The organism is Metasolibacillus meyeri (assembly GCF_003049505.1).
Taxonomy (GTDB): domain Bacteria; phylum Bacillota; class Bacilli; order Bacillales_A; family Planococcaceae; genus Metasolibacillus; species Metasolibacillus meyeri.
Map to the genome: position 1 here is coordinate 1 of NZ_PYWN01000070.1, position 57,671 is coordinate 57,671.

Annotated in this window: 57 protein-coding genes (1 of these 57 running past the window's edge); 56 read left to right on the forward strand and 1 reads right to left on the reverse strand. The window is 38.3% G+C overall.

What is annotated here, in order from left to right; translation table 11 throughout:
- The first annotated feature begins 100 nt into the window (after positions 1-100).
- The 55 genes from C9J34_RS10935 (at position 101) to C9J34_RS11205 (ending at position 56,608) form a co-directional block, all read left to right on the forward strand.
- Complete coding sequence (locus C9J34_RS10935) at positions 101-478, forward strand: response regulator (protein WP_107839908.1); 378 nt, start codon at positions 101-103, stop codon at positions 476-478.
- A gap of 172 nt (positions 479-650) precedes the next feature.
- Positions 651-1,505 carry a class II fructose-bisphosphate aldolase gene (locus tag C9J34_RS10940; protein ID WP_107839909.1) on the forward strand — a complete coding sequence of 285 codons (855 nt, stop codon included), beginning with the start codon at positions 651-653 and terminating at the stop codon, positions 1,503-1,505.
- A 202-nt stretch (positions 1,506-1,707) separates the two neighbouring features.
- Positions 1,708-2,358 carry a fructose-6-phosphate aldolase gene (fsa, locus tag C9J34_RS10945; protein ID WP_107839910.1) on the forward strand — a complete coding sequence of 217 codons (651 nt, stop codon included), beginning with the start codon at positions 1,708-1,710 and terminating at the stop codon, positions 2,356-2,358.
- Between the two features lie 30 nt (positions 2,359-2,388).
- Complete coding sequence (locus C9J34_RS10950; protein ID WP_107839911.1) at positions 2,389-3,660, forward strand: UDP-N-acetylglucosamine 1-carboxyvinyltransferase; 1,272 nt, start codon at positions 2,389-2,391, stop codon at positions 3,658-3,660.
- A 183-nt stretch (positions 3,661-3,843) separates the two neighbouring features.
- Positions 3,844-4,800, forward strand: coding sequence for a class II fructose-bisphosphatase (gene glpX, locus C9J34_RS10955; protein ID WP_107839912.1), 957 nt, complete (start codon positions 3,844-3,846; stop codon positions 4,798-4,800).
- A gap of 266 nt (positions 4,801-5,066) precedes the next feature.
- Positions 5,067-6,350 carry a transcription termination factor Rho gene (gene rho, locus C9J34_RS10960; protein ID WP_107839913.1) on the forward strand — a complete coding sequence of 428 codons (1,284 nt, stop codon included), beginning with the start codon at positions 5,067-5,069 and terminating at the stop codon, positions 6,348-6,350.
- A gap of 373 nt (positions 6,351-6,723) precedes the next feature.
- A complete protein-coding gene (locus tag C9J34_RS10965; protein WP_193768968.1) occupies positions 6,724-8,223 on the forward strand; it encodes a helix-turn-helix domain-containing protein in 1,500 nt (499 codons plus the stop codon).
- Between the two features lie 98 nt (positions 8,224-8,321).
- Positions 8,322-9,269 carry an ABC transporter substrate-binding protein gene (locus C9J34_RS10970; protein ID WP_107839915.1) on the forward strand — a complete coding sequence of 316 codons (948 nt, stop codon included), beginning with the start codon at positions 8,322-8,324 and terminating at the stop codon, positions 9,267-9,269.
- Positions 9,270-9,336: 67 nt separating this feature from the next.
- Positions 9,337-10,404 carry a serine hydrolase domain-containing protein gene (locus C9J34_RS10975; RefSeq protein ID WP_193768969.1) on the forward strand — a complete coding sequence of 356 codons (1,068 nt, stop codon included), beginning with the start codon at positions 9,337-9,339 and terminating at the stop codon, positions 10,402-10,404.
- A 114-nt stretch (positions 10,405-10,518) separates the two neighbouring features.
- Positions 10,519-11,487: an ABC transporter substrate-binding protein gene (locus C9J34_RS10980; protein ID WP_193768970.1), complete on the forward strand. Its 969-nt coding sequence runs from the start codon at positions 10,519-10,521 to the stop codon at positions 11,485-11,487.
- 207 nt (positions 11,488-11,694) lie between these two features.
- Entirely contained in the window at positions 11,695-13,596 is a 1,902-nt protein-coding gene (locus tag C9J34_RS10985; protein WP_107839918.1) for an AraC family transcriptional regulator, read from the forward strand.
- 101 nt (positions 13,597-13,697) lie between these two features.
- Positions 13,698-15,557 carry an AraC family transcriptional regulator gene (locus tag C9J34_RS10990; protein WP_107839919.1) on the forward strand — a complete coding sequence of 620 codons (1,860 nt, stop codon included), beginning with the start codon at positions 13,698-13,700 and terminating at the stop codon, positions 15,555-15,557.
- 32 nt (positions 15,558-15,589) lie between these two features.
- Positions 15,590-17,467 (forward strand): AraC family transcriptional regulator, encoded by a 1,878-nt coding sequence (locus C9J34_RS10995; protein WP_107839920.1) that lies wholly within the window; start codon positions 15,590-15,592, stop codon positions 17,465-17,467.
- 56 nt (positions 17,468-17,523) lie between these two features.
- On the forward strand, positions 17,524-19,380 hold the full coding sequence (locus tag C9J34_RS11000; protein ID WP_107839921.1) for an AraC family transcriptional regulator: 1,857 nt from the start codon (positions 17,524-17,526) through the stop codon (positions 19,378-19,380).
- A 211-nt stretch (positions 19,381-19,591) separates the two neighbouring features.
- Complete coding sequence (locus C9J34_RS11005; protein ID WP_202973681.1) at positions 19,592-21,352, forward strand: ABC transporter ATP-binding protein; 1,761 nt, start codon at positions 19,592-19,594, stop codon at positions 21,350-21,352.
- Between the two features lie 128 nt (positions 21,353-21,480).
- Positions 21,481-22,272, forward strand: a complete 792-nt coding sequence (locus tag C9J34_RS11010) for an ABC transporter ATP-binding protein (protein ID WP_107839923.1) — start codon at positions 21,481-21,483, stop codon at positions 22,270-22,272.
- Positions 22,273-22,350: 78 nt separating this feature from the next.
- A complete protein-coding gene (locus C9J34_RS11015) occupies positions 22,351-23,406 on the forward strand; it encodes a FecCD family ABC transporter permease (RefSeq protein ID WP_107839924.1) in 1,056 nt (351 codons plus the stop codon).
- Complete coding sequence (locus tag C9J34_RS11020; protein ID WP_107839925.1) at positions 23,403-24,437, forward strand: FecCD family ABC transporter permease; 1,035 nt, start codon at positions 23,403-23,405, stop codon at positions 24,435-24,437. Before C9J34_RS11015 ends, C9J34_RS11020 begins: the two co-directional genes overlap by 4 nt.
- Before the next feature lie 46 nt (positions 24,438-24,483).
- Entirely contained in the window at positions 24,484-25,437 is a 954-nt protein-coding gene (locus C9J34_RS11025; RefSeq protein WP_238600627.1) for an ABC transporter substrate-binding protein, read from the forward strand.
- A gap of 35 nt (positions 25,438-25,472) precedes the next feature.
- On the forward strand, positions 25,473-26,519 hold the full coding sequence (locus C9J34_RS11030) for an NAD(P)/FAD-dependent oxidoreductase (RefSeq protein WP_107839927.1): 1,047 nt from the start codon (positions 25,473-25,475) through the stop codon (positions 26,517-26,519).
- A 145-nt stretch (positions 26,520-26,664) separates the two neighbouring features.
- Positions 26,665-26,868 (forward strand): 50S ribosomal protein L31, encoded by a 204-nt coding sequence (rpmE, locus tag C9J34_RS11035; RefSeq protein WP_042470850.1) that lies wholly within the window; start codon positions 26,665-26,667, stop codon positions 26,866-26,868.
- Positions 26,869-27,180: 312 nt separating this feature from the next.
- Complete coding sequence (locus tag C9J34_RS11040) at positions 27,181-27,753, forward strand: thymidine kinase (protein ID WP_107839928.1); 573 nt, start codon at positions 27,181-27,183, stop codon at positions 27,751-27,753.
- Between the two features lie 88 nt (positions 27,754-27,841).
- Positions 27,842-28,918 (forward strand): peptide chain release factor 1, encoded by a 1,077-nt coding sequence (gene prfA, locus C9J34_RS11045; protein ID WP_107839929.1) that lies wholly within the window; start codon positions 27,842-27,844, stop codon positions 28,916-28,918.
- Positions 28,905-29,768 carry a peptide chain release factor N(5)-glutamine methyltransferase gene (gene prmC / locus C9J34_RS11050; RefSeq protein ID WP_107839930.1) on the forward strand — a complete coding sequence of 288 codons (864 nt, stop codon included), beginning with the start codon at positions 28,905-28,907 and terminating at the stop codon, positions 29,766-29,768. Before prfA ends, prmC begins: the two co-directional genes overlap by 14 nt.
- Before the next feature lie 44 nt (positions 29,769-29,812).
- Positions 29,813-30,361, forward strand: a complete 549-nt coding sequence (locus tag C9J34_RS11055) for a stage II sporulation protein R (protein ID WP_107839931.1) — start codon at positions 29,813-29,815, stop codon at positions 30,359-30,361.
- Positions 30,362-30,462: 101 nt separating this feature from the next.
- Positions 30,463-31,494: an L-threonylcarbamoyladenylate synthase gene (locus tag C9J34_RS11060; RefSeq protein ID WP_107839932.1), complete on the forward strand. Its 1,032-nt coding sequence runs from the start codon at positions 30,463-30,465 to the stop codon at positions 31,492-31,494.
- A gap of 113 nt (positions 31,495-31,607) precedes the next feature.
- Positions 31,608-32,111: a manganese efflux pump MntP gene (locus C9J34_RS11065; protein WP_107839933.1), complete on the forward strand. Its 504-nt coding sequence runs from the start codon at positions 31,608-31,610 to the stop codon at positions 32,109-32,111.
- 134 nt (positions 32,112-32,245) lie between these two features.
- On the forward strand, positions 32,246-32,698 hold the full coding sequence (locus C9J34_RS11070) for a low molecular weight protein arginine phosphatase (RefSeq protein WP_107839934.1): 453 nt from the start codon (positions 32,246-32,248) through the stop codon (positions 32,696-32,698).
- Complete coding sequence (locus C9J34_RS11075; protein ID WP_238600628.1) at positions 32,691-33,980, forward strand: methyl-accepting chemotaxis protein; 1,290 nt, start codon at positions 32,691-32,693, stop codon at positions 33,978-33,980. Before C9J34_RS11070 ends, C9J34_RS11075 begins: the two co-directional genes overlap by 8 nt.
- 520 nt (positions 33,981-34,500) lie before the next feature.
- Positions 34,501-34,938, forward strand: a complete 438-nt coding sequence (gene rpiB, locus C9J34_RS11080; RefSeq protein WP_107839935.1) for a ribose 5-phosphate isomerase B — start codon at positions 34,501-34,503, stop codon at positions 34,936-34,938.
- A 3-nt stretch (positions 34,939-34,941) separates the two neighbouring features.
- Positions 34,942-35,487, forward strand: a complete 546-nt coding sequence (locus tag C9J34_RS11085; RefSeq protein ID WP_107839936.1) for a TIGR01440 family protein — start codon at positions 34,942-34,944, stop codon at positions 35,485-35,487.
- Positions 35,488-35,510: 23 nt separating this feature from the next.
- Complete coding sequence (glyA, locus tag C9J34_RS11090; RefSeq protein WP_107839937.1) at positions 35,511-36,752, forward strand: serine hydroxymethyltransferase; 1,242 nt, start codon at positions 35,511-35,513, stop codon at positions 36,750-36,752.
- A gap of 393 nt (positions 36,753-37,145) precedes the next feature.
- A complete protein-coding gene (gene upp, locus C9J34_RS11095; RefSeq protein WP_107839938.1) occupies positions 37,146-37,775 on the forward strand; it encodes a uracil phosphoribosyltransferase in 630 nt (209 codons plus the stop codon).
- A gap of 107 nt (positions 37,776-37,882) precedes the next feature.
- Positions 37,883-38,995, forward strand: coding sequence for a non-hydrolyzing UDP-N-acetylglucosamine 2-epimerase (gene wecB, locus C9J34_RS11100; RefSeq protein ID WP_107839939.1), 1,113 nt, complete (start codon positions 37,883-37,885; stop codon positions 38,993-38,995).
- Positions 38,996-39,465: 470 nt separating this feature from the next.
- The gene (locus tag C9J34_RS11105; protein WP_107839940.1) at positions 39,466-39,837 is read left to right on the forward strand and encodes an ATP synthase subunit I; all 372 of its coding nucleotides are present in this window, start codon (positions 39,466-39,468) and stop codon (positions 39,835-39,837) included.
- Between the two features lie 33 nt (positions 39,838-39,870).
- Entirely contained in the window at positions 39,871-40,599 is a 729-nt protein-coding gene (gene atpB / locus C9J34_RS11110) for a F0F1 ATP synthase subunit A (RefSeq protein ID WP_107839941.1), read from the forward strand.
- 74 nt (positions 40,600-40,673) lie between these two features.
- A complete protein-coding gene (gene atpE, locus C9J34_RS11115) occupies positions 40,674-40,898 on the forward strand; it encodes a F0F1 ATP synthase subunit C (protein WP_042470896.1) in 225 nt (74 codons plus the stop codon).
- Between the two features lie 368 nt (positions 40,899-41,266).
- Positions 41,267-41,785, forward strand: a complete 519-nt coding sequence (gene atpF / locus C9J34_RS11120; RefSeq protein WP_107839942.1) for a F0F1 ATP synthase subunit B — start codon at positions 41,267-41,269, stop codon at positions 41,783-41,785.
- Positions 41,782-42,312 carry a F0F1 ATP synthase subunit delta gene (locus C9J34_RS11125; RefSeq protein ID WP_107839943.1) on the forward strand — a complete coding sequence of 177 codons (531 nt, stop codon included), beginning with the start codon at positions 41,782-41,784 and terminating at the stop codon, positions 42,310-42,312. The genes atpF and C9J34_RS11125 overlap by 4 nt, the downstream gene beginning before the upstream one ends.
- A gap of 28 nt (positions 42,313-42,340) precedes the next feature.
- The gene (gene atpA / locus C9J34_RS11130) at positions 42,341-43,849 is read left to right on the forward strand and encodes a F0F1 ATP synthase subunit alpha (RefSeq protein WP_107839944.1); all 1,509 of its coding nucleotides are present in this window, start codon (positions 42,341-42,343) and stop codon (positions 43,847-43,849) included.
- A gap of 99 nt (positions 43,850-43,948) precedes the next feature.
- On the forward strand, positions 43,949-44,806 hold the full coding sequence (gene atpG, locus C9J34_RS11135; protein ID WP_107839945.1) for an ATP synthase F1 subunit gamma: 858 nt from the start codon (positions 43,949-43,951) through the stop codon (positions 44,804-44,806).
- Between the two features lie 50 nt (positions 44,807-44,856).
- Entirely contained in the window at positions 44,857-46,272 is a 1,416-nt protein-coding gene (gene atpD / locus C9J34_RS11140; protein ID WP_107839946.1) for a F0F1 ATP synthase subunit beta, read from the forward strand.
- Positions 46,273-46,297: 25 nt separating this feature from the next.
- The gene (locus tag C9J34_RS11145) at positions 46,298-46,705 is read left to right on the forward strand and encodes a F0F1 ATP synthase subunit epsilon (protein WP_107839947.1); all 408 of its coding nucleotides are present in this window, start codon (positions 46,298-46,300) and stop codon (positions 46,703-46,705) included.
- Between the two features lie 265 nt (positions 46,706-46,970).
- Complete coding sequence (locus C9J34_RS11150; RefSeq protein WP_107839948.1) at positions 46,971-47,213, forward strand: DUF1146 family protein; 243 nt, start codon at positions 46,971-46,973, stop codon at positions 47,211-47,213.
- Positions 47,214-47,792: 579 nt separating this feature from the next.
- Entirely contained in the window at positions 47,793-49,103 is a 1,311-nt protein-coding gene (gene murA, locus C9J34_RS11155; RefSeq protein WP_107839949.1) for a UDP-N-acetylglucosamine 1-carboxyvinyltransferase, read from the forward strand.
- A gap of 265 nt (positions 49,104-49,368) precedes the next feature.
- Positions 49,369-50,148 (forward strand): stage II sporulation protein D, encoded by a 780-nt coding sequence (spoIID, locus tag C9J34_RS11160; RefSeq protein WP_238600629.1) that lies wholly within the window; start codon positions 49,369-49,371, stop codon positions 50,146-50,148.
- Positions 50,149-50,204: 56 nt separating this feature from the next.
- On the forward strand, positions 50,205-50,870 hold the full coding sequence (locus C9J34_RS11165; protein WP_107839951.1) for a M23 family metallopeptidase: 666 nt from the start codon (positions 50,205-50,207) through the stop codon (positions 50,868-50,870).
- A 91-nt stretch (positions 50,871-50,961) separates the two neighbouring features.
- Positions 50,962-51,228, forward strand: a complete 267-nt coding sequence (locus C9J34_RS11170) for a sporulation transcriptional regulator SpoIIID (protein WP_107839952.1) — start codon at positions 50,962-50,964, stop codon at positions 51,226-51,228.
- A gap of 398 nt (positions 51,229-51,626) precedes the next feature.
- Positions 51,627-52,628: a rod shape-determining protein gene (mreB, locus tag C9J34_RS11175; protein WP_107839953.1), complete on the forward strand. Its 1,002-nt coding sequence runs from the start codon at positions 51,627-51,629 to the stop codon at positions 52,626-52,628.
- 24 nt (positions 52,629-52,652) lie between these two features.
- Positions 52,653-53,492, forward strand: a complete 840-nt coding sequence (locus tag C9J34_RS11180) for a flagellar hook-basal body protein (RefSeq protein ID WP_107839954.1) — start codon at positions 52,653-52,655, stop codon at positions 53,490-53,492.
- A gap of 15 nt (positions 53,493-53,507) precedes the next feature.
- Positions 53,508-54,344, forward strand: coding sequence for a flagellar hook-basal body protein (locus C9J34_RS11185; protein ID WP_107839955.1), 837 nt, complete (start codon positions 53,508-53,510; stop codon positions 54,342-54,344).
- A 19-nt stretch (positions 54,345-54,363) separates the two neighbouring features.
- Positions 54,364-54,642: a DNA-directed RNA polymerase subunit beta gene (locus tag C9J34_RS11190; RefSeq protein WP_107839956.1), complete on the forward strand. Its 279-nt coding sequence runs from the start codon at positions 54,364-54,366 to the stop codon at positions 54,640-54,642.
- A gap of 155 nt (positions 54,643-54,797) precedes the next feature.
- Positions 54,798-55,235: a 3-hydroxyacyl-ACP dehydratase FabZ gene (gene fabZ, locus C9J34_RS11195; RefSeq protein WP_107839957.1), complete on the forward strand. Its 438-nt coding sequence runs from the start codon at positions 54,798-54,800 to the stop codon at positions 55,233-55,235.
- A gap of 254 nt (positions 55,236-55,489) precedes the next feature.
- Positions 55,490-55,873, forward strand: a complete 384-nt coding sequence (locus C9J34_RS11200) for a hypothetical protein (protein WP_107839958.1) — start codon at positions 55,490-55,492, stop codon at positions 55,871-55,873.
- A 378-nt stretch (positions 55,874-56,251) separates the two neighbouring features.
- The gene (locus C9J34_RS11205; RefSeq protein WP_107839959.1) at positions 56,252-56,608 is read left to right on the forward strand and encodes a hypothetical protein; all 357 of its coding nucleotides are present in this window, start codon (positions 56,252-56,254) and stop codon (positions 56,606-56,608) included.
- A gap of 198 nt (positions 56,609-56,806) precedes the next feature.
- Here the strand turns inward: C9J34_RS11205 and C9J34_RS11210 are convergent, their stop codons facing one another.
- Positions 56,807-57,235: a YwpF family protein gene (locus tag C9J34_RS11210; protein ID WP_107839960.1), complete on the reverse strand. Its 429-nt coding sequence runs from the start codon at positions 57,233-57,235 to the stop codon at positions 56,807-56,809.
- A 317-nt stretch (positions 57,236-57,552) separates the two neighbouring features.
- On the opposite strand from C9J34_RS11210, the gene C9J34_RS11215 reads away from it, so the two are divergent.
- Positions 57,553-57,671: the beginning of a single-stranded DNA-binding protein gene (locus C9J34_RS11215; protein ID WP_107839961.1), read on the forward strand. 301 nt of this gene lie beyond the right edge of the window; the window shows 119 of its 420 coding nt (coding positions 1-119); its start codon is at positions 57,553-57,555; the stop codon falls past the right edge of the window.

The following is a 57,671-nucleotide window of genomic DNA, read 5'->3' on the forward strand; positions in this document are numbered from 1 at the left end:
CCACTCACTATTTTGATGTGGGGGTCTTACAGCCTGTTAATACGGGATAAAAAATGAAGAACTATTCATTTGTATTTTAAATATATGGGAGATGTCCAAAATGAGAAATATTTTAATTGTAGACGATCAGCAAGGGATTCGATTACTGTTGAATGAAGTTTTTAAAAAAGAAGGCTATAGAACATATTTGGCATCAAATGGTATAGAAGCGTTAAATATATTTAAAAATGAAGAAATCGATTGTATCTTACTCGATATGAAAATTCCAGGAATGAATGGTATGGAAATATTGCGTGAGTTACGTCTATACAGCGATAAAATAAATGTCGTTATGATGACAGCGTACGGTGAACAGAAGTTGATTGATGAGGCATTTCAACTAGGGGCAACAAAATATTTTACCAAGCCATTTAATATTTTTGAAGTGCGAGATGCAGTGAATGAAATACTAAATAGTTGTCAAAGCGAAGGTGTTTGAAATAACTTTTCAGACACCTTCATTTTTGTTATGATAGGGATGTACAATTATTTGGATGAAGCGAAAGCTTGTTCAAGATAAAGGCTTTTAACTGTTAGATGTTCAAGTTGAGCATAGTGGCAGAGCCATAAATAAACAATAACCGATCAACTATCCGAGGAGGATTTAAATCATGGCATTAGTTTCGATGAAAGAAATGTTAATTAAAGCAAAAGCAGAAGGTTATGCGGTAGGACAATTCAATATTAACAACTTAGAATTTACACAAGCAATTTTACAAGCTGCGCAAGCGGAAAATTCACCAGTCATTTTAGGTGTATCTGAAGGTGCAGGTAAATATATGGGTGGCTTTATTGCAGTTGTTCACATGGTAAAAGGTTTAATCGAATCATATAAAATTACAGTACCTGTAGCGATTCACCTAGACCATGGCTCAAGCTTTGAAAAATGTAAAGAAGCAATTGATGCAGGCTTTACTTCTGTTATGATTGATGCTTCTCACCACCCGTTCGATGAGAATGTGAGCACAACGAAGCAAGTTGTAGAATATGCGCACGCAAATGGTGTTTCTGTCGAAGCGGAGCTTGGTACAGTTGGTGGAGAAGAAGATGGTGTAATCGGTGGTATTATGTATGCAGATCCAGCTGAATGTAAGCGTCTAGTAGAAGCAACAGGTATCGATTGCCTAGCACCAGCACTTGGTTCAGTACATGGTCCATACCAAGGGGAGCCAAACTTAGGTTTCACTGAAATGGAGGAAATCTCTAAATTAGCGGATTTACCATTAGTACTGCATGGTGGAACGGGTATTCCAACAAAGGATATTCAACGCTCTATTTCTTTGGGTACGGCGAAAATTAATGTCAATACAGAAAATCAAATTGCTGCAACGAAAGCAATTCGTGAAGTGTTAGCAAATGATACAAAAGTATATGATCCACGTAAATATTTAACACCTGCTCGTGAAGCGATTAAAGAAACAGTTATTGGGAAGATTCGCGAATTCGGCAGTTCTCAAAAAGCATAAAGTCAAACTTTAATCAGCGGGTAGGTTCTCGCCTTCCGCTGATTGTTAGTTTTCAATGATACAGGAAAAAAACCTGTTCAACGGGATAGATTAACTATTCGAATGAAATGAATGATTTGCAGGAGAAGTGTCAGATTGCGAAGATCGGCCTTCTCTTCATTTTTGAATTGATATGAAATTGTAATTTAGGAGGATTTTTAGCATGAAATTTTTTATTGATACAGCAAATTTTGAAGAAATCAAAGAAGCCTACTCTTGGGGGATTTTGTCGGGTGTAACAACAAACCCATCACTTGTAGCAAAAGAACCAGGCGTAAACTTCCACGATCGCTTAAAAGAGATTGCAGAACTTGTTGAAGGTTCAGTTTCAGGTGAGGTTATTTCTTTAGATGCTGAAGGAATGATTAAAGAAGGTGAAGAGCTAGCGGCAATTCACCCAAATATTACAGTAAAGCTACCTATGACACCAGAAGGCTTAAAAGCATGTAAACACTTCTCTGAAAAAGGGATTAAAACAAATGTTACGCTAATCTTCAGTGCCAACCAAGCTTTAATGGCAGCTCGTGCAGGCGCTACTTACGTTTCTCCATTCCTTGGACGTTTAGATGATATCGGACATAATGGCATAGAGCTAATTTCTACAATCGCTGACATTTTCACGATTCATGACATTAAAACAGAAATCATTGCTGCATCAATCCGTCATCCACAACATATTACAGACGCAGCTCTAGCTGGTGCTCATATTTCAACAACACCATTTAAAGTATTACAGCAATTGTTTAACCATCCATTAACTGAAAAAGGAATTGAAGGGTTTTTAGCAGATTGGTCAAAGCGCCAAGGGCAATAAAAAACACTTTCATTTTGAGGGAGAACCGTTATGGATGTTTATAAAATTACAGGACAACGACGTTTGAAGGGTACAGTGAAAGTTAGTGGAGCCAAAAATAGTGCGGTTGCTTTAATTCCAGCATCAATCCTAGCGAATTCTTCCGTCACAATTGAAGGAATCCCTGAAATTTCTGACGCATGGACATTAAAAGCATTGCTAGAAGAAATCGGTGGAGAAGTGTCATTCCAAGACGGACAAATGACAATTGACCCGAGCAAAATGACAGCAATGCCAATGCCAAACGGCAATGTGAAAAAGCTACGTGCCTCATACTATATGATGGGAGCGATGTTAGGTCGTTTTAAAAAAGCAGTAATCGGCTTACCAGGTGGCTGTTTTTTAGGACCTCGTCCAATTGATCAGCATATTAAAGGATTTGAGGCATTAGGGGCAACTGTAACAAATGAACACGGTGCCATTTATTTACGTGCTGAGGAGCTAATTGGTGCAAAAATTTATTTGGACGTAGCAAGCGTAGGCGCAACAATTAATATTATGCTTGCTGCTGTTCGTGCAAAAGGTCGCACCGTTATTGAAAATGCAGCAAAGGAACCAGAAATCATTGATGTTGCCACATTATTAACAAATATGGGAGCGAAAATTAAAGGCGCAGGTACGAGTGTGATTCGTATTGATGGTGTAGAGGAATTACATGGTACAAAGCACACGATTATTCCTGATCGTATTGAGGCATCTACTTTCATGATTATGGCTGCAGCAATTGGTGAGGGTGTCATTATTGATAATGTGATCCCGTTGCATGTAGAGTCATTAGTCGCTAAGTTAAGAGAAATGGGCGTGAAAGTAGAAACAGGGGAGGAGAGTATTTTTATACCGAAGCAAACAACGGACTTAACAGCTGTCGATATAAAAACCCTTGTTTATCCTGGCATCGCAACAGATATTCAGCAGCCTCTATCAGTCTTATTGACACAAGCAAATGGCTCTTCAAAAGTAACAGATACGATTTATTCAGCAAGGTTTAAGCATATTGATGAGCTTCGCAGAATGAATGCAAATGCGAGAGTTGAAGGCAATACAGCAATTATTCAAGGACCTACACAATTACAAGGTTCAACTGTCACTGCAACAGATTTGCGCGCAGGCGCAGCGTTAGTATTAGCTGGCTTAATTGCAGAAGGTGAAACAGAAATTCATGACATTTATCATATCGAGCGAGGTTACGGTGGGTTGATTGAAAAGCTTTGTGCACTTGGAGCGGAAATTCGCCGCGAAACAATTGTACATACAAGTAAATAATTGGATGTTAGCAATTGAGGATAAAGTGAACCTTCATTCCTTGGGGATTTTCTTCTCCTATGGGCTGTTAGCTTCACCAATCGGATTTTACAGGCTATAATCCTTTACTACAAAGGGTCTTACAGCCTGTTAATACAGGACAAATAAAACCGTGCAAGTATGATAGCAGGAGGATAAGGAAACATGGAACGCAGTTTATCAATGGAAGTAGTACGAGTAACAGAAACAGCAGCGATTGCGTCTGCAAAATGGATGGGACGAGGCGAAAAAATCGCTGCCGATGATGCAGCTACAACAGCGATGCGTACAATGTTCGATACGATTCCAATGCATGCAACAGTCGTAATCGGGGAAGGCGAAATGGATGAGGCACCAATGCTTTACATCGGTGAAGAGCTTGGACTTCGCAACGGTGGGCCAGAGGTAGATATCGCTGTAGACCCATTAGAAGGTACGAATATCGTTGCAAAAGGTGCCAATGGCGCAATGACAGTATTAGCAATTGCAGACCGTGGCAACTTACTAAATGCACCAGATATGTATATGGATAAAATTGCAGTTGGTCCAGAAGCGGCTGGTAAAATTGATATTAATGCATCTGTCACATATAATTTATTACAGGTTGCAAAAGCGAAAAATAAAAATGTTTCGGATGTTGTGGCGACATTATTAGATCGTCCACGCCATCAAGCAATTGCTGATGAAATTCGTGAAGCAGGCGCACGTATTAAATTCATTCAAGATGGAGATGTGGGTGCGGCAATCAATACAGCTTTCGATGAGACAGGTATCGATATTATGTTTGGTATCGGTGGTGCTCCAGAAGGTGTTATTGCAGCGGTTGCTTTAAAATGTTTAGGCGGTGATTTTCAAGCGAAGCTCGTGCCTGAAGATGAAGAGCAGCTAGAACGCTGTAATAAAATGGGGATTAACGTGAATAAAGTATTGTATATGGACGATTTAGTAAAAGGTGATGATGCGATTTTTGCAGCGACAGCTGTAACGGATTGCGAGCTTTTACGAGGCGTCCAATATAAAGGCGCATATGCATTAACACATTCAGTTGTAATGCGCGCTAAATCGGGTACTGTACGATTTATTGAAGGTCGCCACAGCATCGACAAAAAACCAACGTATTAAGCTTCTATAATAGCAGGACGAATCAGCCCTGCTCTTCTTAAGAAAGTAAAGGACGTGTCTGAAAGATATTTTGAGACACGTCCTTTACGACCACGACGAGATGGTAGTATTCCAATACGGTCATCGCAGGCGTATGCAGTTTTTAGCAAGCATTAAATATACAGGCTAAAACTGTCTGAAAAGGAGCTGTCTGAAAGGTTATTTTGAGACAGTTCCATTCAACCATTCTCCAATAAGTAAAATTTTAAAAAGACTGGGGTCATCATATGGCAGCTCTAACAATTGCTCAATTAGAAAATATGACTTTAAAAGAGCTTTATGCTCTTGCACGAGATTACAAAATTTCATATTATAGCAAATTAACAAAAAAAGAATTAATTTTTGCGATTTTAAAAACGCGCTCCGAGCAGGAAGGTTTCTTCTTTATGGAAGGCGTGCTCGAAATTGTATCGCAAGAAGGCTTTGGATTTTTACGTCCAATCAACTATTCTCCTTCTAAAGAAGATATTTATATTTCGGCTTCTCAAATTCGCCGCTTCGATTTACGAAATGGAGATAAAGTTTCAGGTAAGGTGCGTCCACCAAAAGAGAATGAACGCTATTACGGTTTATTACAAGTAGATGCAGTAAACGGTGAAGACCCTGAAGTAGCAAAAGAACGAGTGCATTTCCCTGCATTAACACCGCTATATCCAGATCGTCATATTAAACTTGAAACAACTTCTAAAAAATTATCCACACGTATTATGGATTTAATTGCACCAGTAGGGTTTGGACAGCGTGGTTTAATTGTAGCACCACCAAAAGCAGGAAAAACATCTTTATTAAAAGAAGTTGCAAATGCAATTACGACTAATTACCCTGAAGCGGAGTTAATCGTTTTATTAATTGATGAGCGTCCTGAAGAGGTAACGGATATCGAGCGTTCTGTAAATGCGGATGTTGTTTCCTCGACATTCGATGAAGTACCTGAAAACCATGTGAAAGTAGCGGAAATTGTGTTAGAACGTGCACGTCGACTAGTGGAGCATAAACGTGATGTTATTATTTTAATGGATTCGATTACTCGTTTAGCGCGTGCGTATAACTTAGTTATCCCACCAAGTGGTCGTACATTATCAGGGGGGATTGATCCAGCCGCGTTCCATCGACCAAAACGCTTTTTCGGCTCGGCTCGTAATATTGAAGAGGGCGGTAGCTTAACAATTTTAGCAACAGCCTTAGTTGATACGGGAAGTCGTATGGATGAAGTGATATACGAGGAATTTAAAGGAACAGGGAACTTAGAGTTACATTTAGATCGCAGTTTAGCAGAGCGTCGCATTTTCCCTGCACTTGATATTCGCCGTTCAGGTACGCGTAAAGAGGAGCTTCTTATCCCGAAAGAGCAGCTAGATAAATTATGGGCAATTCGCAAAACATTTAGCGATTCATCAGACTTTGCTGAAAAATTCTTACGCAAGCTACGTACAACAGAATCAAACGAAGAGTTTTTCGAAAAGCTCAACCAAGATATGAAAAAAGCAACGAACGGTAAAGGGTTGCTGTAAAGTGAAACTTCGTGCAGTAGGTGGGGATATAGCCTAAACGAATCGAGCTTTTACTCGCTGATTTATTCTACCTATTAATGCAAAATAAAAGTTTTTATAAACAGCAGATCCATCTCGAAACGTAAGTTAGGAGATGGGTCTGCTGTTTTGCGTCTAAATATCTACGAATTAAGATAAACTTTCAACAGATGTCACACATTTTTTTCAGATATAATAATTCTATTACTTAAATTTTACTATAAGTATTTTATATGCTAGCAATGAAAGAAAGGAGCTATTCAATGTAATGACAGTATTTCGTTTTTTAAATATTAACGTGCTGAATAGCAAATTTAAACGATATTATCAACAAAATCTTGGGAGTAATTGTATATTGTTTGTTTCTAAAGGAGAGGCAATAGTTACGCTAGGAGATGTTGAATACATACTATCTAAAAATAGCATGTATATTTGTCCTTCAAAGACTAGCCTTGAACTTAAGATAGCTGTAGAAAATAGTGTGACAGCGTATGTTATTCAATTTGAAATAACTGAAAATACGACGCAAAGTGATACATTTATTAATTTACATATAGAGGAAATGGGCGGAAAATTAAATTTGAGGTCAACCTATGAAGTGATTGAGCTATGCAATAAACTTGTTGAGCTATCTAAAAGCCCAATCAAAGAAGATAAACTACTTGAACAAGCCTACTTTTATATGCTGCTATATGCTATAAGCAAAAACCGCATATCCTCAGATCAGGATCTATCAAGTATGTTAGAAAAAACAAAACAGCATATACAATATCATTTTTCTGAACCCATTCAAGTGAAGGATTTAGCTCAAATGATGAATATTAGCTCGAAATATTATATGGAATTATTCCGTAAACAATTTGCTATGAGTGCTACTCAGTATTTAACGCAAGTAAGAATTGAAGCATCTAAATGGCTATTAATAAAAGAACATAAAACGCTTCGAGAAATTGCAAGCGAAGTAGGATATAAAGACGAATTCTATTTCAGCCGGCGATTTAAGCAAGAAGTGGGTATTTCACCATCAGTATTTATGAAAAGCCGTAGAAAGAACATTGCCGTTTTAGATAGCTCTTTTTTCGGTCTGCTTGCTCCTTTACACTATATTCCAGTCGCAGCACCTCTTCACCCTACATGGAGGTCTTATTATTATAAAGAGTTTGGAGACTATGTAGCTACACATTTAGTTGTTGGGAGAACTCCTGCTATTTTAAATGAAAATATAATGTTGCTTCAACAAAAAAACAAGAAATATGATGTCATACTTTGCTTAGATAATTTGAATGCCGAACAGCTTACTTTATTGCAAGGGCTAGGTCATGTTTATCAGCTTGCATGGAATCATTTATCTTGGCGTGAGCAGCTATTTGAAGTTGCTCAACTTCTTGATGCAGAACACGAAGCAAATAAATGGCTTGCTGAATATGAGCAAAGTGTACATAAAACTGTAGCTTGCTTAGACGCTTTTTGCCACCCACAGACTTTTTTATTTTTATTAGTTATGGGGAATGGATGCTATCAATATCAAGATCGAAGTATTCAAGAGGTTGTACTGGGAGATTTAGACTTACAGCTTGCAACCGCATTAACAGTTGAGGCACAGCAACCAATTACAATTGAGCAGTTAGCAGACATCAGCCCAGATGTGATGATGATTCTTGTTTATGAAGATGAGGAATCAATGAAAACATGGAGCAAAATGCAAGTAGATGAAGTATGGCTTGAGATGAAGTGTGTACGTAATCGAGATATTTATATGCTGACACATTTTCCGTGGCGTGATTATGCACCATTACCGCATCTTCTGATTGTGAAAGAAATTGAAAAATTATTAACCTCAAAAAGTTCATTATAATAACCTCCTTTTCTACATGGACGCAAATAAAAAATTTATCTATCATTGATAATGATTCTTATTATCAACGTAAATTAAGTATAAGGGAGGCGTTCTGAATGAAAAGGACGATGACAATATTAAGTGTTTTAATGCTTATTTTTGTATTAACAGCGTGTAAGGAAGAATCTAATGCTCAAAATAATTCGAGTGAGGGACAAACGAAAACGATTACGTATTTAAATAATGATTATATAGTTCCTGCTACACCACAAAAAATTATTTTCTTAAATGCTTTTGAATCATTAGAGGATGCAATTGTTTTAGGAATAAAGCCATATGCAGCAAGCGCAATTGGAGATGAAGATGAGCCATTTCCAAGCTTTTTTGGAGAAACGACAGCTAATACAATCCCACTATTAGGAACAAGTAGTGAAAGCTTAGAATATATTTTGAAGCTAGCGCCTGATGTAATTATTAGTACGGATATGGAAGAGCCTAAAATTTTAGAGCAGCTAGAGAAAATTGCGCCAGTCATTCCAACATCTCATTATGGACCTGATTGGCAAGCGAATCTCGAAATGCTTGCAGAGGTTACTGGAAAAACGAAAGAGGCAAAAGCACTTATCGATGGTTATCATCAAGACAAACAAGAGGCAATTAATTATTTGAATTCTTTTCAAGAAAAAGATGTAATGGCAATACGTGTTAGGGGAGGCGAGATGATGGTCTATCCTGAAGATGTTTTTCTGAACGATGTGTTATATGGAGAATTAAATCTGCGCATACCAGAAACGATTCAAAAGGTGAGGCAGCAAACGGTTATTTCTCTAGAAGGTCTTTATAAAGCGAATCCAGATTATATTTTCATCCAATATGATATATATGAAAATGATATGGATGAAAGCATATTAGATAGTTTGCAGCAAAGCCCAGTGTGGCAAGGATTAAAGGCAGTACAAAATAATCAAGTGTTTATAAACAAGGTTGACCCATTAGTTATGGGGGGCGGTACGTTAAATGGCAGAGTGCGTATTTTAGAGGCAACGATGCAAACGATAAAGTAAAACTGCTCTGAGTGTAAGAAAAAGCTAAAATAACTTATTGAAAATTAACGAATAGATGGGGGATTATGTGAAGTTAGCAGAGAGGCTTAATCAATTATTTTGTGAGAAATTTGAGCAAGGTTTATTTTCGGGAAATGTTTTAGTAGCAAAAGGGAGTAAAGCGCTTTATACAGGAACATTTGGTTTAGCAAATTATGATAGCGAAGAAAAGTTAACAATCCAATCTTTATTTGAGCTAGCCTCTGTTACAAAGCCCTTTACAGCGATTGGCATTATGATTTTAGAAGAGCAAGGAAAGCTTTGTTACGATGATTATATTCAAAAATGGCTTCCTGATTTTCCTTACCCTGAGATTACTTTACGACAGGCTTTGACACATACATCTGGTTTACCTGATTATATGGAGTTGTTTAAAAGTCATTGGAATCATCAATGTATTGCGACGAACGTAGATGTGATTCGTTTATTAGCTGAGCATAGACCTGAGCCGTATTTTAAGGCTGGAGAGAAATATGAGTATAGCAACACAGGCTATGTATGTTTAGCAAGCGTAATTGAAGCTACAGCAAGTATGCCGTATTCATCTTTTATGCAAAAGTATGTCTTTGCCCCTGCTAAAATGCATCGTACAAAAGTGATGAATCGTCGATATAAACCAGAAAATGTAGAGGATTTTGCATACGGCTTTATCTGCACTTCTGAAGAAGCTTCTTTTGTTTTACCTGATGAGTTGCTAGCTTATGATTTTGTGAAATATTTGGATGGCATTCAAGGGGATGGCATGATGCACTCGACGGTTATCGATTTACTTTCCTTCGCTTGTGAGTTACACAATGGTGATTTGCTACGTACATCGTCACTTGATTTAGCTTTGACTCCAGTGGTGACAGAGGATGGGCAAAGAACACCTTGTGGCTTTGGCTGGTTTGTTGATACAATACCTAGCTTGGGAATGAGAATATCTCATAGTGGGGGATGGCCAGGCTATTCAGCAATTTTAGCTTGCTATGTGGAGACAGGTTATACAATCATTCTTTTAAGTAATATTGAGAATATAGACATCCAAGAAAATATGTCGGATTGGTTACAGCAAATGGAGCAGTATATTGTTGAGAGTGATAAAAAAGGGCTATAAATTATAGAAAACACATCATTGACTACCAAGCAGTTGATGATGTGTTTTATATTTTTATTGATAATGATAATCATTCTCTTTATAATGATTATGTACGAAATAAGGAGGAGCAAAATGAAACAATATCGAAAACAATCATTGTTCATAGTGATGCTAGTATGTGCGCTGTTCGTTGTAGCAGCATGTAACAATAAAAGTGATGAAACAACATCTACTGAAAAGAAAGAGGCATCCAATGATACCACACGCATAGTAACAGATTCAGTAGGCCGCGAAGTAGAAATACCAACAACCCCTCAGCGCGTTATTGTAGATTGGGATTTAGGTCATGTGTTAGCAGTAGGGGTTGTGCCAGTTGCGACAACGACAAAGGTGATGGGGTACGGAGAGTTTTTAGTGGATTACTATAAAGGACAAGAAATTGCTGATTTAGGAGATGAGGGTGCTGTCTCTTTGGAAACCGCCACTAGCCTAAAGCCAGATTTAATCATTACATATGGTGAGGAAAATGTAGAGCAATATGAAAAAATTGCACCAACAATCGTATTTAGCGCAGATGTTTACGATAATGTAGAGGCGGAAATTACAGCGATGGGCGAGTTTTTAAATCATCAAGAAGATGCGAAAAACTTTATAGCAGATTACAAAGCACGTGCACAGGCGGCTGCAGACAAAATCAAAGCTGCCATACCAGAAGGGATAACATTCTCACTCTTTACATTATCTGATAAGCATATTTCAGTCATTCCAAGTGGTACGTCTGGTGGTGAAGCTATGTATAACTTACTAAAGCTGACAGCGCCAGCATCTATTCAAAAGTTGATTGAAGATAGCAATGGAGATTGGCAAAAGCGTCGTATTTCGTGGGAAATCGTTGGTGACTACGTAGGCGATTATGTAGGTGTACTAGATTATGGTCAGGAATATGAGGCTACTTCTACGTGGAATAACTTAGATGTTGTCAAAAACAATAAAGTTATTACATTTGACGGTAAATATTTCTTCCTAGCTGATCCAATTTCCGTGATTAATCAAGCGGAACAAATGGCGGAGGAGATTATTAAAGTGGTAGAACAACAGTAAAAGGGAGCGAGGCTGTCTGAAAAGGTATTATTTTTTCGGACAGCCTTAGTCTATATATTAAATATTTACTAAAAAACATCTGTACCTGATGCTACGCTTTCACACATAAAACAGTGCACTAGCGCTAGTCGCAAGGAGCCGTCTCAAAATGATTTTTCAGGCACTATAACTGTAGCAAAATCCAGATGCAATTTGGAGGAATCCCTAATGAATTATGAAGCATACACATTATTGTGGGAAAATACATATGCAAAAGTAAAGAAGATGGAATACAAGCATCATACAACAACAGCTATCAAACAAACGATGAAGCATAGTGCATTTTTAATTATTACAGAGGGAGAGGTAGACCTGTTAATTGGTCAGCAGCCTTATCGTGTGCAACAGTTTAGTATATTCCATGTTGGTAAGTCTGAATTACTACAGGTTAAAACAGCTAAAAGCTTTAGTTATTACATGATTTACTATAAAGGAGATGTACTATATGTGGATGCCTTTATTCAGCATTTGCACATAGAATATCGCCCCTTCCACACAAGTTTTTCTTGTGTTCCAGCTAACCCGATTGCGATTGAATTGTTATTGCAGGATATGTATATCAAATGGAAAACCGGTTCTTTTCAAGAGCACTTATTCGTTAAAGCGCTATTCTATGAGCTTATTTATCGTATTTTTCAAGAACTGACAGAAGGAAATGGCAAGCCCCATGAAATTGATTTAGCAGAAACAGCACGTCTTTATTTAGAGCAACATGTGCATGAGGCCATTACTATGCAAAAGCTAGCAGATTCTCTGAAAATTAGCACACGTCACCTTTTACGTATTTTCAAGGAACGTTATGGTGAGGGACCTCAAAACTATCTACAGCAACTTCGCATAGAGCTTGCTAAGCACTATTTACAGTCCAACCAATTAAGCATAAAAGAAGTAGCGACGGCACTTGGCTATGAGGACGAATATTATTTTAGTAGAGCTTTTAAAAAGCAAGTACAAATAGCGCCAAGTACTTATAGGCTGAAATATGCATCCGAGACGTCTGATTTCCCTATTACAAATGATAATCATTTTCATTACAATAAAAATCAGCTTGCGCAGGCAATACGGTTTGAAGGTAGGGAACATAAATTAATGAAGCAAACATTTATCAATAGTATCAGACTCCCGTTTTTAGCTAGCTTAATCTTATTATTAGGAGCTTGTGGGTACGAGGATGAACAGGAAAAAATAGAAAAGGTAGCAACACATATTGTGACAGATGGCGTAGGTAGAGAGGTAGAAATCCCAGTTGAGCCACAGCGTATTGTCACAGATCAATATTTAGAAATCTTAGTAGCCTTAGATACGCCACCTGTTGGAGCTGGTGAACATGTTCTCCGTACAGATTATATGAAGGACTATATAGATGGTATTGAAAGTATCGGTTTACCTGTCAATATGGAAAGTGTATTGCAATTAAAGCCAGATTTAATTATTACAACAGCGGAGCCTGGAAAAGAAGCTGAAAAGTTAGAAGGCTTAGAGAAAATTGCGCCGACAGTGGTTGTTCCATGGCTAAATGGAGAGGACATGTATGCTCAAATGAGAGCAGTGGCAAAGTTAATTGGTAAAGAGCAGCAAGCAGATGAATGGATTGTCAGCTTAGAGAAGAAGGGGCAAGAAGCACAAGAGCAAATAAAAGGCATAATTGGTGAAGAGGAAACGGTAACAATTATGATGACTTATGGAAAAGAGCAGCCGAGAATTTACGGTGGACGAAATATAGGGCATGTGTTTTATCGATTATTAGGGCTAAATCCAACTCCGTTTATACAAGAGAAAATAAAAGAGGACCCGAATTTCGGAAGTTTTAATAATGAAGATATTTCCCTTGAGGTTTTACCACAATATGTAGGGAATTGGTTGATTGTACTGGATTATAAAACAGATGACGGTGATGATGGGAAAACAATGAGTGATATCAAAGAAAGTGCTCTATGGAAAAATCTTGAGGCTGTGAAAAATAATCATGTTATTTATTTACCACAAGATCCATTTTTCTCTTATTCTCCAATTGCTATTGAACAATCATTAGAGTCAGCAATATCTCTAATTAAGGAAAGAGCGCGATAATTCCTAAGTGAAAGAGAAATCAGAGTTATGAGTAACTATGGTTTCTTTTTTGCCATATTCAAAGGCAAACTGCCCCTGTGTTTGAAGGAGGTGTAAATCAGATGCAGCATGATGCAGATCGTTTTTTAATGGAGCATATATTTTTAAAGGTACTTCATATGGAACATCATGAATCGACTCTAATTGATGATACAAAACAAATAAAATCAAATGTCTGGCTAGTTGTTGAAAAGGGAGAAATTTCATTTACTTATGCCCATAAACACTACGAAATATCAGGTTTTCAGATTGTTCATTTGACACAGCATGGACAGCTCACTATTACATCTAAACACAAGGCAAGTATTTATGTAATTGATTATATAGGCAAAGTGCTATACGCGAGCTCCCTATTGAAAATATTATTAGAGCAGGCGCCAATGGGTCAACCATTATCTTTCTATCCAGTTGCCCATACAGATGTGGTACTAGAAATCATTAGCAACCTGTATAAGCACTATAAAAAACAACAGAAACTAGCGATTCAAGTGAGCTTTCATCAGCTAATGGCACAAGTTCTTCTGGAAGTAGAGCAGAAAGAAACGTCTACCAGTACATTAGAGCAAGCTTTGGCGTATATAGAGCGACATGTGCATGAGCCAATCGTCATTCAAGAGGTTGTTCGCCATATACAAGTGCCGGCACATCAGTTAGCAGCGTTGTTTAAAAAGCATTTTGGGCAAGCCCCAAAACAGTATATACGCAAGCGTCAGCAACAGCTGGCAGAAACCTATTTATTGCAGCCCCATTATAGAATCAAAAATGTGGCGACGGCTTTAAACTTTGATAATGAATTTTACTTTAGTAATGTCTTTAAAAAATGGACAGGTGTTACACCAAGCCAATTTGTTAAAAATTCTATAAATAATATGTCTGAAAAATACATTGGTAATGAGAATCATTTTCAATACAATGAGAATCAGCTTGCGCAAGCAAATCGATTCGAAGGTAGGGAAAATGAGTTTATGATACAAAACATGATGCATAAGATAAAACTGCCATTACTTCTTAGCCTATTGCTATTACTAGCGGCGTGTGGAAATGATACGAAGAAGGAAAGCAGCATCCCACCAAAAGAGGAGGCAACAACAAGAGTAGTCGTAGATGATGCAGGACGTGAAGTAGAAATCCCAGCAAAGCCTGAGCGTATTATTACGGATTGGCATTTAGGCCAGATTTTAGCAGTGGGTGTCACACCGTTAATGGGGACTATATATAACCCAGGTTTTCTTGCACAACATTATACAGACGAGGAAATATTGGAGTTTAGCGATGCCTCAACATCTTTTGAGAAAATAATCGAGTTAAAACCAGATTTAATTGTCACTTGGAATGCAGAAGAAGTGGAAAATTATGAAAAAATTGCACCTACAATTGTTTTTGATAGTGCTACATATACAACACCACAGGAAGAAATTTTAGCGATGGGCCAATTTTTAGGTCGAGAAGAAGAAGCACAAGCATTTGTAGAAGATTTTGAGACACGAGTCGCAGCAGCAAAAGAAAAAATACGAAAGGCTGTTCCAGAGGGCTCTACATTTAGTCTTCTTTTGTTATCAGCAAAAATGGCCTATGCTATGGAGAAAGAAGTAGACGGGGGACGCGCACTTTATGATTTATTAGGCATGGAGCCTGCACCGAAAATACAAGAATTATTTGATACGGCAACACCAGAGAGAGGACGTTTTTCTATTTCTATTGAAACACTGGGTGACTATGTAGGAGATTATGTGTTTGCCACTATACTTGTAGAAGATCATAATGATTTGCCAACTACTTGGAAAAACTTAGAGGTTGTAAAAAATAAAAAAGTAATTGAATTAGATCCTAAATATTATTTTGCTTCAGATCCATTGTCTGCATTATATCAAGCAGAGGAAATGGTGGATAAAATTGAGAAGTTAGCAAAGTCAAAGCAATAGCCCTTACAAAATGAAATACAGGAGGTCCAGAGATGAAGTATGATGCAGATCGATTTTTAGTAGAGCAGATGTTTATAAAAGTAACACATGTTGAATATGTGGATACAATAGCTCTTCCTTACACAGCTCAAGTGAAATCGAATGTATGGCTTATGGTGATAGAGGGAGATATTTGTCTATCTTTTGACAATAAGCAGCACCATGCTTCAGGCTTCCAACTAATCCATCTTGCTAAAGAAGGTTATTTTACAATTACATCTAAAAGTAACACAAGATTATATATCATTTATTATAGTAAGAAAATTTTATATGGCGAAGCACTACTTAAAGTACTGCTTCAACGGTCATCATTTAGTCAGCCATTGTTTGTCTACCCAGTTGTCCATACGGAGACTGTGGTAGAAGTAGTAGCCAAACTTTATTGGCACTATCAACATCAGCAAAAGCTAGCTGTTCAAGCGTGTTTTCATCAATTAATGACACACACTTTTATGGAAATTGAGCAACGGGAACTACCTAAAAGTCCCATACAACAAGCTTTAGATTACATTGACCGCCATCTACATGAGCTTGTCACAGTACAGGATGTTGCGGTAGCCATTCAATTGTCCGAATATCAATTATGGGAGCTATTTAAGAAGCACTTTGGACAGAGTACAAAACAGTATATACAAGAGCGTCAGCGCCAGTTAGCAGAACATTATTTATTGCAGCCTCATTATCAAATTAAAGATGTTATGACGGCATTAAACTTTGATTCGGAAGTTTATTTTAGTCGTCTTTTTAAAAAGTGGACAGGCTACACACCAAGTGAATTTATCAAGAAAAGTGCTAATCTACTGTCCGAAAAGTCTATTAATAATGAGAATCGTTTTCATTATAATGAAAATTACCTTGCGCGAGGAAATCAACTGGAAAGTAAGGAGCATGAATTAGTAATGAAACGAAACAGGATGAATAGCATAAAGTTGCCATTTCTCATTAGCCTACTTGCACTATTAGTAGCATGTGGTGACGATACAACGCAAACAACAAACAGCAACGACGGTACGGCGCAAACTGAGGAAACGGCAACAAGAGTGATTGTTGATACTGCGGGACGTGAAGTGGAAATCCCAGCAAAGCCAGAGCAAATTGTTATGCAAGGAAATGCTATTGGTGATTTAGTGGCATTGGGTATTGAGCCTATTGGGGTAGATCGACGTTTTATTGACAGTGGTGTCATAGAGGATAAAGGGAAAATTAGCGCAACAGATATTGGTTATCCAACAAACTTTGAGCAAGTACTTTCGTTAAAGCCTGATTTGATTATGCTAGGCTATGTAATGGATGATGAAATTGAAAAAGCTTCTAAAATTGCACCGACTGTTACATTTGATGGTATGTTATCTTTAAAAGAAAGGTTTCCCACTGTTGCCGATTTAGTTGGTAAAAAGGAAGAAGGAGAGAAAATTTTAAAAGACTATGAAGAGAACGTGGGGGCGATGTGGCAGCAACTTTATACAGATGGCGTGATAGCTGAAGGAGAAACGGCTGTCGTCCTGCAATATTATTGGAACAAAACGATGTATGTAATGAAAACGGGCGGTGTTGCGAATCTATTGTATCATCCAGCAGGTTTAGCAATGGATGAAAAGGTACAAGCATTACAGCCAAATAGTGGACCATATATTGAAATTGCTGAAGAATCTATGCATGATTTGCTTATTGGAGATCATTTATTTGTCCTCGTATCTGTAGATCCTGAAGCGAAAAAAGTCTTTGAAGAACTACAGCAAAAACCTTTATGGAATGCTTTACCTGCTGTTAAGAATAAGAAGGTTCATTACATTGAAGATCGCTGGAATTATACAGATATGACGACAAGTATGATGTTGTTAGAGGAATTCCCCAATATATTGACAGAATAATTACAATGACTGGTTGTACTTTGAAGAATGCAGATGTGCTAACAGGAGGCAGATAGATGGAACAGAATATCAATCGCTTTTTATTGGAGCAAATGTTTTTGAAGGTGCTTCGTGTGGAGCACATCGAATCTTCTTCGATAGATTGGTCAAGTCACGTACAGTCAAATGCATGGATTATTGTTGCTGAGGGTGATATTTGCTTAACGATTGCCAATCAGCCCTATACTATAGCAGGTTTCCAAATAATTCACCTCACAAAGCGCGGTCCGCTTTCAATGAGAGCGACAACGAAAGTAAGCATTTATGTGATTGATTATATTGGAGAAATTCTTTATCGTGATGAATTGCTGTTAGCACTTCAACAACAGGCTTCGCTTGGTCAGCCTATTTTTTTCTATACATTAATAAATCCTTTTGTTGTCATTGAAATGGCTAATAATCTTTATTGCCACTATCAAAAAAAGCAAATGTTAGCGGTGCAAGCAGACTTTCATCAGTTAATGGCACAAGTTTTTGCAGAACTTGAACAGCAAAAGCATAGTGAATTAGAGCAAGCATTGGCGTATATTGAACGACATTTATATCAACCGATTTCGATACAAGATGTTGCACAGCATACACAATTATCTACACAAAAATTATTCATGCTATTTCAAGCACATTTTGGTCATGGACCGAAGCAATATATACAGCAGCAACAACGCCAATTAGCACAAAAATATTTACAACAGTCTCACTATCAAATAAAAGATATTGCACAGGCCATGCATTTTAATACGGAAATCTACTTTAGTCGTGCATTTAAAAAATGGACAGGCTTGACTCCAAGTGAATATTTGGAGAAAAGTATCATCAATAAGTCCGAAAAACCCATTAATAATGAGAATCATTTTCAATATAATAATAGTCAGCTTATGCAAGCTAAATTATTTGAGAATGGGAGCAATACAATTATGTTAAAAAAATTAGCTACTCCTTTTTTAGTCAGCTTAATTTTATTGTTAGCTGCATGTGGAGCAGATTCAACGCAAAAAATGGAAGATGCACCAAAAGAGGAAGCAACAACAAGAGTTATTATAGATGATGCAGGACGTGAAGTAGAAATTCCTATAAAGCCAGAACGAATTGTGACAGATTGGTATTTAGGACAAGTGTTAGCGTTGGATATTGTGCCAGTAGGTGCTGTAGTAGCGAACTTAGATTATGCTGCTTTTTTAAAGCAATATTATAAAGAGGGCGACATTACGAATATCGGTACAGATGGTAGCGTGTCATTGGAAAAAGTTTTAGAGCTAAAGCCAGATTTGATTATTACATGGAATGTAGACGATGTTGAAAAATTCGAGAAAATTGCACCAACAATTGTCTTCTCAGAATCAGCCCATCAAGGTGCAAGCGATGAAATAAAAGCGATGGGTGATTATTTAGACAGACAGGCTGAGGCTGATGCCTTCGTGAAAGACTTCGAAAAACGTATCGATGCGGCACGCCAAAAAATTTATGCAGCAATTCCAGAAGACGCAACATTTACGATTTTTGATGTGTTCGAGAAAAATGCAACGGTTGTAGCGAATGATAGTGTGTCAGGTGGAAGAGCACTATATCAAGTTCTTGGTATGAAGCCACAGGAAAAAGTACAGGAGCTGTTCGATACGAAGGAATCGAATAACGGGCGCTATGACGTTTCCTATGAGGTAGTGGGTGATTATGTAGGTGACTATGTGTTTGTTATCAACTTCTTCAACAAAGATGAAAACTTCCCAGCAACTTGGACGAATTTAGACGTAGTGAAAAATAATAAAACGCTACACTTAGCACCAGAATATTATTTTGCTTCTGATCCACTTTCTGTCTTACATCAAGCGGAGGAAATGGCAGAAACAATTGTCGAAGCGGCAAAATCAGCGCAATAAAACAAGAAAAAGGGGCATGTCTGTAAAGTTATTTTAAGACAGGCCCTTTGTGATGAGCAACGGTAGAAGCTATTTTTTAGGGCAGTTTGCGTTGTTTGGAAAGGTGTTTCTTATTTTAGCTAGCCATTAAATTTGTTTCGCCTAATTAAAATAGATTGCATAAAGTAAAAGAAGTATAGTATATTTAAATGCGAATGATAATCATTATCAAATGAAATGTCTATTATACAACAAGGGGGTTGCATCAGTGCTATTAAAACGATTTTTTTCTTACTACAAGCCTTATAAAGGGTTGTTTATACTTGATTTTTCATGTGCTATTTTAGTTGCACTTATTGAATTAGCTTTTCCGCTAGTTTTAAACAAAGTGATTGATGATATTTTACCTGACGGTGAGTTGAAGTGGATTTTAATGGTGAGTTTATTGCTGTTTGGCTTATATATTGTAAACTCGATTTTCCATTTTATTGTTTCCTATTGGGGGCATATGCTAGGCATTAATATCGAAACAGATATGCGTAAAGAAGCCTTTAGCCATGTGCAAAAGCTATCATTCCGCTATTTTGATAATAATAAAACAGGACATCTTGTGTCTCGTTTGACGAATGACTTAATGGACATAGGAGAGCTTGCGCATCACGGTCCAGAAGATTTGTTCATTGCAGTGATGACGATTATTGGGACGTTTTCAGTTATGTTTTACATTGACCCTACTTTCACTATTATGATATTCGTCCTTGTACCAATTATTTTAGCGTTAACGATTATTTTTGGAAAGCTTATGTCTAAAGCCTTTACACGAATGTTTGGCGATATTGCAGATTTCAATGCACGAGTAGAGAATAACGTAAGTGGTATTCGTGTTGTACAAGCTTTCACAAATGAGGCGCACGAAATTAAACGCTTTAAAGTAAATAATGAACGATTCCGTATGACGAAGCTTTTTTCTTATAAAGTAATGGCTTGGAATGAAGCCATTTCAGGTATTTTAACAAAGGTATTATCATTATTCACGCTGTTTGTAGGTGCTTATTATGTATTAAATGGGCATTTAACGAGCGGAGAGTTTGTCGCATTTATTTTGTTATCAGGTATTCTATTAAATCCGATTCATAAAATTAATATGTTTATTGAAAGCTATCCGAAAGGTATGGCAGGCTTTAAACGCTATATTGATTTTATTGAAACAGACCCTGAAATTGCAGACCGTGTGAATGCGAAAGAGGTAGACAGTGTTGAAGGTGAAGTCATTTTTGATAATGTATCGTTTGGTTATACAGAGGATAAGCGAACATTACATAATATCAACTTAACCGTTCGACCTGGTGAAACAGTGGCACTTGTTGGACCATCAGGAGCAGGAAAATCTACAATTTGTAGCTTACTGCCGCGCTTTTATGAAGTAAGTGAAGGAGCCATTAAAATTGATGGAACAGATATACGAGATTTCAAGCTACATTCATTGCGCTCTCATATCGGTATAGTACAGCAGGATGTCTTTTTATTCGATGGCACGATTCGTGAAAATATTGCCTATGGGAATTTAAATGCAAGTGAGGAAGATATATGGCACGCAGCAAAACGTGCACAGCTTGAAGAGGTGATACGCGCGTTGCCAGAAGGAATGGATACACTTATCGGAGAGCGTGGTGTCAAGCTGTCTGGAGGTCAAAAACAACGCTTATCGATTGCGCGTATTTTCTTGAAAAACCCTAAAATTCTTATTTTAGATGAAGCGACATCTGCGTTAGATACAGAAACGGAGAAAGCGATTCAAGAAGCATTGAATGAGCTAGCGATAGGACGAACAACATTAGTCATTGCACACCGTCTAGCTACAATTAAAGATGCAGATCGCATTGTTGTCGTATCGAAAAAAGGCATTGTGGAAGAAGGTACACATGCCGAATTAATGGATAGCAAAAAGGTCTACTACGGTTTGTATACAGCACAATTTGGTTTACAGCTATAAAGTTACCGATTCAGTCAGTATTAGTTTTGTAGAGCACCCACTTCAATAGTAGGCTTTTCCTTAATATTTTGAAGTGGGTAATCTTACAGCCTATTAATACAAGATAAATTTAAAGGAGTTAAAGAAATATGACGGTCATTGAAATAGAGCATGTTGCAGTTGGCTATTCTTCAACAACCATTGTAAATGATTTAAGTGTCAAAATACCGAAAGGAAAGATCTCTACAATTATTGGACCAAATGGCTGTGGGAAGTCTACTTTATTAAAGGCTGTAGCGCGTGTAATGAAAACGCAAAGTGGTGCGGTTTACTTGGACGGGAAAGCGATCCATCAATTAAAAACAAAAGAAGTTGCGAAAAGAATGGCGATTTTGCCACAAACAGCAACAGCTCCTAACGGCTTAACGGTTTTTGAATTAGTTTCATATGGACGTTTTCCTCATCAAACAGGCTTCGGTACGCTGCAGAAGGAGGATTATGAATATATTCATTGGGCAATCGACGTTACAGGGTTGCGTGAGTTTAGCGACCGTCCAATTGAAGCTTTATCTGGAGGACAACGTCAGCGCGTATGGATTGCGATGGCATTAGCACAAGGGACGGATATTCTTGTACTAGATGAGCCAACAACGTATTTAGATTTAGCACATCAGCTCGATATTCTTTTATTATTGCAAAAGCTAAATGAAGAAGAAGGACGCACGATTGTAATGGTATTGCATGATTTAAATCATGCCTCGCGTTTTTCCCATTTTATGATTGCGATGAGAAGTGGACAGTTAATTGTGGATGGTCATCCGCAAGAAGTAATGACAAGAGGACATTTACAAAAAGTTTTTAATATTGATGCGGAGATGGCGGTATGCCCTTATAGCAATAATCCGATTTGTCTGTCCTATCAATTATATAAGAAAGATTAGCATGCTAGTAGAAATGAAATCCTGTTTCTCTCTAATGAAAGAGAAAATGTAGATGGATTGATTGTAAGGAGGAAGCACATGGCTACGTCAGCCGAAGAGGTCGAGGGGTTCGAAAAATTAGAGGAGATACAAAGACGTTCGCATCCAATACGTGCAATATTGGCACTTATTATAGGGCTTGTAGGTTTAGTATTTGCGATTGGTTTATCCATATCTTTTGGTGCAGCAGATATTTCACTGAGCGTGGTTTGGCAGGCTGTTTTTAATTTCTCTTCTGATTTAACAGAACATCAAATTATTCGTGAAATTCGCTTGCCACGCGTCTTGGGTGCTGCCTTAGTAGGTGGGGCCTTTGCTGTAGCAGGTGCTATTATGCAAGGGATGACACGTAATCCCTTGGCAGATTCAGGTTTACTAGGATTAAACGCGGGGGCAGCATTTATGTTGGCGTTATGCTTTGCCTTTTTCCCGGGCTTACCTTATATGTTTTTAATTCTATGGTCTTTTGTAGGCGCAGGACTAGGTGTTGCAATTGTTTATGGCATTGGTTCACTGTCAAAGGGTGGTTTAACACCAATGCGTTTAGTTTTAGCAGGTGCTGCGGTTAGTGCCCTTTTAGGTGCACTAGGAGAAGGGATTGCGCTGTATTATCGTATAGGACAAGATTTAGCGTTTTGGTATGCAGGTGGTGTTTCGGGTACGAAATGGAGTCATCTTCAAATTTTATCACCATGGATACTTGCCGCAATGATTGGAGCACTTATTTTATCGCGTTCGATTACATTACTGAGCTTAGGTGAGGAAATTGCGATAGGGCTTGGGCAACGCACGAATGTAATCAAAGTATGGGGAATGATTATTGTTTTAATTTTAGCAGGTGCGGCTGTGTCAGTAGTAGGAGCTGTAGGCTTTGTAGGATTAATCGTGCCGCATTTAACGAGATACATAGTTGGACATGATTACCGTTGGATTATTTCTTGTTCTTTGGTGTATGGTGCATTGCTTGTCGTGTTAGCAGATTTTATTGCGCGCAATATCAATCCTCCATATGAAGCGCCGATTGGAGCACTTATTGCCTTTATCGGAGTTCCATTCTTCCTATATTTAGCTCGTAAAGGAGGAAAAGAACTGTGAGCAATAATTTTTTAACACCAAATCAACAAAAGATTAAAAGGAAAAATATTATCATTTTATGTACAATAGCTGTGCTCATTTTAATTACATTTGTAATTAGTATGAATACGGGTGTGATTAAACTAACGCCGATGGAAGTGATTCGAACATTATTCGGACAAGGCACTGCCGAACAGCACTTAATTTTATTTGAATTTAGGCTCCCACGCATTGTAATAGCTGTATTAGTAGGAATGGGTTTAGCGGTTTCAGGCGCTGTTTTACAGGGTATTTCGAGAAATGCACTAGCAGATCCGGGGATTTTAGGTATTAATGCTGGGGCAGGTCTTGCTGTTATGTTATTTATCTCTTTTTTCCCGACAACAAAGGCCGCACCTGTCTTTTTACTACCGGTGTTAGCTTTTGTAGGTTCTGGCTTGACGGCGATTGTCATTTATACGCTGTCCTATAAACGCCACGAAGGCATTACACCGATGCGCCTTATTTTAACAGGGGTTGCAGTGGCGGCAGGTATTAGTTCAGCGATGATTGTATTGACACTCCGACTAACACCAGAAAATTATCAATTTGTCGCGACATGGCTAGCGGGGAGCATTTGGGGTTCCAATTGGCGGTTTGTCCTATCTTTACTGCCTTGGTTAATCGTATTGCTACCATTTGTTTATTCAAAATCTCGTGTATTAAATGTTTTGAATTTAGGAGAATTAACAGCTGTAGGTTTAGGTGCTTCTATTGAAAAAGAGCGGCGCTGGCTATTAGCTGCATCTGTTGGACTTGCTGGTGCAAGTGTTTCGGTGAGTGGTGGTATTGGATTTGTCGGGTTAGTTGCACCGCATTTAGCACGTCAGCTTGTGGGAGCAAAGCATCAATTTTTACTGCCCGCTTCCGCATTATTAGGTGGTTTGTTAGTGTTAATGGCAGATACGATTGGACGTTCAATTTTAGAGCCATCTGAAATTCCAGCAGGGATTGTTGTCGCTGTTTTAGGAGCGCCCTACTTCCTTTATTTATTAGCACGTTTAAAAGAATAAAATTTTTTAAACTTTATTGAGAATGATTATTAAAGGAGTATAGATGATGAAAAAACTAACGATATTTTTATTTCTATTTGCGATGCTGCTTGTAGGCTGTAGCAACAAAGAAGAGGTTAAGTTGGAAACAAAAGCAGAGAGCGGTACAAAAGTAGAAGCTGCTGCTACAACAAAAATGGTTTCTACTATTAATGGAGATATTGAAATTCCTACACAAGTAGAGCGCCTTGTTGTTGATGCGTATTTACCAACATCATTATTGTTAGGTGTTAAGCCAGTAGGTGCCACAGAACAAGATTTAATCAATGTTCATATTCAAGATCAAATTGACGGAATCGAAAATACAGGTGATAGTTCTGTAGAAAAGATTTTAGCATTAAAGCCAGATTTGATTATTATTGCGAATTCGGATGCAGAGGCGTATGCTAAGCTATCTAAAATTGCGCCAACTATCGTTCTTCCTTATGAAACATACCGAACTGTTGAGGAAGAGGTAAGAGGGCTAGCTGAAATTTTAGGCAAGCAAGCTGAAGGAGAAGCATGGTTAACGGAATTTGAGGAGAAAGTAAAGGGAAATCGTGAGAAGTTAGCTGCTGTAATGGAGCCAGATGAAACAGTTGCGATTTTCGGTGCATTTGGGAAAGAGTTTTATTTATATGGCGATGGTATTTATCGCGGTGGGCAAGCTATTTATAAACAATTGCAACTAAAAGCACCTGAACGTATTCAAAAGGAGTTAATTGACGAAGGCATCACATATCAACTTATTGCCTATGAAGTTTTACCTGAATATGCAGGAGACTATATTTTCTTAGATGAATCATATGGTGGTGAGCTAGATAAAGAAGATTCTTTATGGCAGTCAATAAGCGCAGTGAAAAATGATAGAGTATTGTATTTAGATGGCGCAAGATTTTGGCCATTTGACCCAATCGCAGTATTAGCACAAGTAGAAGAAGTGACGAATTTATTAGTCGATAAAAAGAAGAACGCCGAGTAAGACTAATCACTAAAAGGAAATGGGGGATTTGGTACATGACAAAGGAAATGTACGACGTAACGATTGTAGGCGGAGGACCAGCGGGATTGTTTACAGCATTTTATAGCGGAATGCGTGATTTAAAAACAAAAATTATTGAGTGTAGTGACCAATTAGGGGGACGTGTATTAATTTTCCCTGAAAAAATGATTTGGGATATTGGTGGAATGCCACCGATTTTAGGCGGTCAGTTAATTGAACAACTAATTGAGCAGGCAAAAACATTTGATCCGACGATTGTGCTGAATCAAAAGGTTGAAAATTTAGAAAAGCAAGCGGATGGCACATTTATTTTAACATCTGCAACTGGTGAAAAACATTATTCAAGAACGGTCATTTTAGCTGTTGGTTATGGTGTACTTTCGTTGCAAAAGCTTGATATGGAAGGCGCCGATAAATACGAGGTGACAAATTTACATTATACGGTGCAGGAGTTGGAAGTATTCCGTAATAAACGTGTGCTTATTTCGGGCGGTGGTAATTCGGCTGTCGATTGGGCAAATGAATTAGCGCCAATTGCAGCAAGTGTGACGGTTGTACATCGACGAGATGAATTTGGTGGTCATGAACGAAATGTTGCTATGATGCGTGAAGCAGTAAATGTCAAAACACCATATGAGGTCACACAGCTTCATGGAGACACAGATTTAATTCAAGCTGTGTCGATTGCCAATAAAGAAACAGAAGAGATTGAACGAATTGAAGTGGATGCGGTTATTGTTAGTCATGGTTTAAAATGTGATTATGGAGCACTTGAGAAATGGGGGCTACATATTAAGGATAGCAATGCCATTGTCAATGAAAAGTGTGAAACAAATATTGATGGTGTATTTGGTGCAGGCGATTTTGTTAGTCATCCAAGTAAAGTACACTATATAGCAGGCGCATTTGCTGATGCGATTTTAGCATTGAATAGTGCAAAGCTATATATGGAGCCAGATGCACCGAAAATGGCCTATGTCTCATCGCATAATATTCGCTTCAAAGAGCGCAATAAAAATATTGGCTTAGTCGATAACGATTATCGTGAAGTACGTGGCTAAATTTTTCTTGAAATCGATAAAAGTTTTGTGTTATACTTCATAGGTATGTAACGTGCACATATGTAGCCGACATATTCGGGCTATGTAAGGTGCAGTTCGATAATACTCTGTTCCAGATGGTTCAGGGCGAGAGGAGAAAACGAATATGAAACAAGGAATTCACCCAGATTACAAAACTGCAACAGTAACTTGCTCTTGCGGTAACTCATTCCAAACTGGTTCTGTAAAAGAATCAATCGTTGTCGAGTTCTGTAACGAATGTCACCCATTCTACACAGGTCGTCAAAAATTCGCGTCTGCTGACGGACGTGTTGATCGTTTCAACAAAAAATACGGTCTTAACAAATAATAGTTTGAAGATGCCTGCCAGGTTTTTGTCTGGCAGGCATTTTTTGAGAGATAAAGCGAAGCTAATAATCAGGTTTTACAGGCTATGTCATCTGCTTAAACTACCTTGATTTCGCTTCGAATTTAGAATCGAGGAATCTGATAGCCTGTTATATAAGATAAAGCGAGCCTTATCCATGCTGCTTTACGTTCAGTATAGATAACTTGCTCTTGTAGTAACTGGTCACAGAAAAAATGCTCCTGCGATTACCCATCACAGACAATAGGACTACCCGTTAATACGGGATGAAGTATCTTATATACGGAGGAGAAAATGGCGCAATTATTTTTTAAACATGGTGCGATGAATAGCGGGAAGTCGATTGAAATTTTAAAAGTAGCACATAACTATGAAGAGCAGAATAAGCCGGTTCTTATTTTTACTTCAGGTATTGATACGCGTGATGAAGTGGGGGTTGTATCAAGTCGTATCGGTCTTCGCCGACCTGCGATAGCTGTGTTTGCCGATACAAATATTTTTGAATATGTAAAAAAGCATCACGAAAAGCCATATTGCATATTAATTGACGAAGTGCAGTTTTTAACGAAGGAACATGTGTTGCAGTTAACACAAATTGTCGATGAATTAAATATTCCAGTTATGGGCTTCGGCTTAAAAAATGACTTCCAAAATGAGTTATTTGAAGGTAGCCGTTACATGCTGATTTACGCAGATAAAATTGAAGAAATGAAAACAATTTGCTGGTTTTGCCATAAAAAAGCGACGATGAATTTACGGGTTGATGACAATGGTAAGCCTGTTTACACAGGTGATCAAATTCAAATCGGTGGTAACGATTCCTACTATCCAGTATGCAGACAATGCCATAGCAACCCACCGCTTTAAAAGTGTAGCAAGCCGTTGTGAATTTCTTTATACTAATAAAGACAAATAACAGAATGAAAATTAATTTTATACAGAGGTGAAAAGTATCATGTTTGATCGTCTACAAGCTGTTGAAGATCGTTATGAAAGATTAAATGAATTATTAAGTGATCCAGACATAGTAAGTGATAATAAAAAGTTGCGTGAATACTCAAAGGAACAATCAGATATTCAAGAGATGGTTGATGTTTATCGTGAGTACAAAGCTGTAAAGGAACAGCTGGCAGATACGCGTGAAATGTTAGAAAATGAAAAAGATCCAGATATGCTTGAAATGGTAAAGGAAGAATTCCATGGATTAAATGACCAAGTTCCAGCATTAGAAGAGCGTCTTCGTATTTTATTGATTCCAAAAGACCCGAACGATTCAAAAAACGTTATTATGGAAATCCGTGGTGCAGCAGGTGGAGATGAAGCGAATATTTTTGCGGGTGATTTATTCCGCATGTACTCACGCTACGCAGAAACACAAGGTTGGAAAATTGATATTATGGAAGCAACACCAAATGCGATGGGTGGCTATAAAGAAGTCATCTTTATGATTAATGGTCAGGGTGCTTATTCTAAATTTAAATATGAAAATGGTGCACACCGCGTTCAACGTGTCCCTGCAACAGAATCGCAAGGGCGTATCCATACATCAACAGCAACGGTTGCATGTTTACCAGAGGTGGAAGAAGTTGATGTAGAAATTCATGAAAAAGATATTCGTGTCGATACATTCGCATCATCTGGTGCAGGCGGTCAGTCCGTTAACACGACAATGTCTGCTGTTCGTATGACACATATGCCAACAGGCGTTGTTGTATCGATGCAAGATGAGCGTTCACAAATTAAAAACCGTGAAAAGGCAATGAAAATTTTACGTGCACGTGTAGCGGATATGTATATGCAAGAAGCACAAGCAGAAGTGGATGCGACACGTAAATCCGCGGTAGGTACAGGTGACCGCTCAGAGCGAATTCGTACGTATAACTATCCACAAAATCGCGTAACAGATCACCGCATTGGCTTAACGATTCAAAAACTCGACCAAATTATTGAAGGCAAATTAGACGAAGTGATTGATGCGCTTATTTTAGAAGAACAGGCATCAAAACTAGCTCGATTAAATGAAGATGCATAACAACGTATTTGAAGTCCTGCAACGGGCTTCTTCTTTTTTAAGTGCGCATGGTCGAGAAGAAACAGCCGCACGTTTACTATTACAGCATGTGTTACAAACGAACTACTCAGGTTTAATGATGCAAATGCAGGAGCAGGTATCTGAGGAGAATATCGCTACATTTGAAGAAATGCTACAAATGCATGCAAACGGCACACCGATTCAATATATTACAGGTGTTGAAGAATTTTATGGACGTACATTTCAAGTAGATGAATCTGTTTTGATTCCGCGCCCCGAAACAGAGGAGTTAATCGTTGGCGCAATTGCGCGTATCGAAAAGCTATTTGGTGAAGGGGACTCTATTAAATTAGCAGATATCGGCACAGGGAGTGGTGCAATTGCTGTAACGATGAAGCTGGAATGTCCACAATTAGCTGTTACCGCAACAGATATTTCAGCACAGGCACTTGCCACAGCGAGCAAGAATGCTGAACAATTAGAGGCTAGTGTCGATTTTCGTTTAGGTGATTTAACTGAGCCAATTGCATGTGAAAAATGGGATGTTGTTTTAAGTAATCCGCCATATATCGCTTTTCAAGAAGCGGAAGAGATGTCTCTAGTTGTGTTGGAGCATGAGCCACATACAGCACTTTTTGCAGAGGAAGACGGACTTATTCTATATCGTAAGCTAGCTGAACAATTACCAGCATTAATGAATTCGAGGGCATTAATTGGTGTGGAAATTGGTTATACACAAGGAAAAGCTGTAGCGGGCTTTTTCCAGCAGCATTTCTCACAAGCTAAAGTGGAAATCGTACAAGATATTAATGGCAAAGATCGAATGGTTTTTTGTGTAATTGATGAATAAAATAAATTTTTCTTGTCCATGCTAACAAGCAAGGAGGGGATTTTATGTTAGAAGATTACAATATTAAGAGAAAGCCAGTACCTATTTTTATGATATTCCGGTATGTTTGCTATGCACTTATCAGTTATATGCTATTGTTGGCTGTACCTCATTTCGTAGATTATGGTGAAAGCTGGCATGAGCAAAAAGAGGGGAGCTCTGTGCTATTTAGAGTTGTAGCAAATAGTAATTTACAAGAAGACCAGCTATTAAAGCAAGAAATTGTGCAAGCAGTACAACCAATGTTTGAGCAGATTGCTAGCATGCAAGAAGTGGAGTTTGCTATAGCTGATATAAAACAAGTGTTGGCGAAAGATTATGCACAACACGATGTGCATATTTCAGTTGGGGACAATTTAATTCCACCTAAATATGAATTTTCTACTTTTTATCCGCAAAATTTCTATCAATCTGTCGTATTAACAATTGGACAGGGGCGAGGAGATAATTGGTTTTGCTCTGTGTTTCCAAAGACTTGTGAGAAGCCAGAAGAAAAGAAGGATGAAAAGCGTAAATTTGTGATTTATGAGTGGTTAAAACGGAAATTATCATAGATTTATCAACAATTTACAATAACTTATACACAATAAAAGCCAAGTTATCAACAAGTTGTGAATAACTAATAGAAAATAGCGAAATATAAGGCGGTGATTCTATGGAAACAAAATATTTAATTGTGGATAAAAATGTGGATAGTCATGACGCTTATGCACAAGCTGTGGATTTTTTAAATAAGGGTGAAGTAGTCGCATTTCCTACAGAAACGGTATACGGGCTTGGGGCTGTTGCGACAGATGAAGTAGCGGTGCAAAAAATATTTGCTGCTAAAGAGCGCCCATCAGATAATCCACTTATTGTCCATATTGCGAATAAGGAACAAGTGAGAGATTATGTGCAACATATACCTGAAGTAGCACAAAAATGTATGGATGCATTTTGGCCAGGTCCATTAACACTTATTTTACGAGAGAAGCCAAATTTCTTTGCTGAGAATGTGACAGCTGGCTTATCAACAGTTGGCTTGCGAGTACCTGATCATCCTGTTGCATTACGCCTACTTGCGGCAATAAATAAGCCGTTAGCAGCGCCTAGTGCTAATCGAAGTGGTAAGCCATCACCGACGAAGGCGCAGCATGTCGCGGAAGATATGACGAATCGTATTTCATGTATTTTAGATGGCGGGGCAACTGGTGTTGGTTTAGAATCGACGGTACTTGATGTCACAGTTACGCCTCCAGTTATACTGCGCCCAGGTGGTGTAACGAAAGAAATGCTTGAAGCAGTAATTGGGTCAGTCATCCAGCCGACAGACAAGGAGCAGGAAAACCCAAATACACCGAAAGCACCAGGCATGAAGTACACCCATTATGCACCAGAGGCTCCTGTATTATTAATTGAACCTGAAACAGAAAATGTGCAACAAGCGATTGCGCAATTGCAAGCTGCTGGACATCGTGTTGCATTATTAGCATCAGAAAGTTTTGCTGAGAGCGAGGCAAATTATTTCTTTACATATGGTAAGGACGACAACGTCGATGAAATGAGTTCAGCACTTTATGATGCGTTACGTGCATGTGACAAAACGGACGCGACAATTATTTTAGCGACAACAACTACACGTGTTGGCGTAGGTGTAGCCATTATGAATCGCTTAGAAAAAGCGGCAGGTGGACAATGGTATAAATAGGTTTTGACTTTCTCAATAGCATAAAGGTAGGCGTGTCTTAAAATAACTTTTGAGGCACGTCTTTTTGCGTATTTACCTACATAAAATGAAAGCAATGCTTAGGAGGTATGTCATTGCAGGAAGTAATCGTTGGAATTATTTTAGCGTTAGATGTAGTTGCATTGTATATACTTTTGCCGAGTGTTTCACAACGCTTTTTACTATCAATTTGGACAGCTTTTTGGCATATGCTTTTTCCGTTATTAGGCTTTAAATTAGGGAGCTGGGTTAGCACCTTTATGGAAGGCTGGGCGACATATATTTCTGCTATTCTATTATTTGGTATAGCGCTTCAACTACTTTTATCATCAAAACATCAACATGTACCGCAGCAAGCTTTACCGATTTTAGCCATTATGGTTAGCATTGATAGCTTTTCAGCGAGCGTTTCTTTTGGTATGCTAAATTTAGAAAAGTATTTATTTATATTGAGTGCTGGAATTGGTACTTTTTTACTATCTTATATAGCGCTTATCGTAGCGAAAACACCGATTTTCAACAGCCAAATTTTTAAAATAATAGCGGGCATATTATTGTTAGTGATTAGCGTAGTTATTTTAATTCAACAGAAGCTATAGATTAAGAGATGAATACTTTAAGTCTAAGTACTTGCTAAATCAGTAGATGTCGCAAGCTGTTAAGCAATATTGAAAAAATTAGGTATGCAATTGATGTATTTGAATGAAGCATTTTTGGAAGAGTGGGAGAAAAGATGAATATTTATTTTGTTTGTACAGGGAATACTTGCAGAAGTCCTATGGCAGAGGCGATTTTGAAGGCAAAGAAACGCTCGGATATTGCTGTTCGTTCGGCAGGTATTTACGCTCTTGAAGGAGGAGAAATGTCTGAAAATGCACAACGTGCTTTAAACGATGAAAATATTCCTCATAATCATATTTCTCGTCAAGTAACCATCGAGGATATTGAATGGGCAGACTTAATTTTAACGATGACAACTGCGCATAAAGAGCTGTTAATTCGTAGCTCTGAAATGGCTGCACAAAAAACGTATACGTTGAAAGAATATGTCACACCATATACGGCGCCAGATGTATCAGATCCATTTGGGAGAGATTTGAATACCTACAAGCAAACATTTTATGAATTACAGCATTTAATTGAAGAATTATTACAAAAGCAAGAGGGGGACACAAATAGTGAATGATAAAAAACGATTTAATTTACGCAAAAAGTTAGTATTATTTGTAGGAGTTTTAGCTCTAGTTACATATTCGACTAGCTTTGTATTTATTGAATTTATACATCCGATGTTTTTTGAAACTATAAACAGCAAGATTTTTCAAATAGGTACATACATAGCGGGGATTACTTGGTCCTGTATTTTAGCAGCGATTTTCAGTATCGTTTTAGTTCGTCCATTACAAGCCTTGGAGCAGGTTGCTTCACGCGTAGCAGAAGGAAAAATCGGACAAGATGTGGAGATGCCGAAAACAAATGATGAAATTCGTTCTGTAGCAGAGGCATTTCAGCATATGCTTATTAATTTACGTGGCATGGTAGATGGCATTGAAAATAACTATCGTATAACAAATTCAACAATTAATGAACTATCAGGATTAACAAAAGCCTCATCACGCAAAGCGAATGATGTGGTGAAAACGGTTGGGCATATTTCAGATGGAGCACAAACTTCAGCTGTTTCTGTACAGGAAATGGCAGAGGCTTTGGTTGATGTTCGCCAATTAGCGCTTGATGTTAATATGCACGCAACCAATTCCGCTGATGGCTCAAAGCAAATGTTAAGTAACTTGGAGTCAACAAAAGGGGCGATTCAAACTCTTGTAACGAGCATTCAGCAAATTGCTCAAGGGAATGAGGAAGCGTTAGGGAATATTCATGAATTAGAAAAAAATGCGGAGCAAATTGAGCAAATAATCGGACTAGTTGGAGATATTGCAGCCCAAACAAATTTGCTTGCGTTAAATGCTTCTATTGAAGCGGCAAGAGCAGGGGAACATGGTAAAGGATTTGCTGTCGTAGCAGAGGAAGTTCGTACTTTAGCGGATGAAAGCGCGAAGGCAGTACAAGGAATTACAGCTATTATTCAAGCGATGCAACAAAATGTAGAGCTGGTTGTAAAGCAAATGAATGGTCAAGTGGCATTTGCAGTACAAGAGTCCGCACGTGTATCTGAAACGACAGCAACCGTTGATGGCATGGTGCGCAATGTGGAAGATGTAGCACACGCGGTGATGGATATTTCTTCATTAACGAAGCAGCAACTTGGTGGTATAGAATTAACAGCACAACAATCTCAAGAGGTTGCTGCAATTGCGGAGGAAACTTCTGCTGGTGCACAAGAAGTCCGTGTCATTACAGAGGAGCAAGCAATGGAAATACAACAAACACAAAATTTATGCGAAAATCTCCAACAGCAATCGAATGAGTTGCATAATGTGATTGCCCAATTTGACCGCTCTAAATAATAGAGTTGCTTCAAAACGATATGAAGAAGTGGTTACTGAGCATTTATTATCTTTAAAATAATGAAAAGGTTGATAGGAGGTTTTCCTGTCAGCCTTTTATTCTGATACTTCAAAATAGGTTGCTTGTAATATAAATAACTAACTGTGTATGAATATAGTTAATAGCTGATAATGAGAGATTTAAATAATTTTCTTCTTAATAATAGCATTATTCTATCTTTTAAAATGGTAAACCAATATAAGGTAGAATATTATATTTTTAAAAGTATTTTGTGGTCAAAAAAATGCACAGTATTTACTGCATATTATGAAAGAAAATTCTGTTAGTAAAATAAAAGACGAATATAAATTAATGAATTGCTTATAAAATCGAAAGAAAGATGAACTTTAATGTTAAAATCCACCTAGAATATTCGTGTTTTCATTTGGAAGTTTTTTTGGTATGCTTGAAAAGAATGTTTTTCTCATTCAATAAATGATACACTGTTTAATGAATATATCGTGAAAAGAGGGAACTTCATTGAAAATTGCAATTTCTTCTGACCATGGAGGGAATAATTTACGTCGTGAAATTATGTCTTTGTTAGGTGATTTAGGTATTAGTTATGAAGATTTTGGACCACAAGCTGATGAATCAGTTGATTATCCAGACTATGCGAAGCCTGTATCCGAGGGTGTTGCCTCTGGGAAGTTTGATCGAGGGATTTTAATTTGCGGTACGGGTATTGGTATGTCAATCGCAGCAAACAAAGTAAAAGGAATTCGTTGTGCTTTAGTGCATGATGTATTTTCGGCAAAAGCGACGCGCTGTCATAATGATTCCAACGTATTAGCTATGGGTGAGCGTGTTATCGGCCCAGGGCTAGCGTGTGAAATTGTTTCAACTTGGTTAAGCACCGAGTTTGAAGGTGGGCGTCATACACGTCGTGTGGAAAAGATTTCAGAGCTGGAAGTGTAATAAATGACAAATTTAAATGATTTGCATAAATCTCTATCCATATTGTTAGGCGAATTAGAGCAGCAAGTCACGTTTCGACCACAGCAATTATTTGTTGTAGGGTGCTCAACATCCGAGGTCATCGGAGAGCTTATCGGAACAGCGGGCGCAATGGATGTAGCAACAGTTATTTATGAAGAGCTACAAAAGTTTGCTGAACGCCATGAATTATATTTAGCTTTCCAAGGCTGCGAGCATATTAATCGTGCCTTAACATTAGAATATACAGCCGCAGAAAAGTATCGGCTAGAGCCCGTACATGTTGTTCCAGTAAAAACGGCTGGAGGTTCTATGTCAGCTTATGCTCACACGCAAATGCGACAGCCTGTTGTCGTAGAGAATGTACAAGCACATGCTGGTATTGATATTGGTCAAACATTAATTGGCATGCATTTAAAAGCAGTAGCTGTACCAATCCGTACATCAGTGAAAACGCTAGGTGAAGCAGTAGTAACAGTAGCAACAACACGCCCGAAATTAATTGGTGGCGTGCGTGCACAATATGAATAATTTACTTTTGGGAGGAATTTTACATGGCATTTGAAAAGTTAGCAGCACAAGATAAGGCAGTATTAGATGGTATTTTAGCAGAGAAAAAGCGTCAGCAAGCGAATATCGAATTAATCGCATCTGAAAACTTCGTATCAGAAGCTGTAATGGAAGCACAAGGCTCTGTATTAACGAATAAATATGCAGAAGGTTACCCAGGCAAACGCTATTATGGTGGCTGTGAGCATGTCGATGTAGTGGAAGATATCGCACGCGATCGCATTAAAGAATTATTCGGTGCTGAATACGCAAACGTACAGCCGCACTCTGGTGCGCAAGCAAATATGGCTGTGTATCATACAATTTTAGAGCCAGGTGATACAGTACTTGGTATGAATCTTTCTCACGGTGGTCATTTAACACATGGTTCACCAGTAAACTTCTCTGGTATTTTATATAACTTTGTAGAGTACGGTGTAACAGAAGATACACATGTAATCGATTATGAAGATGTTCGTCAAAAAGCATTGGAGCATAAGCCGAAATTAATCGTTGCTGGTGCATCTGCATACCCACGCGAAATCGACTTCAAAAAATTCCGTGAAATCGCAGATGAAATCGGTGCATACTTTATGGTAGATATGGCGCATATCGCTGGTTTAGTGGCAGCGGGTGAGCACCAATCACCAGTGCCATACGCTGATTTTGTTACATCAACAACACATAAAACTTTGCGTGGTCCACGTGGTGGTTTAATTTTAGCTTCTAAAGAGTGGGAGCAAAAATTAAATAAATCGGTTTTCCCAGGTATCCAAGGTGGTCCATTAATGCACGTAATCGCTGCTAAAGCGGTAGCATTCGGTGAAGCGTTACAGCCAGAATTCAAAGACTATGCAAAGCAAGTAAAAGCCAATGCACGTGTATTAGCTGACACGCTAATCGCTGAAGGTGTAGAAATCGTATCAGGCGGTACAGATAACCACATCGTGTTATTAAATGTAAAATCTCTTGGTTTAACAGGTAAAGTAGCTGAGCATGCACTAGATGCAGTTGGCATTACAACAAATAAAAACACAATCCCTTATGACACTGAATCACCATTTGTGACATCGGGTATTCGTATTGGTACACCTGCTGTAACATCTCGTGGCTTCAAAGAAGAAGATATGAAGGAAGTCGGCTTAATCATTGCGTCAGTATTAAAAAATCTTGAGGATGAAGCTGTACAAGAACAAGCAAAAGCACGCGTAAAAGAATTAACAGATAAATTCCCATTATACGCATAATAAAAAAGAGTAGTGGCATGTTTTGACGCCACTGCTCTTTTTCTGTATAAAGCGCAGGTGAATTTTAAAAAGTACTGATAAAGTATAGATAAACTTTAAAACCGCAGATAAATTGATGGAATTCGCAGATAAAATTAAAAAAACGCAGATAAGTTGGCGAAAACCGCAGATAAACAAAAGCCTCACTACTATGTTAGCGAAGTTCACCAAAACTATGAAATTCCACTGATATATTGTCAAATTTCCTACTTAACTAACTATAGCTGCAAATTTTTCAAGTGGGTTTGCAAAACTTCCTTTCAAATCAGGCTCTTCATACTTCATGTTCTACAACACAGCTTATGCTTTTTTTGTTATACTTATCTAGATTAACAACAGTTAGGAGAGAGCCATATGAGCAAAGTATATGTATTCGACCATCCATTAATTCAGCACAAATTAACGTATATTCGTGACAAAAACACTGGAACGAAAGAATTTCGTGAACTTGTAGATGAAGTGGCAACATTAATGGCATTTGAAATTACGCGTGAAATGCCATTAGAAGAAATTGAAGTAGAAACCCCTGTAACGACAGCCAAATCGAAAGTACTATCCGGTAAGAAGCTTGCTATTGTTCCGATTTTACGTGCAGGAATCGGCATGGTAGACGGTGTTTTAAAGTTAATTCCAGCAGCAAAGGTTGGACATATTGGTTTATATCGCGATCCAGAAACATTACAGCCTGTTGAATATTATGCGAAGCTACCAGCAGACGTAGAAGAACGTGATTTTATTATTGTAGACCCAATGTTAGCAACAGGGGGATCTGCTGTAGAAGCAATCAATTCTTTGAAAAAGCGCGGCGCGAAAAGTATTAAATTTATGTGCTTAATTGCTGCTCCAGAAGGTGTAGAAGCTATTCAAAAAGCGCATGACGATGTAGATATTTATATTGCGGCATTAGATGAAAAATTAAATGATCACGGCTATATTGTACCTGGTTTAGGTGATGCAGGCGATCGTTTATTCGGTACGAAATAATATAGTGAAAAAACGAAATAGTATGGAGCTGTCTGAAAAATAGTTTTGGGGCAACTGCATACTAATTTCTTATGTCAACTATTATTTTATAGACTGGAGAGTTCGTAATGAGGAAATTTAAAGTAATGACGATTTTTGGTACGCGCCCAGAGGCCATTAAAATGGCGCCACTTGTACTAGAGCTGGAGAAGCATCAACAAGTAGAGTCAATTGTGACAGTGACAGCTCAGCATCGTCAAATGCTCGATCAAGTACTAGAAACATTTAAAATTAAACCGAATTATGATTTGAATATTATGAAGAATCGACAAACGCTTGTAGATGTTGCAACAAACGCGCTACAAGGACTAGATGCAGTAATGAAAGAAGCGAAGCCAGATATTGTCTTAGTACACGGGGACACGGCAACTACATTTATCGGTAGTTTAGCTGCATTTTACAATCAAATTGCGATTGGACATGTGGAGGCAGGGCTTCGAACAGGTCAAAAATATTCACCATATCCTGAAGAAATGAACCGTCAGTTAACAGGTGTGATGGCAGATTTACACTTTGCACCAACAAAGCAATCAGAGGGAAATTTACTACGTGAAAATAAGCCAGCTGAAGCGATTTATGTGACAGGAAATACAGCGATTGATGCATTGAAAACAACAGTTAGTGAAACGTATAGTCATCCTGTGCTAGAGAAAATAGGCACAGACCGTATGATTTTATTAACAGCACATCGCCGTGAAAATCTAGGTGAGCCGATGCGTAACATGTTCCGTGCAATCAAGCGCTTATTAGCAGAGCACCAAGACATTCAGGTTGTTTATCCTGTGCATATGAACCCAGTTGTGCGCGAAATTGCCAATGATGTGCTAGGTAATGATGAACGCATTCATTTAATCGAACCGTTAGAAGTATTTGATTTCCACAATATTGCAGCTCGTTCATATATGATTTTGACGGATTCTGGTGGAGTGCAGGAGGAGGCGCCTTCATTAGGCAAGCCCGTACTTGTGTTGCGTGATACAACAGAGCGACCAGAAGGGATTGCAGCAGGTACATTGAAGCTTGCTGGCACAAATGAAGATACGATTTACAATTTAGCGAATGAATTGCTCGTTGACGAGGAAGCGTATAAGGTGATGGCACAAGCATCAAATCCATACGGTGATGGTCATGCATCAGAGCGAATTGTGCAGGCACTTATTGAGTTTTTAGCAAAACAATAATAAGAAAATGGTTTTTTAATATAAGAAGTTTGGATAAACTTCATGCATAAAACCCAATTTCACAAATTTGTCGACAATTTGACAACATTGGGGTGATTGTGAAGTTTTTCACCATTACTAATTGACATCAAATATCGCCTATTGTATGCTAACAAAGGGTAAGAATGATAAGGGTTTCAAACTTTGAAGCACTTATTATATCAAGTTTCTACTGAATTAACAATTGAAAGCCAATTGTTAATTGCACTCCTGTGATGACTCGTCGCAGAAGAAAACTTTGCAACGGTTTGATGCGTCTGGATACATGTCCATAAAGGTTAAAGTTTTTGTATGTAGAAATTTACTCAAAGTCAAAACTTGCTACATATTTAATTTAACCTCGTAACTGTGGTGCATTCACTACATTTTGGAAGCACTTACTAATCAGCATCGATTCTTTACTCGAAAAAAATTCAGGAGACTTACTGCCAATGGAAGATTTGCATTACATTTTCACCAAGCAAAAGAAAGTGTTATTTTTTTTGCTTGCTCTCTGTGTACTAGGATGGGCTTTTACGCCATATGCTAGCATCTTCGCAGGAATAGGTTTAGGTGCATTCTTTGGTACATATAACTTTTGGATTTTAGTTCGACGGATGGACAAATTTGACCGTTCTGTTAGTGAGGGAAGAAAGGCATCATCTTTAGGCACAGCCTTACGCTTTGGCTCAGGTGTTGCAGCAGTCGCAATCGCCATGTCGTTGCCAGAACATTTTCATCTGATTAGCACAGTTATTGGGCTAATGCTTCCGTACATTTTTCTTGTTATCGAGAGAATTGTACATCTTGCTAAACAACACTAAAGTGTACTTAACGAAAGAGAGGTGAATGCAAAAATGGATCATAAAAATCCAGAATTCCATCTATCGCTATTTGGGGATTATGTATTAACATTTAACAAATCAACTGTTTTGATGTTAATTGTTACGGCTGTAGTTGTATTTTTAATCGCGTTTATTTCTACACGTAGCCTAAAACTAAAGCCTACAGGTATGCAAAACTTCATGGAGTGGATTATGGACTTCGTGAAAGGGATTATTAAAAGTAATATGGATTGGAAAACGGGTGGTCAATTCCACGTGTTAGGGATTACGCTACTTATGTTTATCGCTGTAGCAAACTTACTCGGATTACCGTTCGCTATTACTTATGACCACTACTTATGGTGGAAATCACCAACAGCTGACCCAACAGTAACATTAACATTAGCTGTTATGGTTACACTATTAGCTCATTACTATGGTATTAAAGCACATGGTACTGGTGGTTATGCGAAGAACACTTATTTAAAGCCAATGTGGTGGATGTTCCCGCTGAAAGTTATTGAGGAGTTTGCCAATACATTAACACTTGGTCTACGTCTTTACGGTAACATTTTCGCAGGTGAAATTTTAATTGGCTTAATTGCAACTGTTGCAGGTGCAAGCATTTGGGGATGGTTCGGAATGGTTATTCCAGCTATCGCATGGCAAGGATTCTCGATTTTCATCGGCTTTATCCAAGCTTTCATTTTCACTATGTTAACGATGGTTTATTTGGCACACAAAGTGAGTCACGACCATTAATTATAAATTCCGTGAATTTCACGGTATTTGAACCACAATAAAAAAAACACATATTCCAAGGAGGAAATTTAACAATGACAGGTTCAATTGGTTTATTAGCAGCAGCAATCGCAATCGGTTTAGGTGCACTAGGTGCAGGTATTGGTAACGGTCTTATCGTATCAAAAACAGTAGAAGGTATCGCTCGTCAACCAGAATTACGTGGCGCTCTTCAAACAACAATGTTTATCGGGGTTGCATTAGTTGAGGCCCTTCCAATCATCGGTGTAGTAGTAGCATTCATCGTAATGAATCAATAATTACTACTTACGACGTCAATGGCGAAGAAAAGTTCACCAGACTTACTACTTCGCCATTCCTTTTATCAGGATTCAGCAGAAAACTCCTACCTTCACAGGTGACGAGACGAATGCTTATCTTGCTTTTATTTTAGATGGTGTCCAAACATCGGCTGAATCATGATAAAGCCTCCGGCGGATGTCACAGATTTTAGTAGAGGGGCTTTTCGAGCGTACTCGAAAAAATCTGGACGCAATTACGCCGAGGCGTAATTGATGTACTATATGAAATTCGCATAAAACTATGTGAATAATGCAACATTGAATTTGAAATTAAAGAATTACATGGTATAGATTTTGAACAAGCTCTTGAAGGGAGTGAACCAATCGTGTTAGTAAATGATCTTGTATTAGGTGCAGCTGGTGATTTTAATGGTGGAGACATCCTTGCAACACTAGCAACATTTGTTATTTTAATGCTTCTTCTTAAAAAGTTTGCATGGGGTCCATTAATGGGTATTATGCAACAACGTGAAGAATTAGTTGCAAGCGAAATCGATGCAGCTGAAAAAGCGCGCAAAGAAACGCACCAATTATTAGAAGAACAAAAAAGCCTTCTTAAAGAAGCTCGTACAGAAGCACAAGCAATCGTAGAAGGTGCTAAAAAACAAGGCGATGTACAGCGTGATGAAATTATTTCAGCAGCTCGTGCAGAGGCAGCTCGTTTAAAAGAAGCGGCTGTGCGTGAAATCGAAAACGAAAAAGAAAAAGCAATCGCAGCTGTGCGTGAAGAAGTTGTATCATTATCAGTTCTTGCAGCATCTAAAGTGCTTGGTAAAGAAATTTCTGAGGCTGACAACAGCGCATTAATTAAAGAAACGATTGCGAAGGCAGGCGAAGCGAAATGAGTCAAGTAGCGAAGCGTTATGCTGAAGCATTGTTTCAATTAGCTGGCAAAAATCAAAGTATTGCAGAAGTAAGTGCAGATTTAAAAGAATTAACAGCAGCAATCGAAGCAACACCAGCTTTATTGGAGCTATTAAACGCACCTAAAATTTCTTCTGCAAAGAAAAAAGAAATGCTATCTGAAATTTTAGTGAATGCTAATTCAGCAGTAGTCAATACAGTTCAATTATTAGTTGATAAACAACGTATTAGCGATATCGTTGCTGTAGCGGAAGAGTTCCAAGCTCTTGCCACTTCAGCAGGTGGTGCAGCAGAAGCGACAGTTTATTCAACACGTGCTTTAACTGAGGCTGAGAATGCAGAGATTTCTGCTGCATTTGCGAAGCTAGTAGGAAAAAGCAAACTAGAAATTAAAAATATTCTCGAGCCATCAATTCTTGGTGGGATTCGTGTGCAAATCGGCAACTATATTTATGACAGCACAGTAGCTTCTAAGCTAGAAGGTTTAAAGCGTACATTAGTTGTTTAATTTTAAGAAATGTGAGAGGTGAACATACATGGGCATCAAAGCTGAAGAAATCAGCAGTCTGATTAAACAGCAGATTGAAAACTACCAATCTGAATTACAAGTAAGCGAAGTAGGTACAGTTATCCGCGTTGGTGACGGTATTGCTCTTGCTCATGGCCTCGACAACGTCATGGCTGGAGAGCTTTTAGAGTTCTCTAACGGTGTTATGGGTATGGCACAAAACTTAGAAGAAGGAAACGTTGGTATCATTATTCTAGGTGAGTACCTTGACATTAAAGAAGGCGATGAAGTTCGTCGTACAGGTCGTATTATGAGCGTTCCAGTTGGTGAAGAACTAATTGGTCGTGTTGTAAACTCATTAGGTCAACCAGTGGATGGCTTAGGTCCAATCAACACATCAAAAACTCGTCCAATCGAAAGCCCAGCTTTCGGCGTAATGGCACGTAAATCAGTACATGAGCCATTACAAACAGGTATTAAAGCGATTGACGCATTAGTACCAATCGGCCGTGGTCAACGTGAGTTAATCATCGGTGACCGTCAAACAGGTAAAACATCTGTAGCAATCGATACAATCTTAAACCAAGCTGGTGAAAACATGATTTGTATCTACGTTGCAATCGGTCAAAAAGAATCTACAGTTCGTGGCGTAGTTGAAACATTACGTAAAAACGGTGCTTTAGATTACACAATCGTTGTAACTGCTTCTTCTTCTCAACCATCACCATTATTATACTTAGCACCATTTGCTGGTGTAGCGATGGCAGAGGAATTCATGTTACAAGGTAAACACGTATTAGTCGTATATGATGACTTATCAAAACAAGCATCTGCTTACCGTGAGCTGTCATTATTATTACGTCGTCCTCCAGGTCGTGAAGCATACCCTGGTGATGTGTTCTACTTACACAGCCGTCTATTAGAGCGTGCTGCGAAATTAAACGAAACTTACCAAAATGGTTCAATCACTGCATTACCATTCGTAGAAACACAAGCAGGGGATATCTCAGCTTACATTCCTACAAACGTAATTTCGATTACTGATGGTCAAATTTTCTTACAATCTGATCTATTCAACTCAGGTGTACGTCCAGCGATTAACGCAGGTTTATCTGTATCACGTGTAGGTGGTTCAGCACAAATCAAAGCGATGAAAAAAGTTGCTGGTACATTACGTCTTGACTTAGCTGCTTTCCGTGAGTTAGAATCATTTGCTCAATTCGGTTCTGACTTAGATAAAGCGACTTTAGCTAAATTAGAGCGTGGTAAACGTACAGTTGAAGTTTTAAAACAAGACTTAAACAAACCGTTAAAAGTTGAAAAACAAGTTGTTATTTTATATGCATTAACTCGTGGCTTCTTAGACGATATTCCAGTGGGCGACATTACTCGTTTTGAGGGTGAGCTCTTAAGCTGGTTAGATACAAACCACACAAGTGTATTAGATCATATCCGTACAACAAAAGATATTCCAGCTGATGCAGATCTTGCTGAAGCAATCAATGCTTTCAAGAAGACTTTTGCTAAATCAGAGTAATCTGAGTTGAACCATTCATCTAGGCTCCGCAGGCGAAAGCTTGCGGATGCGGTGAGAATAATGGATTGTGATTAAATAACAGAAGGTGGTGAAATACCAGTGGTAAACTTACGCGAAATTAAAGGTCGTATTAACTCTACAAAGAGCACGCAAAAAATCACAAAGGCAATGCAGATGGTTTCATCTTCGAAATTACGTCGTGCAGAGCAAAACGCAAAAGCATACGTTCCTTACATGGAAAAAATCCAAGAAGTAGTAGGCGCTATCGCTGCAGGTACGAAAGACAGTGGACATCCAATGTTAACTGCTCGTCCTGTGAAAAAAACTGCTTACTTAGTTATTGGTTCTGACCGTGGTTTAGCAGGTGCTTACAACTCAAGCATTCTGCGTCAGGTTCAACGTACAATTAACGAACGTCATAAATCAAAAGACGAATATGTTATTTTTGCGCTAGGTCGTGTTGCGCGTGATTATTTTGTAAAACGTGATCAAAATGTTATTAGTAGTGTTGTTGCTCTTCCTGACCAACCGACATTTGCTGATATTAAAGAAATCGCTCGTAATGCTGTTGGTATGTTCATTGATGGCGCATATGATGAACTTTATATGTACTATAACCACTTCGAAAGTGCTATTTCTCAAGTAGTAACGGAGAAAAAGGTTCTTCCGTTAACTGATATTGCCACTTCAACAACAAGCGCTGCATACGAATTCGAGCCATCTGGTGAAGCAATTCTAGAAGTATTACTTCCACAATATGCAGAAAGCTTAATTTATGGTGCTTTATTAGACGGAAAAGCAAGTGAACATGCTTCACGTATGACGGCAATGCGTAATGCAACAGATAATGCATCTGATTTAATTGATGGCTTATCATTGCAATATAACCGTGCGCGTCAAGCAGCTATTACACAAGAAATTACAGAGATCGTTGGTGGAGCTGCAGCCCTAGAATAGGTTGCGCTTTCACTGACTTTGTATAAGAATACGATAGGAGGATACACAACATGAACAAAGGACAAGTTCTACAAGTAATGGGTCCGGTAGTAGACGTTAAATTCGAAAACGGCCACTTACCAGCAATCTATAACAACATCACTGTTAAGATTGAACGTCCAAATGAAGAGCCAACTACTTTAGCTCTAGAAGTTGCAATCCACTTAGGTGACGATGTTGTTCGTACAATTGCAATGTCATCTACTGATGGTTTACAACGTGGAGCAGAAGTAACTGACTCAGGAAAAGCTATTTCAGTACCAGTTGGTGATGTAACGCTAGGTCGTGTATTCAACGTACTTGGTGAAATAATCGACTTAGGTGAAGAAATTCCAGCATCAGCTCGCCGTGATTCAATCCACCGCGAAGCGCCAAAATTTGATGAATTATCTACAACAGTTGAAATCCTTGAAACAGGTATCAAAGTAGTAGACTTATTAGCACCATATATTAAAGGTGGTAAAATCGGTCTATTCGGTGGTGCCGGTGTAGGTAAAACTGTATTAATTCAAGAGTTAATCAACAACATTGCACAAGAGCATAGCGGTATCTCTGTATTCGCAGGTGTAGGTGAGCGTACACGTGAAGGTAACGACTTATTCCACGAGATGACAGACTCTGGCGTTATTAATCAAACTGCAATGGTATTTGGTCAAATGAATGAGCCACCTGGTGCACGTATGCGTGTAGCATTAACTGGTTTAACAATGGCTGAATATTTCCGTGATGAACAAGGTCAAGACGTACTTTTATTCATCGACAACATTTTCCGTTTCACACAAGCAGGTTCTGAGGTTTCTGCCCTATTAGGTCGTATGCCATCTGCGGTAGGTTACCAACCAACACTTGCTACAGAAATGGGTAAATTACAAGAGCGTATTACATCGACTACAAAAGGTTCTGTAACTTCGATTCAAGCGATTTACGTACCAGCCGATGACTATACTGACCCAGCTCCAGCAACAACTTTCGCTCACTTAGATGCAACAACGAACTTAGAGCGTAAATTATCTGAAATGGGTATTTATCCAGCAGTTGACCCATTAGCGTCTACTTCTCGTGCATTATCACCAGAAATCGTAGGGGAAGAGCACTATGCAATTGCTACTGGCGTACAACGTACAATCCAACGTTATCGTGAGTTACAAGATATCATCGCCATCTTAGGTATGGATGAGTTATCTGATGAAGATAAGCAAACAGTAGAGCGCGCTCGTCGCATTCAATTCTTCTTATCTCAAAACTTCCACGTAGCGGAGCAATTCACTGGTCAAAAAGGTTCTTACGTGCCTGTTAAAGAAACTGTTCGCTCATTCAAGGAAATCCTTGATGGCAAATGGGATCACTTACCAGAAGATGCTTTCCGTTTAGTTGGTAGCATTGATGAAGTAGTAGAAAAAGCAAAAGGCATGGGCGTAGAGGTTTAATTCTAACGGCGAGGAGGAAAATAATATGAAGACAGTAACAGTCAGTATTGTCACTCCCGACGGCCCAGCATACGATTCTGAAGTAACAATGGTAGTCACTAAAACAGTTTCAGGGGAAATGGGTGTACTTCCAGGCCATATTCCTATGGTTGCACCTCTTGCAGTTGGCGCTGTAAAGCTAAAAAAACAAGATGGTTCAACTGATTATGTAGCTGTTAGTGGCGGCTTCATCGAAATTCGTCCTGACAAAGTATCAATTTTAGCTCCTTCAGCTGAAAGTGCAGCTTCAATTGATGTAGCTCGTGCAAAAGAAGCATTAAAACGAGCAGAAGGTCGTTTGCAAAGTAAACAAGATGACATTGATTTCAAACGTGCTGAGTTTGCGTTAAAGCGTGCGTTGAATCGTATCAACGTTCATGAGGGTAACATCTAATTCAAGTGAGGGCTGTTTGTAAAGCATAGCTTTTCAAGCAGCCCTTTTAATTGAGCGAAAAGGCGCACAAAATGTGAAAGCGCCAATAGAACTAGAAAAAGCGCCAATAGAATGATGAAAATCGCCAATAAAACCAAAAAAAGCGCTAATAAAACCGCGAAAACCGCCAATAAACAAAAGCATCTACTAAATCAAGGAGCTACAACATCATGTTTGGCATTTTTCGTAAGAAAACAACTTTTTTCATAAAGGAGTTTAGGGAGAGATGGATTTTTATACGGAAATAGGACAACAGGCACTTTTCGGTCTTGCCTCGCATATTTTCTTCATTGCTGTGGCATTCTATGCATTACAAGCATTTCGTTTTGACCAACTATTCAAAAAAGGTAGAACATTCCAAATTCAACTCGTCTATATTTTATTTAGCATCGTTATCGGCTCAGCAGTTTCTAATTTCTTCATTACTTTCTCTCAATGGTCAAGAAGTTTAGTCTACATTTTCCAATAAAATACACTATATGACTTGTAGGGGAAAGTAATCCGTTACTTTTCGCTACAAAGTATATATTTCCTGGGCAATTGATGGAAAAATGTTTAACATCTTGGATTTTCGTGTATAAAATAAGCAGTTTATTATCAATTATGTCTAAGATATCACTACCTAAATTTTTGAGTAATTTAAAAAAATTCCTCTAAAATCGTCATGTTCTGTGATGGCAGTCCTTGTAATTTGCTTGTTTGCCTTTAATGCAAAAATAATTGCTGAATAAAGACAAATTTTGTGTCGAAATGTATTGAAAGATACGGAAAGTGCTTCCTCAAGCATTGCTAAATCACATTGACTTCGGTTGACAAAATATGCTGAAGTAGCGCATATAAAGTATCCAACATCTGATTCACCAACTATACATATGGTGCGTAATATGTAGTATGAACAATAAAGCCAAAATTCGACACAAAATAGTGAATTAGATGCTTGATTAAGTTGGGTTATAGCTGTATTATTAGCAGTGTTTGGATAAAAAAGATTAATGAACTTTTAAATAAAATAGTAAGTCTACGAGAATGGGATTTGGAGGGACGAATTGTGGAGAAAATTATCGTTATGGGTGGTCAGACTTTACAAGGTAGCGTAAAAGTTGAAGGCGCAAAAAATGCTGTATTACCTATTTTAGCAGCATCTTTATTAGCTTCTGAAGGAAAAAATATCATTAAAGACGTTCCAACTTTAGCTGATGTATATACAATTAGTGAGGTATTAAAAAGCTTAAATGCAGATGTACAATATAGTTTGGGTGACAATGAAATCATAATTAATGCGGCGCATGATTTGTCGAGTGAAGCGCAATTTGAATTTGTTAGTAAAATGCGTGCATCTATTTTAGTGATGGGCTCTTTACTTGCTCGTAATCGCTTTGCACGTGTTGCGTTACCTGGTGGTTGTGCGATTGGTTCGCGCCCAATCGAGCTACATTTAAAAGGCTTTGAGGCAATGGGTGCTGAGATTTCTTTTGGACATGGCTATGTTGAAGCGCGTGCTGAAAAATTAAAAGGTGCAGAAATTTATTTAGATTTTCCAAGCGTTGGCGCTACAGAAAATATTATGACGGCAGCGGCATTAGCGGAAGGTACAACAATTATCGAAAATGCTGCAAAAGAGCCTGAAATTGTCGATTTAGCCAATTTTATTAATGCGATGGGTGGTCGTGTAACAGGAGCAGGAACAGCGACTGTTCGTATTGAAGGTGTAGAAAAGCTAAAAGGTATTACACACTATGTGATACCTGATCGTATTGAAGCAGGGACATTTATGGTTGCAGCAGCGATTACACGTGGTGATGTGGTGATTGAAAATGCGATTCCAGAGCATATGACAGCTTTAATTGCGAAAATGCGTGAAATGGGTGTAGAAATTACTGAGCAAGAAAATGGTTTACGTGTACGTGCAACAGGTGAATTAAAAGCAGTAGACATTAAAACGATGCCACATCCAGGCTTCCCGACAGATATGCAATCGCAAATGATGGCATTGATGTTATCAGCTGAAGGAACAAGCATCATTACAGAAACCGTATTTGAAAATCGCTTTATGCATGTGGAAGAATTCCGTCGAATGAACGCGATTGCTAAAATCGAAGGGCGCTCTGTCTTTATCGAAGGCAATAACGCGCTACAAGGTGCAGAAGTAGCGGCAACTGACTTGCGTGCAGCCGCATCGCTTATCTTAGCGGGCTTAGTATCAGATGGTATCACACGCGTAACAGCGTTACATCATTTAGATCGTGGCTATGTAAAATTCCATGAAAAACTGGCAGCATTAGGTGCAAATATCGAGCGCGTGACAGAAGAAGAAATAAGCGTTGTACAAACAGATAGCACAGAGCAAGTAACAGCATAATATGAGCAAGGCTGTATGAAGAGCGTACTAACTAATACGTCATTTTTCATACAGCTTTTTATTTTTTAAGCAGCATTACTTAAAAATTTAAAATGAATAACAGCGACCTTCCTTTTTTACAAATAAATTTTAAAAAAACTACATACCATGTCGTATGAAAAAAAACATAAGCATACTTATCATTGTTATCGTCATCTGTTTTCTTTTTACTGTGCCGCTGCTTTATTATAAAAAGCAAAAGCCAGTACAGGAACCTTGTGAAATTTTGATTACAGTTGAAGGTGAGACACAAAGCATTCCATTGGAGAAATATTTAGTCGGTGTTGTGGCAGCAGAAATGCCAGCCAGCTTTCATCCAGTTGCATTACAAGCACAAGCAATTGCTGCGCGTACTTATGTGATACGCAATACAGATTATGGGAAGAAAGCAATTAAGCCAACAACAGCACATCAAGTATTTATTGATGAGAAGGTACGTCAGCAAAAATGGTTAACTGCCTTTGATCAGTATGAACAAAAAATAACAGATGCCGTAAAAGCGACAGCTAATCAAATTATACTATATGATGAAGAACCGGTTTCTGCGATGTTTCATGCTTCATCGAATGGTGCTACAGAATCAGCGAAAAATTACAGTGGACATGATCTACCGTATTTGCAATCCGTAACATCGCCAGAGGTAAGCAATGAAACGATTATTATGACTGTGAGTGAGCTGAATGATAAGCTACAAACAAATTGGACCCAAGATGATTTTTTAGCGCTACAGCTTGAGCGAAATAGTTCAAATCGTGTGCAAACAGTAAAAGGAAAACAACAATTTAGCGGACGTGAATTTAGAGAGCTTTTACAATTGCGTTCAACAGACTTTATATTAATAAAAGATGGCCGTGATATAGCGATTACAACGAAAGGCTATGGACATGGGGTAGGAATGAGCCAATACGGGGCAAATGAGCTGGCACAAAATCGTGCTACAGTTGAAGAAATAATCTCGCATTACTATCCACAAACAACAATTGGCAATGTTTGTACAAAAAAGTAATGAGGTGTGTTTAAAATTTGTATAGTTTGTTCACACTAGCTTCAGAGGTGATGAACATGCGAGAGGAAAAAAATTTAAAACCTTCTCCAAAAAATTTACAACAAAAGCCATGGTTTTGGCCAGCTATTTATGCGGGAATTGCACTCGCCATATTAGCACTTATATTCAGCTATAATGCGCTTGTGACGAAAAATGAAGAGCGCCTCCTAACAGAAACGGTTGCGACAGAAGAACTTCCGCAACAGCAGCAGCCAATTATTGAAACAAACACAGCACAGGAAAATTTGAAATATCCATTTGATGAAGCATTATTAAATCAATTGACAGTGCTGCAAGATTTTTATGATTTTTCTGCAGATGCAAAAACACGTGAAAATGCGTTGCTAGTTTTTAAGCAAACATTCTCAACATCATCGGGTATGTCACTTGCTATTAACAATGAGCCATTTGAAGTACTCGCTGCGATGAGTGGTGTTGTGACGAAAGTGAAAATGGATGCATTCACAGGAAATAGCATTACTGTACAACATGCAAATGGTTTAGAAACGCGTTATAGCTCTGTTACGGACATTGTTGTAAAAGAAGGCGATGAGATTATACAAGGTCAGCCACTAGCAACGACAATGGATAATGATTGGAATCCGACAGCAGGAATTCATTTACATTTTGAAGTGTTGGAAAACAATGAACCAGTCAATCCAAGAAAATTGCTTGCATTCTAAGTTCTAAATAGGTGTGGACGACTCATAAGGTGAAGAAACATACTACTAAGCTACGGCACATTCTTACATCCTAAGTAGAAAGGAAGGGAACGTGCACGAACATATTCGACGACGTTGTGTTCAGCTAGGGGAGTTGCTCATCGAAACTAAAGAAACAGTCCGCACATTAGCTAAAATGACAGGTTATTCTAAAAGTACTGTGCACAAAGATTTGACGGAAAGGCTTATTCTAATCAATGAGCCACTTGCACAGGAAGTGAAAAAGATTTTAGCCTATCATAAATCCGTCCGTCATTTACGAGGTGGAGAAGCGACGAAGAAAAAATGGCAATCGAAGCAACACGAACAAAGCACCTAGATGATACGAATGTTCATCTAGGTGTTTTTTTCTATATTTTGATTCAGCTATGTCACAGATGAGGCTTGCAGTCAGTTAACTGCTTTAGGCTAACTTCTACATGAAAAGTGAGCTCGAAAAAATCGTGACGTAATTACCTCAAGATATAATCGATTTGGATTACAAAATCAGGAAATAACCTACCGTAAAAGAGGGTGTAATTACTTCCTCATTGTGATAAAATAATCTAGATAACTAAATATATTGTAAAGACTGTTAAATAAGCGGATATTTACAGCCTTTTAAAAGAAAGATAAAAACTTTTGTTGCGTGTGGAGCTAATGAAATTGATTTAAGTAGCTCATAAAAATAAATGATGTATGTAAAGAATTGAAGCGGTGGAAGGAGAAACTAAGGGAATGTTTTCAAAGGATATTGGAATTGATTTAGGGACGGCGAATGTTTTAATCCATGTGAAAGGAAAAGGGATTGTTTTAAATGAGCCATCTGTTGTAGCAATGGATAAAAAAACAGGAAAAGTATTAGCAGTTGGTGAAGAGGCTAGACAAATGGTTGGACGTACACCTGGTAATATTGTAGCAATTCGCCCTTTAAAAGATGGTGTAATTGCAGATTTTGATGTGACAGAGGCAATGCTACGACATTTCATCAATAAATTAAATGTGCGAGGATTTTTATCGAAGCCACGTATTTTAATTTGCTGCCCTACAAATATTACAAGTGTAGAGCAAAAGGCAATTCGTGAGGCGGCCGAAAAATCAGGGGGTAAGAAAATTTATTTAGAAGAAGAGCCAAAAGTGGCAGCAATTGGAGCGGGGATGGATATTTTCCAACCAAGCGGTAATATGGTCGTTGACATTGGCGGAGGTACAACTGATATTGCCGTATTATCGATGGGGGATATCGTAACGAGTGAGTCAATTAAAATAGCAGGCGATGTATTTGACAATGACATTTTGCAATACATAAAAAAGGAATATAAATTACTAATTGGAGAACGTACAGCAGAAGATGTTAAGATGACAATTGGGACAGTATTTCCAAATAATCGCAATGAATCGATGGAGATTCGTGGGCGTGATATGGTAACAGGTCTACCACAAACAATTACAATCCACTCTACAGAAATAGAGCGAGCATTACATGAATCAGTATCGATGATTGTACAATCAGCTAAAAATGTACTAGAAAAAACGCCACCAGAGCTATCAGCAGATATTATTGATCGTGGCGTTATTTTAACGGGCGGTGGCGCACTACTACATGGCATTGATCAATTGTTAATTGAAGAGCTAAAAGTACCTGTATTTATAGCAGAGAACCCAATGGATTGTGTAGCAATCGGTACAGGCATTATGTTAAATAATATAGACCGTTCAGCAGGTGTTACAGCGGAATAATCAATAGTAAATGAGGTGTGCTTTATGTTTAAAGGATTTTATACGGTAGCTTCGGGCATGCTTGCACAGCAACGCCGTACAGAGATATTGACAAATAATATGGCAAACGCAAATACGCCAGGCTTCAAAGCAGATCAATCAACAATTCGTTCATTCCCAGACATGCTATTATCTGCAAAGGGCACAACAAATGTACCAACGGAGAAGGGTTTAGGTTTAAAGCAGTTGAACCCAATCGGCGCGTTAACAACAGGTGTCTACTTACAAGAAACAATTGCGAACAATGCCCAAGGTTCTCTATTACAAACAGATATGCCAACAGATGTAGCATTGGTGGATATTACATTGCCAATTGACGAGGCATCTGGCAACCAAGGTGCAATTTATTTCCGCCTTGAGCATCCAGCAGGTGGCGAGGCCTATACACGTAATGGTAACTTCACATTAGATGGACAAGGCAGTTTAGTGAATGGACAAGGTCTTTATGTGCTCTCTGATACAGGTGAGCGTATTCAGCTAGCGAATGATAATATTACAATTACAAACACAGGTGCGATTTTAGATGAGAATGGTGCGCAGGTTGCAGTCCTTGGTGTAGCATTCTCAGAAAACCCAGATGTTTTAATGAAGCAGGATAACGGCTTATATCGCATGTTAGATGATGGAATACTGCCATCAGCATATGGGCAAGCAGGTGTCACATTTGCAACAAATCAACAGTATTTAGAGGCATCTAACGTAGATTCTGCTCGTTCAATGACAGAGTTACTAACAGCGTATCGTGCATTTGAAGCAAACCAAAAAGTTCTTCAAGCATATGATCGCAGTATGGAAAAAGCAGTAAATGAAATTGGAAAAGTGTAACGGAGGAGTGATTGTATGCTACGTACAATGGTGACAGCAACAAATACATTAACACAGCTACAAACAAAGTTAGATACAATTAGTGATAACCTTGCAAATAGCAATACGCATGGTTACAAAACAAAGGATGCACAATTTTCAGAGCTGCTTTATCAGCAATACAATAACGATAAATTAGATAGGACATTACGACAATCTCCTGTAGGTATTCGTTACGGTGTTGGAGCACATGTCTCATTAATTCAAGCAAATCAAAAGCAAGGTTCATTACAACAAACAGACCGCGATCTTGATTTTGCATTTACGAAGGAAAATCAATATTTCAATATTTTAATGCCTGATGGTGATGGTCAACGTACGGTTTATACGCGTCAAGGGGATTTTTATGTATCTCCGATGGAAAATGGGCAAATGATGCTTGTTAATGGTAATGGACACGCGGTCGCAGATAGCAATGGTAATGCTATTTACTTCCCAGACTTTGCAACGGGCTTTACATTATCGCCTAATGGTCAACTCAATGTTTCGTATCCAGATGGTGATGTAATAACAGTAGACTTAGCCGTAACGGAATTACAAAAGCCTCAAACGATGGAACATGTTAGTGGCACATATATCGGCTTACCTACTAATTTAGCAGCACTTGGCTATACCCAAGCAGATATTTTAACGGATTTACAAGGGGCAAACCGTGGAGGAATTGGTTTGAGCATACAAACATTAGAAATGTCGAATGTAGACATTTCTAAGGAAATGACAGAATTAATCGCAACACAACGCTCATATCAGTTCAATTCACGTGCAGTAACACTTGCAGACCAAATGCTAGGGCTCATTAACGGTATTCGATAAGCGCAAGGGAGTATAGTAAATGACGAACGAATTCAATGAACAAGATGTAGCCCCCAAAAAAAGAAGCCGACGTAGCGAAGAAACAGAGCCAAATGAAAGACCTAGAAGGGTACGTTGGGTACAAATACGTTTAATTCCAATTTGGCTGCGTATTGTACTTGTATTGGCTTTATTAGCTGGTGCAGCAATAGGTGGTGTTATGTTTGGCTATGGCTTCCTTGGAGGCGGAGAGCCAAGCGATGCACTAAAATGGAGCACTTGGCAACATATATTTGATATTATTGAAGGACAAGAATAGCGTATTGTAGCTGTCTCAAAATAATTTTTAGACAGCTCTGCTCCTTCAACAGTACTTTGCTGTTCTCGATGGGACGGATAAAAGCATGACATTTAATTCTAGAATCGATTTTGGATAAAGATACATAATAGTAAATAGGAGTGGAGGAATTTTTGATGTTAAATGCAGAGCAAATTCAAGCAATTTTACCACATCGCTACCCATTTTTATTAGTTGACCGTATTTTAGAAGTTGAAGTAGGAAAAAGTGCGGTAGGTATTAAAAATGTAACGATTAATGAAGACTTTTTTAACGGTCACTTCCCTGGTTACCCAGTAATGCCAGGTGTTCTGATCGTGGAAGCACTTGCACAAGTAGGTGGTGTTGCACTGTTAAGCTCAGATGAATTTAAAGGGCGCATCGTCTTTTTAACAGGTATCGATAATTGCCGTTTCAAACGTCAAGTTGTGCCAGGCGACCAACTGAAAATGGAGGTTGAGTTTGTCAAGTTGCGTGGTCAAATGGGCAAAGGGCATGCTGTGGCAACAGTGGATGGCGAGCTAGTATGCGAAACGGATATTTTATTTGCAATAGGACCAGAACAACCAAAATAATGACTTTAATTCAGTGAGTCCCAAGGATTTTTAAGAAGACCTGTATGAATCAGGTTAATTAACCGTTAAGGACGACTTAGGTTATCTTCTATTAGGTAAAAAATCTGGACTGTAATTTAGTCAAGGCGTCACTGATACAAAGGCAATTTTTTCACATAATCTAGTACTATTTGCATTTATGGCGAAAACATTATAAGATAGATAAGTTGAGTTTTGAGGGGTTGGCTTTTTAAACGTAGGAGGTTTAAATTTTTATGTATAAAGAACTGTCTTCAGGTGTAAAGATAAGTATTACACGATCAATTTCCATATCATTTGAGCTCTATTTAGCGAGTATTGGTTGGGATGAAGATAAATTTTCAATGGAAGATTTTATGGCAAGCTGGCAACAGTATTTTACTGAAAATGCTGCTTGGTTTGATAAAGTACCTCACGAAGTATTAGTAAGCGAAGAATTTCATAATGAAATTGCCAAAAAAGTGGACGAAGTAATGGCAAAAATTTTAGGAGAAGAGCCAACGAAGAAACAAATCGACTCCATTGCAAAACTGCAAAAGAAATTAGGCACAAATTACAAATATGACTGTAAAGCAGAAGCAGCATATGTTGAGCAATTATTAAAAGAGAAGTTGAAATAAAGGGCTGTCTGGAGAGTGATATTTTAGTTTGCTCTCTAGACAGCTCTTGATGTTTTTATCTCGTATGAACAGGCTGTGCCTCCACATTGAAAATGTAGTTGTAGTGTTTTGGGTTGTGCAAGCGAGCGTCAGCAACAACAAAAACACACTCTGTGTGTCAGAAAGTCTCCCACTGATTGAAAGTGCACTGTATACAAGGTTAAAAAGAGATTTTCTATTGTTCAGAGGTAACTTGCATTTTTCTGAATAACTCCATTTTTTGTTACAAAAATTGCTAAATCAAGATAAAACTTTTTGGATAGTTCCGTTCCTTCTCGGGTACTCTAATAAACGATCAAGTAATGATCAGATGAGTCGATAGAAGGGAGGGAATTTTTTATGTGGAAAGGTTTGTTTGCAGCAGCATTGCTCGCTACATCATTATTAGCTGGCTGTAATACGGGTGATCGTAATGCGATAAACGACGATACACCAGCAAAAGAAATTCGTCGTGGGGTGGATGATGTGATTGATAATAACTATTCACCACGCTACAATAACGAAATCAATAGTGCACCTAACAGCACGGTGCCGCCAGCACTTCGCGACGGTCGTAATGGCGTAGAGGTTGACCGCATTGCACCAAATGATGGTCTCGATAACGACGGTCGAGTAATTGAACGCCGTGGAAATGAAGAGGACATTATCGAGGACCCAGCAGATATGCGTGACCGCAACAATGTAGACAACCGTTAAAGAAAAACCCAAAAGTGCTTTCTGGCGCTTTTGGGTTTTTTGGTATGGTGAATCACTTCATCTAAAAGCACGATGTCGTCTGAAACGTGACACGTTAGGTATGTTTATTGTACCGGAAGCAATGTGTCAGGTATATGCTTTTCAGACAACATCGCCTTATCAAGAATGAATCTTTTACGTATGGAGCATGGGTTATGATTATTGCTGCCTATTTAGCTTAGGGCGCTCTTTCATATCATGCTGAAAGCGCTGCAATAACTCCTCGTTTGTTAAGCCTTCTTCTAATAATTGCTGCAATAATTGCTCTGCATACTTTTGACGGCGAGCCTTGATTGACCCTTTTAGTAGCACAGATAAGCGATCACCGATTTCAGTAATAGTGCTAACGATTACAGAGAATGGTGCTGGTTCATTGTCAGGAAAGGAAATAACAGCATGTGCGTCGAACACAGTATTATTTTCCTGTAGTGTTTTAAAAATAGAGTAGTATTCATTTGGAATAAATAGCTCAAGTACCCATGTTTGGTGGCTATCCTCTAGGTTGATTGTCAATCCATCGATAATGTGAATTGGCTGTATAGTGTCTTCGTTTAGTAAGTGAAATGCCATGAGTTTAAATGTCTTCAAGCAAGCAGCCTCCTTTAGATAGCTAAAGCTTATTTGTAAAAACGATTACTCCTACAATTAGGAAGTGTTTCAAAGTGACTTATTTGACACCTTTCCTTTAGTATAACATACAAAAAATGCGAAATTTAATATTTGTATAGATTTCCTTTCGAGCTTAAAGGAACAAGGGATTGAAGCTATAAAAATAAGCAAAAAAAAATTAAAAAGCGTTCAAATTTTAAATTTGAATACTTGAAATAATAGCAAATATCATTTTTCAGATTTTGCCAAATCAAATTACTATAAGGTATAGTAATGCTAACGAAGGAGGTGAATAAATGAATCAAATCGGACTTGTTGGACGTTTAACAAAAGATCCACAGCTACGACAATTATCTGATACGAAAGTACAAACGAGCTTCGTATTAGCGATCAATCGAAATTACCGAAATAGCAA

Coding starts and splice junctions, on each gene's coding strand:
- C9J34_RS10935 (WP_107839908.1), top strand. CDS start 101: ATGAGAAATATTTTAATTGTAGACGATCAGCAAGGGATTCGATTACTG.
- C9J34_RS10940 (WP_107839909.1), top strand. CDS start 651: ATGGCATTAGTTTCGATGAAAGAAATGTTAATTAAAGCAAAAGCAGAA.
- fsa (WP_107839910.1), top strand. CDS start 1,708: ATGAAATTTTTTATTGATACAGCAAATTTTGAAGAAATCAAAGAAGCC.
- C9J34_RS10950 (WP_107839911.1), top strand. CDS start 2,389: ATGGATGTTTATAAAATTACAGGACAACGACGTTTGAAGGGTACAGTG.
- glpX (WP_107839912.1), top strand. CDS start 3,844: ATGGAACGCAGTTTATCAATGGAAGTAGTACGAGTAACAGAAACAGCA.
- rho (WP_107839913.1), top strand. CDS start 5,067: ATGGCAGCTCTAACAATTGCTCAATTAGAAAATATGACTTTAAAAGAG.
- C9J34_RS10970 (WP_107839915.1), top strand. CDS start 8,322: ATGAAAAGGACGATGACAATATTAAGTGTTTTAATGCTTATTTTTGTA.
- C9J34_RS10980 (WP_193768970.1), top strand. CDS start 10,519: ATGAAACAATATCGAAAACAATCATTGTTCATAGTGATGCTAGTATGT.
- C9J34_RS10985 (WP_107839918.1), top strand. CDS start 11,695: ATGAATTATGAAGCATACACATTATTGTGGGAAAATACATATGCAAAA.
- C9J34_RS10990 (WP_107839919.1), top strand. CDS start 13,698: ATGCAGCATGATGCAGATCGTTTTTTAATGGAGCATATATTTTTAAAG.
- C9J34_RS10995 (WP_107839920.1), top strand. CDS start 15,590: ATGAAGTATGATGCAGATCGATTTTTAGTAGAGCAGATGTTTATAAAA.
- C9J34_RS11000 (WP_107839921.1), top strand. CDS start 17,524: ATGGAACAGAATATCAATCGCTTTTTATTGGAGCAAATGTTTTTGAAG.
- C9J34_RS11005 (WP_202973681.1), top strand. CDS start 19,592: ATGAAATGTCTATTATACAACAAGGGGGTTGCATCAGTGCTATTAAAA.
- C9J34_RS11010 (WP_107839923.1), top strand. CDS start 21,481: ATGACGGTCATTGAAATAGAGCATGTTGCAGTTGGCTATTCTTCAACA.
- C9J34_RS11015 (WP_107839924.1), top strand. CDS start 22,351: ATGGCTACGTCAGCCGAAGAGGTCGAGGGGTTCGAAAAATTAGAGGAG.
- C9J34_RS11025 (WP_238600627.1), top strand. CDS start 24,484: ATGAAAAAACTAACGATATTTTTATTTCTATTTGCGATGCTGCTTGTA.
- C9J34_RS11030 (WP_107839927.1), top strand. CDS start 25,473: ATGACAAAGGAAATGTACGACGTAACGATTGTAGGCGGAGGACCAGCG.
- rpmE (WP_042470850.1), top strand. CDS start 26,665: ATGAAACAAGGAATTCACCCAGATTACAAAACTGCAACAGTAACTTGC.
- C9J34_RS11040 (WP_107839928.1), top strand. CDS start 27,181: ATGGCGCAATTATTTTTTAAACATGGTGCGATGAATAGCGGGAAGTCG.
- prfA (WP_107839929.1), top strand. CDS start 27,842: ATGTTTGATCGTCTACAAGCTGTTGAAGATCGTTATGAAAGATTAAAT.
- prmC (WP_107839930.1), top strand. CDS start 28,905: ATGAAGATGCATAACAACGTATTTGAAGTCCTGCAACGGGCTTCTTCT.
- C9J34_RS11055 (WP_107839931.1), top strand. CDS start 29,813: ATGTTAGAAGATTACAATATTAAGAGAAAGCCAGTACCTATTTTTATG.
- C9J34_RS11060 (WP_107839932.1), top strand. CDS start 30,463: ATGGAAACAAAATATTTAATTGTGGATAAAAATGTGGATAGTCATGAC.
- C9J34_RS11070 (WP_107839934.1), top strand. CDS start 32,246: ATGAATATTTATTTTGTTTGTACAGGGAATACTTGCAGAAGTCCTATG.
- C9J34_RS11085 (WP_107839936.1), top strand. CDS start 34,942: ATGACAAATTTAAATGATTTGCATAAATCTCTATCCATATTGTTAGGC.
- glyA (WP_107839937.1), top strand. CDS start 35,511: ATGGCATTTGAAAAGTTAGCAGCACAAGATAAGGCAGTATTAGATGGT.
- upp (WP_107839938.1), top strand. CDS start 37,146: ATGAGCAAAGTATATGTATTCGACCATCCATTAATTCAGCACAAATTA.
- wecB (WP_107839939.1), top strand. CDS start 37,883: ATGAGGAAATTTAAAGTAATGACGATTTTTGGTACGCGCCCAGAGGCC.
- C9J34_RS11105 (WP_107839940.1), top strand. CDS start 39,466: ATGGAAGATTTGCATTACATTTTCACCAAGCAAAAGAAAGTGTTATTT.
- atpB (WP_107839941.1), top strand. CDS start 39,871: ATGGATCATAAAAATCCAGAATTCCATCTATCGCTATTTGGGGATTAT.
- atpE (WP_042470896.1), top strand. CDS start 40,674: ATGACAGGTTCAATTGGTTTATTAGCAGCAGCAATCGCAATCGGTTTA.
- C9J34_RS11125 (WP_107839943.1), top strand. CDS start 41,782: ATGAGTCAAGTAGCGAAGCGTTATGCTGAAGCATTGTTTCAATTAGCT.
- atpA (WP_107839944.1), top strand. CDS start 42,341: ATGGGCATCAAAGCTGAAGAAATCAGCAGTCTGATTAAACAGCAGATT.
- atpD (WP_107839946.1), top strand. CDS start 44,857: ATGAACAAAGGACAAGTTCTACAAGTAATGGGTCCGGTAGTAGACGTT.
- C9J34_RS11145 (WP_107839947.1), top strand. CDS start 46,298: ATGAAGACAGTAACAGTCAGTATTGTCACTCCCGACGGCCCAGCATAC.
- C9J34_RS11150 (WP_107839948.1), top strand. CDS start 46,971: ATGGATTTTTATACGGAAATAGGACAACAGGCACTTTTCGGTCTTGCC.
- C9J34_RS11165 (WP_107839951.1), top strand. CDS start 50,205: ATGCGAGAGGAAAAAAATTTAAAACCTTCTCCAAAAAATTTACAACAA.
- mreB (WP_107839953.1), top strand. CDS start 51,627: ATGTTTTCAAAGGATATTGGAATTGATTTAGGGACGGCGAATGTTTTA.
- C9J34_RS11180 (WP_107839954.1), top strand. CDS start 52,653: ATGTTTAAAGGATTTTATACGGTAGCTTCGGGCATGCTTGCACAGCAA.
- C9J34_RS11185 (WP_107839955.1), top strand. CDS start 53,508: ATGCTACGTACAATGGTGACAGCAACAAATACATTAACACAGCTACAA.
- C9J34_RS11190 (WP_107839956.1), top strand. CDS start 54,364: ATGACGAACGAATTCAATGAACAAGATGTAGCCCCCAAAAAAAGAAGC.
- fabZ (WP_107839957.1), top strand. CDS start 54,798: ATGTTAAATGCAGAGCAAATTCAAGCAATTTTACCACATCGCTACCCA.
- C9J34_RS11200 (WP_107839958.1), top strand. CDS start 55,490: ATGTATAAAGAACTGTCTTCAGGTGTAAAGATAAGTATTACACGATCA.
- C9J34_RS11205 (WP_107839959.1), top strand. CDS start 56,252: ATGTGGAAAGGTTTGTTTGCAGCAGCATTGCTCGCTACATCATTATTA.